Genomic DNA, 41,210 nt, shown 5'->3' on the forward strand with positions numbered 1-41,210 from the left:
CTCACCGCCATATTTTAAGAAGAGCTCGTACGCAAGTACGGGCTTTTTTTTTCGCCTGTTGCACCCCGACCGGGGTCGCCCCCGGCCATCCAGTGTTATTAAGCGGCGGGACGTTTTTCCCGGTATCCTCCCCTCTCCAGCAGCAGGCTAAAGGACGCCGGCAGCACGGTTAACGTGACGAGCGTCGCGACAATCAGCCCGCCAATGATGGCATACGCCATCGGTCCCCAGAATACCTGATGAGAGATGGGGACCATACCCAGTATCGCGGCGCAGGCGGTCAGAAATATCGGCCTGGCCCGGTGCTCTGCGGCGGTAATAATAGCGGCATCGCTTTCCATGCCCTGAGCCTGATTGCCGTCGACTTCAGTGATAAGTATCACGGCATTGCGGATAATCATCCCCGCCAGCGCGATGACGCCGAGCAGAGCCACAAATCCCATTGGCGTGTCGCCCGGCAGCATGGCCATAACAATCCCCGGCAAGCCGAACGGGGCCATGAACAGAGCCAGCAGCATACGAGAATAGCGCCGCAGCTGAAGCATCAGTAATAACAGCATAATGCCGAGGGTGACGGGTAAAATATTCAATACCGAGCTGTTGCCTTTTTCGGACTCCGCGACCACTCCGCCTTCGACAATGCTGTAACCGGTGGGTAAACCCGCGCGCAGTTGATCCACCGTCGGGCGCAGACCGTTCGATACGCCTTCTGCCCGCATTCCCGGCGCGAGGTCGGTTTGTACGGTGATAAACGGCAATCTTTGCCGACGCCAGAGCACCGGATCGTCCACTCCCCAGGTTGGCGTGGCCACCGCGCTGAGGGGAACTTTTTCTCCACCGCGCCCCTCAACCGTCAGCGATGACAGGGTGGCAAGATTCAATCGCTCGCTGTCGTTCGCCCGCAGCACCACATCAACCAGCCGGTCATTGTCTCTCAGCGATGTGACCGTCGTGCCTGACCAGACGGTATTAAGCGTCTGCGCCAGGCTCTGCGATGACACTCCCGCCGCCCGCGCGGCAGTCTGGTTCACCTGCAGGACGATGGTTCTCTCCGGCTCGCCGGCGGTCTGGTTTACCTCCCGGGTTAACGGCGAGCGCCCTATCGCCTCGGCCAGACGCCCGGCATACTCTCTGACCTTGAGATAATCCGGCCCGCTGACCCGGTATTTGATCGGCCAGCCCACCGGAGGCCCTAGCTCCAGAGGCGAAACGCGCGAGGTCAGATCGCTGAATTGCGTGGTCAGCAGCGCGTTTAACTGTTCCCGCAGGCGGTCGCGGGCGGCCAGGTCTTTCGCCACCACCACCAGCTGCGCCGTATTTTCATTATCCAGCAGAACATCCATCGGCAGATAAAAGCGGATGGCGCCCGCCCCAATATAGGTCGAATAATGGTCAATGTTGCGATTCCCGGCGAGCGCCCTTTCCAGCCTCTCCGTTTGTTTCTCCGTTTCCGTCTGCGAAGCATTGGCCGGAAGCGTCAGGCTGACCAGCAGCTCCGGGCGATCCGATGAAGGGAAAAACTCCCCCTGCATAAACGTGGTCCCGTACACCGACAGCCCCAGCGCGGCCAGCGCTATTCCCAGGGTGGCAAGCCGGTGGCGCAGCACCGTACGCAGAAGTCGTCCATATCCCCGCGCCATGCGGCCCGGGCCTGCGGCACGATGTTTCAGCTTTTCCGGCAGCAGCCACGTTCCGGTCAAAGGGGAGAACAGAATCGCCACGACCCATGAATTCAGAAGCGCCATCAGCACCACGGCAAACAGCGAAAAGCAGTATTCGCCCGCGCTGGATGAGGCAAAACCGACGGGAATAAACCCGGCAATCATGACCAGCGTACCGGTCAACATCGGAAATGCCGTGGTTTGGAAAGCGTACGTCGCCGCCTGCCGTCGCGTATCGCCGGCCTCAAGCCGGGATACCATGGTTTCCACGGCGATCATGGCATCATCCACCAGCAGCCCTAGCGCAACGATCAGGGCCCCGAGAGAGATGCGCTGTAGACCAATGCCTGCCAGCAGCATCCCGGCAAAGGTCATCGCCAGCACCAGCGGGATCGCCGCGGCCACCACCAGCCCGGCCCTTAATCCCAGCGAGACAAAAGAAACCGCCAGCACAATCAGCACGGCTTCCACCAGTACCCGGACAAATCCGCTTACGGCGCCGCTGACCACCGCCGACTGGTCAGCCACTTTAACTATTTCGATGCCGTGCGGCAGCCCGGCGCCGATGGCGCGCATTCTGTTATTCAGCGTCTCGCCAAAGCGCAGCATGTTGCCCGTCGGCGCCATGGAAATCGCCAGCCCGACGGCAGGACGTCCGTTGACGCGAAACGCCGCTGAAGGCGGTTCGGCCGCACTTCTTTCAATCGTGGCAATATCGGTCAGGGGAAGATAGCGATCGTTGATGTGCAGGATGACGGCGCGCAGGCTCGCTTCGCTCCTGAGGGCCCCGCTGACGTTTAGGGTGATATTCTCCTGCCCGGTGCGCAGGGTTCCTGCCGGCACCACCGCATTCTGGGCCTTCAGAGCGTCCGCAACCTGCTGAATGGTAAGCCCCATACCGGCCAGCCGGGCGGGCGAAAAAGCGATGACTATCTGCTCCTGCGGCTCGCCAAGGAGGACCGTTTTGCCGATATCCGGCACGGACATCAGTTCACGGCGGATCGTCTCCACCCGCTGTCGCACCTCTTCAAGGCTATATCCGTCAGGGATAAATCCGTAAATGGTGCCGTACGTGTCGTCAAACTCATCGTTCACGCTCGGTCCCTGCGCGCCTTCCGGCAGCGATGGCGCAATATCCTGCATTTTTTTGCGGATCTGGTACCAGATCGCCGGGACGTTGTGCGCCGGGGTGTCATCGCGGAGATTAATATAGATAACCGTTTGCCCGGCTCGGGTTTCACTTTCGATATAATCGAGCCAGGGCGTTTCCTGTAATTTTTTCTCCAGGACATCCGTCACCAGATGCGTGGTATCCGTTACCGACGCGCCCGGCCACTGCGCCGAGACTACCGCCGTTTTGATAGTGAAAGCCGGATCTTCATTTCGCGACAGCAGCGTATAGCTGAGCGAACCGATAACCATAATCAGCAGCATAAAGAAACTGACCATTTGCGGGTTTTCCAGCGCCCATGCAGAAAGGTTAAAGCGATTTTTTGACGGCGCTATTTTCACGGCAGCCTCTCTCCGGCGACGACTTTTTCGCCCGGGCGCAGTTTGCTAACGCCGGCGGTAATAACCCGATCGCCGGGCACAAGGCCGGAGGCGATGATCGCGGAAGAAGCCGTGTAGCTGGCGAGAACGACAACGCGCAGCTGCGCCTGCATCTGCGGGGTAATCACAAAGACGGCCGGTTTATCTCCGCAGCGGCTCAGCGCAGAAGCCGGTATGGCGTACCCCGTCGAGCCTGATGACGGCAGCCTTACCGTGACGCTGGCGCCCAGCGCCATCGCGGCGGGCGGTTTCTTGAGCGTTGCCCTGACGCGCCATGTCCGGGTCTGGGGATCGGCCTGTGGGCTAATATCACGCAAAACAGCATAGGCCTTCACCCCGGCATCGCTGAGCAAAGCAACCTGAAATTCTTCCGCCCTTTGCGCCTCAACCTTAGCGGGATCCGGGATATCAAACACCACATCGCGCGCCTGACCCGCCGCCAGCGTCACCACCGTCTCTCCGGCGCTGACCACCTGACCGGGAGAGGCGCTGACCGCCGTGATAACCCCCTCACCCGGCGAAGTAAGACGCGTCCAGCCCAGGCTTTCCCTGGCGTTGCGCAAAGCGGCCTCGCTGCTCTTCACCCGGGCGCTGGCGACCAGCCAGTCCGCCTGCGCGCTGTCCAGCTGAGAGCGGGCGATTGCGCCCGTGGCGATGAGCTTCTGCATCCGGTTAACGTTCAGCGCGGCGACCCGGGCGGTCGCTCGAGCGCTCTCATCATCAGCCGTCGCGCTGTCCAGCTGATTTCGCGCGCTGGTCTCTTCAAGCGTCGCCAGCAGCTGCCCGTAGTTGACCCGATCGCCGACATCCACCGCGCGCGTCAGCATCCTGCCCGCCGTACGAAAGCTCAGGGCCGTCTCATCATGCGCGTGGATTTCGCCCGTTCTTTCCAGAGCGGGAAGCGTCGCCGGGGAACCCACCACCACGTAGCGCACCGGGCGGGCCGGCGCGGGCTTTTCGGCGCTTTTATCGCCGCAGCCCACAAGCGGTACGATCATCAGGATCAGTACGATCGGCGGCAACAGCGCAAACCAGGATAGCGTCCGTTCTGCGCCGAGCAAAGCGTACACGCACTGACGAAGGGAAAGAACTAACTCATATAACATAACGCCACTCCGTTCGGGAAATGGCGCCATTACATGACACATTCATCGAGAATGGCTCGACGTTGTGTCAAGGGATTATCAAGGCAGGCTGTTTTCTTCTGCGGCGGGAGCGTACGGCAGAACAACGCGAATCTGCAGGCCGCCGCTCGCCGGTAGCGACGCGCTGATGCGCCCCCCGTGCGCCACGCAGATAGCGCGCGCAATGGATAATCCGAGGCCGCTGCCGCCGGAGTGTCTGGCGCGGGACGCCTCCTCGCGGGTAAAACGTTCAAACATATCCGGTAAAAAATGCCTCGCCACGCCGGGCCCGTCATCGACAAAATCAATAGTGTAAGCGCCCTCGCCGCGGCGCAGCGTAATTGCCAGATGTCCCCCCCTGCGCCCGTAGCGTACGGCATTTTCCATCAGTACGCTAAATACCTGGCCCATGCGAAAAGCATCGCCGCGGAAGGGACAGGACGGCGATGGCTGAATGGCGATCGTCACGCTCTGCGCGTCCGCCTGCGGCGTTAACCATGCGGCTCGCTCCTGAAGGAGCTCATCCAGACAAAATGGCCGCTCATCGAGCACCAGATTGCCGGCATCCGCCAGGGAAAGCAGATGCAGCTCATCGGTCAATCGATTCAGATGCTGGAGTTGTTTCATCACCATCTCCAGCTGCTGCGGCTGGGTATCAAAAACGCCATCCAGCATGCCCTGCAGACGGCCAATCGCCGCCGTCAGCGGGGAGCGAAGCTCATGCGCCATCGCAACATGCGAGGCGCGGAGTTCTTTATCATAGCGGGCCAGCTGGCCGGTCATTTTGTTAAAGTCGGCAGCAAAGCGGATCATTTCCGCTGGCGCGTCCTCAATCAGCTCCGCCTGGCGGCCAAATTGCCCCCCGGTGACGTCCTTCGCCGCATCACGAAGACGGCTGAACTGCAGCGAGAGCGGACGGGCGTAGCGGAGCCCCATGACGACAATGAAGGGGATCATAACCAGCACCAGCACCGCCACGGTCACCCAGTCCGCCGAGGCGATAGAGGGCGTGGAATAGCTCAATCCCCACCAGGTATCGACAATCTGATGAAAACGCGCCGGGTTGGCCTCCGGATTGCGGCTGAGCGCAACGAATTCCTCCCGCAAAGCGGGCGGCATTTTGTGCATGATCCAATAGTTCTGCACGGCGAAACGCAGCCACATACAGGTGGCGATAACCATTACGCTGCCGATGGCCAGCGCCAGAATGCGCCCGCAAATCCAACGCCAGAGAGAGGAGTGACGGGTTTTCATCATGGCTGTCTGAACCTGTAGCCCACGCCGCGAACGTTGACTAACACCCCGGATACCCCCGCCCCCTCCAGTTTTTTACGCAGGTTATAAATATGCGTATCCACCACGCGCTCAAGCGCTTCGCTCTCAGGAAGGCAGCGCTCCAGCAGATACTGTCGCGAAAAGGGACGGACGGGGGCGCGCATCAGCGTAGCCAGAAGCGAAAACTCGGTCGGGGTAAGATCGAGAACGTGGACAGGTTCCCCCGGATTGCTGACGGTCGCGACGATGGCAGCGACGTCCACCTCCAGCCCCTGCCAGCGCAGAATGTCTTCCTGCGTCTCCGCTTTGCGGCTCCGCCGGAGCACGGCCTGAACTCGCGCCACCACTTCGCCGGGATGATAGGGTTTCACCACATAATCGTCGGCGCCATAGCGCAGCGCGCCAATACGATCGGGCATATCCCCCATCGCGGTAACCATAATCACCGGCACATCGCTTTTCCGCCGCAGGCTGGCCAGCACCTCGGTGCCGTTCAGCCCGGGCAGCATCACGTCCAGCAGAATCAGATCGGGTTTCCAGCGCTGCGCCATATCCAGCCCAGCGAGGCCATCCACGGTGACCGCCACATCATAGTTTTCCCGGCGTAAATAGGCCTCAAGAACCCCGGCCGCATCGGCGTCATCTTCAATTATCAACACTCTTCTGGACAACATCTGTTCACCTTGACCGTTTCTTAACACTATCCCGACCGTTCATTGATTCAGCAAAACCATACTGCACCGGCATTCTGCGGCGCGTCCTTATCGGCGGCGCCCGCGTCCACGTGGAGAACAGTATGATAGCCAGAAAAATTTCGCCGTATATGGTCGTGCCGTTTTTAATGGCGGTAACACCCGGCGCGCGTGCCGATGAAGCCGCCGCGCCTTCCGATGGGCTGACTATCGGGGTGGGCGGAAAATACGCGCCTCGTTACAGCGGCTCTGACAAGCAGAGTTGGCAGGTGGTTCCCGTACTACAGGGGCGGAAAGGCGCTTTCTTTATTGATAGTCAAAAAGGCATAGGCTATGACCTGGCTGGCGACAGCGGTCTCTACTTCGAGCACACGCTCGGTTATGACCTCGGGAGAGCGGAAAAAAACTCAGGCTGGCGCGATGGGGAAAATACGCTGAAGGGGATGGGTAATATTAAAGCCACCATGAATACCGCCTTCGCCGTCGGCTGGTCGGTCACGCCGTGGCTCACCGTTGAAGGTAAGGCTACGCTTCCCCTTACCGACGCCCAGGGCGTGCATTATCAGACCTCCGCAACCCTCCTGCTGCTCCAGAACTCGCAGGACACCGTTGCCTTACAGTCCGCCGCGCTGTTTGGCGACGGCCGGTACGCCAATACGTTTTACGGGGTCGATCAACGGCAGAGCGCCCGTTCCGGCTATCGCCCCTATCGCGCACCCGGCGGATTTTACGGCATCGACAACGCGCTGACCTGGAGCCATCAATATGACGAGCATTGGGGTTCCACGCTCAGCGCCGGCTATACCTGGCTCGGAGAACACGCCGCTGACAGCCCGATAGTCTCACGGCGCAATGAAGGTTCCGTGACCGCGGCAATCACCTGGACATTTTAATCGATCCCGCGCTCGTCCAGACACCCACCGCGTCAGTTGATTAAAAAAACCTGAAGCGCTGTTCACGTGAATGATAAGCTTCTGCAGCGTTACATTTAAATGTTAAGGAAGGAAAATGAGCACCATTGCCGTTGTTGTTCTGACTTACGTTAAACCGCTTGATCAGGTAGACGCTCAGCTTGCTGCGCACGTGGAATGGCTTAAGCAAGGCTATGCTGACGGAATATTTCTCGCTTCGGGGCGTAAAATCCCCAGGTCCGGCGGCGTGATTCTGGCTAAAGGCGATGATATGGATGGGCTGCAAAACTGGCTGAGCCAGGATCCATTTCAGCAATCGGGCGTAGCGAAAGTCGAGATCGTTCCTTTTGAAGCCACGATGGCCGCTCCCTCACTGCAGGCTCTTCTGTAGTGCAGCAAAAACAAAGCCCGGTCACCCGGGCTTTGCAGACGCAGAAGTACTCAGTAGTAGGCTTTCAGCGCGCGCTGGCAAAGCGTTGAGCGCACGCAATCATCGGTTGTAAAGCGCACAATACCCACCATCTCATCCTCTTCAAAACGCGCCAGCGCATCGGTCAGACCCGACCGTACGCCTGAAGGTAAATCGCACTGGGTAATGTCGCCGTTGACGATAACCGTCACGTTCTCCCCGAGGCGGGTCAAAAACATCTTCATTTGCGCAGCGGTCACGTTCTGGGCCTCGTCCAGAATCACCACCGCATTTTCAAATGTACGTCCGCGCATATAGGCGAACGGCGCGATTTCCACCTTGCCGATTTCCGGACGCAGGCAGTACTGCATAAAGGAAGCCCCTAGCCTTCTCACCAGCACGTCATAGACCGGTCGGAAATAGGGAGCAAACTTCTCGGCGATATCTCCCGGTAAGAAGCCGAGATCTTCGTCGGCCTGCAGAACGGGACGGGTAACAATAATTCTGTCCACATCCTTATGGATCAGGGCTTCAGCTGCTTTTGCCGCGCTAATCCAGGTCTTACCGCACCCGGCCTCGCCCGTGGCGAAGATCAGCTGTTTATTGTCGATGGCATTCAAATAATGCGCCTGAGCGTCATTGCGCGCTTCGATTGGCGATGCGTCGCGGCTATCCCGCGCCATGCCAATGGCTTCTACGCCACTCATTTGCACAAGCGATGTGACCGATTCTTCTTCGCGCTGCTTATGGCTTCGCGAATCCTGTCTCAGCACACGTTTGGCCTCACGACGAGCTCTGGTCACTGCTTTTTGTCTTCCCATGGATAGCACCTTGCGTTGTTGGTTTACATCACACGCGCCACGATCGACGCGATTATGCGCACTAACGATTGAGGTTTGGCTTCCTTGTAAGCCATTGCTTGCCTGACGAATTGGCAGAGGGTCACGGCTACGCGCACCGGTAACCTTGCCTGGGTTCTGGTTTTCTTTGATAGAGGAGGAGGATTTTGCGGTGTGAAAATCGCGGCCGGAAGTTGGGCTCCCGTGCTGATAAGTACGGTCTGGGGTTTGACGTTTTCCGTTACAGCAATCGGGCATTCGCGATCTCCATAATGAAACGAGACTACTGCCGAGAACTACCGCGCCTGTAATAAGTACATCAGAAATAATTCTAAGCGCAACTTATTTTTCACACACAGACAACAAATAATTCTCATCGCAGCTGAGGAGAGTTTCCGACTATAAGATTACAGAAAAATGAAACAAGGCAGGAAATACAAAAAATGAATGGAAAAACAGCAGAAAACGCCCTGCCCTTGCGGGCAGGTACGTCAGGCTTCGAGCAGCGATTGCCCGAGATAATGCCGATCGTCGATAACCCCCGGCAGAACAAAGAAATAGCCGCCGCCAATGGGCTTCACGTACTCCTCCAGCGCTTCTCCATTCAGGCGCTTTTGCACCGTCAGGAAGCCTTTTTGCAGATCGTGCTGGTAGCAAACAAACAGCAGCCCCATGTCCAGCTGACCGGAATTGGTCACCCCCAGCGAATAGCTATAGCCCCGGCGCATCATCAGGCTGGATTCGGTTTCCGGGGTACGCGGGTTCGCCAGACGAATATGGCTATCAAGCGCAATGGTATCGCCGTCAGGGTCTTTGCTGTAATCCGGGACATCGTGCTCGTACTGCATCCCAAGCGGCGCGCCGCTCAGTTTATCGCGGCCAAAAATAGTCTGCTGCTCTTTCAGCGGCGTGCGATCCCAGAACTCAACGTGGAACTGAATAATCCTCGCCGCCTGATAGCTGCCGCCCGTCGCCCACGCTGGCTCTCCCTGGTCGACGGTGACCCACACCACTTTATCCATTAGCGCCTTATCGGTGCTCACCGGATTCGCGGTGCCGTCTTTGAAGCCCAGCAGATTCACCGGCGTCTCTTTACCCTTGCTGCGCGCGGCGCTGTCGGAGATAAACCCTTCCCGCTTCCAGCGCACGCTGAGCAAATCCGGGGTGTGCTTAATCACATCCCGCAGGGCGTGAATCACCGTATCCTGGGTGTTGGCGCAAATTTGCAGCAGCAGATCGCCGTGGCACAGCGCCGCATCCAGCGAATCGTTCGGAAAACGCGTCATCTTTTGCAGCCTCTTCGGCGCATGATTAGCCAGGCCGAAACGCTCGTCAAACAGCGAATGCCCCACCGAGACGGTGATCGTCAAATTATCCGGGGCGATCCACGGCCCGAGAATGCCTGAGTCCATCGGCGGCAGCCGCGGGTTCGGCGTCTCCGGCGCGGGACCGCCTTTGGTCAGAAAGGCGATACGCCGGGTCAGCAGGCGAAACAGCCGCTCAAGGTCCGCTTTATCGCTGGCCAGCACATCAAAGGCGACAATCATCATCGACGCCTGCTGCGGAGTCAGCACTCCTGCCTGATGTGGACCATAAAACGGCTGCGCTTCCTGACGCGCATCCGGCGACACCGTGCCCGGAGAGCTATTGTCTTTTGCCGCGTGCGCCACCGGGCAGCCGCCGGATATCGCCAGCGCGCCGCCAAGCGCGCCGATCCCTTTTAACAACCGCCGCCGGGACGGTTGATTAACATCATATTTTTGCTCAGCCATCGCCTTAGTCCAGACCCAGGATCCCGCGCAGCTGGGCCAAATCTTCCGCCAGCGTGGTGATCGGGCCTTTCAGCGCGTTACGATCGGCATCCGTCAGCTTGTCATAGGTCTCAAAGCCATCTTTGGTGCGGTATTTGCTGAGAATGGCGTCCACCTTTTTGAAGTTGGCATCCACCTTCGCCAGCAGCGCGCTGTTCTCTTTTTGCAGCTGCGGACGCAGCAGGTCGACGATTTTCTGCGCGCCGTCAATGTTGGCCTGGAAATCCCACAGGTCGGTATGGCTGTAGCGATCTTCTTCTCCGCTGATTTTGCTGGCGGCCACTTCTTCAATCAGACCGGCCGCGCCGCCGACCACTTTTGACGGCGGGAACGCCAGTTCGCTAATGCGTTTTTGCAGCTCGAGAACGTCAGCGTTCAATTGATCGGCATAGTTATCCATTCCCTTGACGCTGTTATCGCCAAACAGCGCTTTTTCCAGCCGGTGGAAGCCGGTGAATTTCGGATCTTCGGCTTTTTTCTCGTAGTCATCCTCGCGGGCGTCAATGCTGCCATCGAGATCGGAGAACAGTTCGGCGATCGGTTCAATACGTTCATAGTGCTGGCGCGTCGGCGCGTACAGCGCTTTCGCCTTCTCGATATCGCCCGCTTTCACCGCATCGGTAAAGGCTTTCGTGCCGCTAACCAGCTCCGCGGTCTCGGCGCTAACCCAGGCTTTATAGGCGGTAATGGCTTCACCCAGGCTGAGCAGCGCATCGGCTTTGGCAGCATCTTTGGTCGCCTCGCCGGTCACCGTCAGTTTGCCTTTCGGGTTAGTCAGCAGGCCGCAGGTCATATCATATTCACCCGGCTGCAGGTTGGCCGTCAGCTTTTGCGTAAAGCCGGGGGCGATATTCTCCCGCTCTTCCACCACCATCACCCCTTTCAGAATCTCCCACTCCAGCGCTTTCTGGCTGTGGTTCTGAATGATGAACTGGGTTTTACCCGCCTTCACGGTGACGTTCATCGGCTCGCACTGTTTGTCGGTGACGGTCACTTTGACCTGCGGAATATCGGCCGCCTGGGCGTAAAAAGCCGAGCTGAACAGCGCAGCAAGCGTAAGCTGCAGCGCATTACGACGAAAATGATTCATCATGACCATCCCTTTCGATAAGTATGTTGTCACTATTGCAATCCGCGATGCCCGACTACGCTGCCCGGGATGCGGTGGTTTTTTTACCCGGCGGCGAGACGTACAGCACCAGCGCCGGGATCAAATAGATAAAGTAGACCGCCACTTCGCTGACGGTCGGCGTTTCCTGATAGCCGAAGATCCCTTCCAGCAGCGTGCCGAATAGGGTGTGCGTCGAAATGACGTTGCTCAGGTCGAAGGCGACCGCCTGGAAATGGTTCCATAGTCCGGCCTCATGGAAGGCGCGGATAGCCCCCGCGGCGAGGCCTGCGGCCACCAGTAAAATAAACAGGCTGGTCCATTTGAAAAAGACGGCGAGATTCATGCGGATGCCGCCCCAGTAGATCAGGAACCCTAAAACGATGGCCGTCGCCAGACCGAGCATCGCGCCGATGGGCGGCCAGATTCCGACATCCTGCTGGAAAGCGGCGAGCAGGAAGAAGACCGATTCCAGGCCTTCACGCGCGACGGCGAAAAAAACCATCATCACCAGCGCCCAGCCGTGGTTATTTCCACGCTGGAGGGCATTATCAACCGCCTGCTCAAGCTGCTGTTTGACGTTGCGCGACACCTTACGCATCCAGAACACCATCCAGGTCAGAATGCACACCGCCGCCACCGCCACGATGCCTTCGAACAGCTCCTGCTCGCGCTGCGGAAACTCGCCGGTGGTTTCGTTGATAAAAATTCCGAGGCCCAGGCACAGCGCCGCCGCAAGCAGCACCCCAATCCACATGACGCCAATCCAGCTACCGCGCTGGGTGCGTTTCAGATAGCTGGCAATCAGGCTGACAATCAGCGCAGCTTCCAGGCCTTCACGTAACATGATGAGAAATGGGACAAACATGCCAACACCCTTAAATGTGAACCGCAGTCAACTGATGCAAAGATAGGTAAATATTTATGATAGTGATTATCATTACAATAATCAGAAACACAAGTGAAATGTGGAGTGAATGATGACGATTTGTAAATCAGTCGCGAACAAATAATGACTTGCGCGATTATCTCGCAGCCCAGGCCCCTCGGGCAGGAGGACGGGATTTTTTGCGCCAGATATTTACCCGGCTGCCCAGCTGTGGCTAAATGGCGGCCTTATTGACCTGCGAAATAAACGACATGACTCAATTCTTGCACTTCCTGCTGGCGCTGGTGGTTATCCTCGCCCTTGCCTGGCTTGCCAGCTACGACCGTAAAAAAATCCGCATTCGCTATATTATCCAGTTAATTATTATTGAAGTTGCCCTGGCTTTCTTTTTTCTCCACGCCGAAAGCGGCCTGTGGCTAGTGAAAAATATCGCATCCTTTTTTGAATCACTGCTCGGCTTTGCCGCCGAAGGCACCAACTTTGTATTTGGCGGCATGAGTGAAAAAGGGCTGGCGTTTATTTTCCTTGGCGTGCTGTGCCCCATTGTCTTTATCTCCGCGCTCATCGGTATTCTTCAGCACTGGCGTATTCTGCCAATTTTTATTCGCCTGATTGGCACCCTGCTGTCAAAGGTTAACGGTATGGGTAAGCTGGAGTCCTTCAACGCGGTCAGTTCGCTGATTCTCGGTCAATCAGAGAACTTTATTGCCTATAAAGGCGTGCTCGGCGATCTCTCTTCCCGCCGCCTGTTCACCATGTCGGCCACCGCGATGTCGACGGTGTCGCTCTCCATCGTCGGCGCTTATATGAGTATGCTCGACGCGAAATACGTCGTCGCCGCGCTGATCCTGAATATGTTCAGCACCTTTATTGTGCTGTCGATCATTAACCCGACGCGTCCGGGCAGCGAGGAGGAGATCAAGCTTGAAAAACTGCATGAATCCCAGAGCTTCTTTGAAATGCTCGGTGAATATATTCTGGCCGGTTTTAAAGTCGCGATGATTATTCTGGCGATGCTGATTGGTTTTATCGCCTTAATTAGCGCCATAAATGCCCTGTTCGCCACGATATTTGGCCTGAGCTTCCAGCAGATCCTCGGCTACGTCTTTTATCCCCTGGCGTGGCTGATTGGCATTCCGCTTAGCGATGCGCTGAACGCCGGGAGTATTATGGCGACGAAACTGGTGGCCAATGAATTTGTCGCCATGATTGAGCTGCAAAAAATAGCCGCCAGCATGACGTCGCGCGGGCTGGGAATTTTATCCGTGTTCCTGGTTTCCTTCGCCAACTTTGCCTCTATCGGCATTATCGCCGGGGCGATTAAAGGCCTGAACGAGCAGCAGGGGAATATCGTTTCCCGCTTCGGCCTGCGCCTGGTGTATGGCGCAACGCTGGTCAGCCTGCTCTCCGCCAGCTTTGCGGGGCTGGTACTGTAACCGAAGCGCGTTTGGCCTGTTACCCCGGGGTAACAGGCCCGCGTAGCTATGTAGCCCGGGTAAGGCGTTAGCCGCAACCCGGGAATATCACCTGATTCAAATTAAAAATGTACGCAGACCGGCTGGTCAACGCGCATCACCGACTCCTGAGCAAAGCGTGATTTATAGGTCGTGCGCAGCGCCTCAATCCCCTCTTCGCTCTTCTCATCTTTGCCGTGAATCAGCATCAGCGCTTTGCTCTGCTCGCGCGCCACGGTACCGTCATTGCCCAGCCACTGCCCGCGCGCGTCAAAGACCGTCAGGCCATCGCGAAAGCGCGGCGTCACGTCGCGGTCAACGAACTGCTGCCACTCCTGCGCGGTAATATCCTTCCCGGCCGGACGGCTTAAGCCGAAATAAAGCGTGGTTTGCACCATGGCGTTATCCGCCGGGCAGGCGTTAGCGTCCGCCGCCGGAGCCCTCTTCGCGGCGGGCGCTACGCAGCCGCTTAATATCCCTGCCAGTACCAGCGCCACTGCACCCTGTTTGAAACTCATTTTGCTACCCTCATTGTTATTTGTGCTGAGATATCAGCGTATTTTCAAGCCATTAGCAAGAGGCATAAATAACAAAGCCCGCATTACGCGGGCTTGATGGGGTTGCAGAGGATTACTCGGCTGTCGCGCGCACCGGCGGCGCGGAGTGATAATGGGCGTCCGCTTCGGCGAAGCGTCGCTGCATCTCGGCGGAGGGCGCTTTACCCAGCAGGCTGAAGACCACAATCCCCAGGCTACCAAAGATAAAGCCTGGGATGATTTCATACAGGCCCAGCCAGCCGAACTGCTTCCAGATAATGACCGTTAAGGCGCCGATGATCATCCCGGCCAGCGCACCGTTACGGGTCATTCGTGACCACATCACCGAGAACAGCACCACCGGGCCAAACGCCGCGCCAAAGCCTGCCCATGCGTAGCTCACCAGACCCAGCACGCGGTTTTCCGGGTTGGCCGCCAGGGCGATCGCAATTAACGCGACGAGCAGCACCATAAAGCGTCCTACCCATACCAGCTCTTTCTGCCCGGCATTTTTACGCAAAAACGCTTTATAAAGATCTTCAGTAATGGCGCTTGAACACACCAGCAGCTGGCAGCTCAGGGTGGACATCACCGCCGCCAGAATCGCCGACAGCAGGATCCCGGCAATCCACGGGTTGAACAGAATCTGCGCCAGTTCGATAAAGACGCGTTCAGCGTTCTGATTAACCGCACCGGCAACGGCCGGGTTGTTATTGAAGTAGGCAATTCCGAAGAAACCGACGGCCACGGCGCCCGCCAGGCAGAGGATCATCCAGGTCATGCTGATGCGACGGGCGTGAACGATGCTGTGATGCGAATCCGCCGCCATAAAGCGCGCCAGAATATGCGGCTGACCAAAATAGCCCAGGCCCCAGCCCATCAGCGAAATAATCGCCACGAAGTTCAGGCCTTTGAGCATATCAACGTTCTCAATGCTCTTTTGCTTAATCACTTCCAGGGAATCGCCAAACCCGCCGACGGAAATCACCACCATCACCGGCGTCAGGATCAGGGCGAATATCATCAGGCTGGCCTGAACGGTATCGGTCCAGCTTACCGCGAGGAAGCCGCCGACAAAGGTATAAATAATGGTTGCCGCCGCCCCGGCCCACAGCGCGGTTTCGTAGCTCATGCCAAAGGTGCTTTCAAACAGACGCGCGCCGGCCACAATACCGGAAGCGCAATAGATGGTGAAAAATAACAAAATGACCAGCGCCGAGATAATGCGCAGCACGCGGCTTTTATCTTCAAAACGGCCGGTGAAATAATCCGGCAGCGTCAGGGCGTTATTATTCGCCTCGGTATGCACCCGCAAACGCCCCGCCACCAGCTTCCAGTTAATCCATGCGCCTAACGTCAGGCCAATGGCAATCCAGCTTTCGGAAATACCGGAAATAAATATCGCCCCCGGTAGCCCCATCAGCAGCCAGCCGCTCATATCGGAGGCTCCGGCGGAGAGCGCGGTGACGAATGGGCCAAGGCTGCGGCCGCCGAGAATATAATCATCAAAGTTCTTTGTCGAGCGCCAGGCAATAAAGCCGATGAGTACCATGCCAAAAATATAAACAATAAAAGTCACCAACATGGGTGTGCTAATAGCCATGTAAAAATCTCCAGAATTTTTGTCGACAGCGTCCAAATTTGTCGTTTTATCCACTACCGGAACGGGGCAATGGCCTATTGGTTGTATTGGGCGACCGTATCCTGACGGAAGCTTTGTTTTTTCACAAACGATTTAACACAGCATTTACACGAAATGCTTCCGGGACCAAACTTCATTTTGTTATAGGTTGCACTCTCTCACGTTTTTAGCGGTTGCACCACGCAAAAGTGTTAAGTGACGCATAGAAATACCTTATTAGACAGGGGATAAATACCTGCTATTTTCATCATCATTTTTAACATTCCCGGCGTTTTTCTACCTGCCACACAATTCTCAATTAACAAGGTTGCACAAAGTTGCAACATGGTAGATATTTCTACGCAACCTCATCTTGGCACGAAGACGTTCTATTACAGGAGTTCCTGACATGGGCACCACCACCATGGGTGTAAAACTTGACGACGCGACGCGTGAACGCATTAAATCCGCGGCGAGCCGTATTGACCGCACGCCGCACTGGCTGATTAAACAGGCCATTTTCAACTATCTGGAAAAGCTGGAAAACGACGAGACGCTGCCGGAGCTGCCGGCGCTGCTGTCCGGCGCGGCGAACGAAAGCGATGAGGCCGGTCATCCGGCTGACGAACCTTATCAGCCCTTCCTCGATTTCGCCGAGCAGATCCTGCCGCAGTCCGTTTCCCGCGCGTCGATCACCGCCGCCTGGCGCTGGGCCGAAACCGACGCCGTGCCGATGCTGCTGGAGCAGGCTCGCCTGCCGCAGACTCTCGGCGAACAGGCGCACAAGCTCGCCTATCAGCTGGCGGAGAAGCTGCGCAATCAGAAAACCGCCAGCGGCCGCGCCGGAATGGTGCAGAGCCTGCTGCAGGAGTTCTCGCTCTCCTCGCAGGAAGGCGTGGCCCTGATGTGCCTGGCGGAAGCGCTGCTGCGCATTCCCGACAAAGCCACCCGCGATGCCCTGATCCGCGACAAAATCAGCAACGGCAACTGGCAGTCGCATATCGGCCGCAGCCCGTCGCTGTTCGTCAACGCCGCCACCTGGGGGCTGCTGTTTACCGGCAAGCTGGTCTCGACCCACAACGAAACCAGCCTGTCGCGCTCGCTGAACCGTATTATCGGCAAAAGCGGCGAACCGCTGATTCGTAAAGGCGTCGATATGGCGATGCGCCTGATGGGCGAGCAGTTCGTCACCGGCGAAACCATCGCCGAAGCGCTGGCCAACGCCCGCAAGCTGGAAGACAAAGGCTTCCGCTACTCCTACGATATGCTGGGCGAAGCGGCGCTGACCGCCGACGATGCCCAGGCCTATATGGTCTCCTACCAGCAGGCGATCCACGCCATCGGCAAAGCCTCCAACGGACGGGGCATTTATGAAGGACCGGGCATTTCGATTAAGCTCTCCGCGCTGCACCCGCGCTACAGCCGCGCCCAGTACGACCGCGCGATGGAAGAGCTATACCCGCGCCTGAAATCGCTGACCCTGCTGGCGCGCCAGTACGATATCGGTATCAACATTGACGCCGAAGAGGCCGATCGCCTGGAGATCTCTCTCGATCTGCTGGAAAAACTCTGCTTTGAACCGGAGCTGGCGGGCTGGAACGGGATTGGCTTTGTGATCCAGGCCTATCAAAAACGCTGCCCGTTCGTGATTGACTACCTGATCGACCTCGCGACCCGCAGCCGTCGCCGCCTGATGATTCGTCTGGTCAAAGGCGCCTACTGGGACAGCGAAATCAAACGCGCGCAGATGGACGGTCTCGAAGGCTATCCGGTCTATACCCGCAAGGTCTACACCGACGTCTCCTATCTGGCCTGTGCGAAAAAGCTGCTGGCGGTGCCGAGCCTGATCTATCCGCAGTTCGCGACCCATAACGCTCACACCCTGGCGGCAATTTATCAGCTGGCCGGGCAGAACTACTACCCGGGACAGTACGAATTCCAGTGCCTGCACGGCATGGGCGAGCCGCTGTACGAGCAGGTGACCGGTAAAGTCGCCGATGGCAAACTCAACCGCCCGTGCCGTATTTACGCGCCGGTCGGCACCCACGAAACGCTGCTGGCCTACCTTGTGCGTCGTCTGCTGGAAAACGGCGCCAACACCTCGTTCGTGAACCGGATCGCCGACAGCACCCTGCCGCTGGATGAGCTGGTTGCCGACCCGGTCGCCGCGGTGGAAAAACTGGCCCAGCAGGAGGGCCAGGTGGGTCTTCCGCACCCGAAAATCCCGCTGCCGCGCGACCTTTACGGCAAAGACCGCAGCAATTCAGCCGGTCTGGATCTCGCCAACGAGCATCGTCTGGCCTCCCTCTCCTCCTCGTTATTAAACAGCGCGCTGCATAAATGGCAGGCGCTGCCGATGCTGGAGCACCCGGTGGCCGAAGGCGAAATGCAGCCGGTCGTGAACCCGGCAGAGCCAAAAGATATCGTCGGCTACGTGCGCGAAGCCAGCGAGGACGAAGTTCAGCAGGCGCTGACCAGCGCGGTTAACAACGCGCCAATCTGGTTCGCCACCCCGCCGCAGGAGCGCGCGGCGATCCTCGAACGCGCCGCGGTGCTGATGGAAGGCCAGATGCCGACCCTGATGGGCATCCTGGTGCGCGAAGCGGGGAAAACCTTCAGCAACGCGATTGCCGAAGTGCGCGAAGCGGTGGACTTCCTCCACTACTACGCCGGTCAGGTGCGCAACGATTTTGACAACGAAACCCATCGCCCGCTGGGCCCGGTCGTCTGTATCAGCCCGTGGAACTTCCCGCTGGCGATCTTTAGCGGACAAATTGCCGCCGCGCTGGCGGCAGGCAATACCGTGCTGGCAAAACCGGCCGAGCAGACGCCGCTCATCGCCGCTCAGGGCGTGGCGATCCTGCTGGAAGCGGGCGTACCGCCGGGGGTTATTCAGCTGCTGCCGGGCCGCGGGGAAACCGTCGGCGCCGCGCTGACTTCCGACGAACGCGTACGCGGCGTGATGTTTACCGGCTCAACCGAAGTCGCCACCCTGCTGCAGCGCAATATCGCCAGCCGGCTGGATGCTCAGGGTCGTCCGACGCCGCTGATCGCCGAAACCGGCGGCATGAACGCGATGATCGTCGACTCTTCAGCATTAACCGAGCAGGTGGTGATCGATGTGCTCGCCTCGGCGTTCGACAGCGCGGGGCAGCGCTGCTCCGCCCTGCGCGTACTCTGCCTGCAGGATGATATCGCCGATCATACGCTGACCATGCTGCGCGGCGCGATGGCCGAGTGCCGGATGGGCAATCCGGGCCGTCTGACCACCGATATCGGGCCGGTGATTGACGCCGAAGCCAAAGAGAATATTGAGCGCCACATCCAGACGCTGCGCGCCAAAGGGCGCAAAGTCTTCCAGGCGGTGCGCGAAAACGGCGAAGATTCCCGCGAGTGGACCAGCGGTACTTTCGTTCCGCCGACGCTGATTGAGCTCGACAGCTTCGATGAGCTGAAAAAAGAGGTCTTCGGCCCGGTGCTGCACGTAGTGCGCTATAACCGCAACGAGCTGGACGGGCTGGTCAAACAGATCAACGCCTCCGGCTACGGTCTGACCCTCGGCGTGCATACCCGTATTGACGAAACCATCGCTCAGGTCACCGGCAGCGCCAACGTCGGCAACCTGTACGTCAACCGTAATATGGTCGGCGCCGTGGTCGGCGTGCAGCCGTTCGGCGGCGAGGGCCTGTCGGGTACGGGTCCAAAAGCCGGAGGCCCGCTGTATCTGTATCGACTGCTCTCCAGCCGCCCGCAGAACGCCGTAGGGATTACCCTCGCCCGCCAGGACGCGGAGTATCCGCTGGACGCGCAGCTGAAGACGCTGCTGGAAAAACCGCTGGTCGCTTTACAGCAGTGGGCGGCGGATCGCCCGGAGCTGCAGGCTTTGTGCCAGCAGTTCAGCGAGCAGGCGCAGGCCGGAACCCAGCGTCTGCTGCCGGGGCCAACCGGCGAGCGCAACACCCTGACCTTTATGCCGCGCGACCGCGTGCTGTGCGTGGCCGATAATGAGCAGGACGCGCTCACCCAGCTGGCGGGCGTGACCGCCGTGGGCTGCGAAGTGCTGTGGCCGGACGCCCCTCTGCAGCGCGAGCTGGCGAAAAAGCTGCCGCGTGAGGTCAGCGCGCGGATCCACTTCGCCAAAGCGGAAACCCTGACGACCGAGCCTTTCGATGCGGTTATCTACCACGGCGATTCCGATCAGCTGCGGGAGCTGTGCGAACAGGTGGCGGCGCGCGATGGCGCGATCGTGTCGGTGCAGGGATTCGCCCGCGGCGAGAGCAATCTGCTGCTGGAGCGCCTCTATATTGAACGTTCGCTCAGCGTCAATACCGCCGCGGCCGGCGGCAACGCCAGCCTGATGACGATTGGCTAAGCCTGCTTCCCGGGTTGCGGCTGATGCCTTACCCGGGCTACCCAACCACAGCCCGCACTATCAGTAGCCCGGGCAAGGCGCTTTGCGCCGCCCCCGGGAAAGCAGACGGCACAACGTCAGCTAATGACACCAGACGCAGGCTGTGGTTAATTAAGGCTCCCGGACGGGAGCTTTTTTTATGGGAGTTGACCAATGAAACGCACTTTACTCGCTTTTGCCGCGCTGCTGGCAAGCACCCATGCGCTGGCGGACGAATGCAGCAACGCCAGCAATCAAACGGAAATGAACCAGTGCACCGCCGAGCGGTACCAGGCTGACGACAAAAAACTAAATGAAACGTACCAGGAAGCGCTGAAGCGCGCCTCCGGCAAGCAGCAGGAGTTGCTGAAAAAAGCGCAGCTGTCGTGGATTGCCCTGCGCGACGCCGACTGTCAATTCCTCGCCTCCGGCGCTGAAGGCGGCAGCGTACAGCCGATGCTGATCAACCAGTGCATGTCCGATAAAACCGTCGAGCGCGAATCGTTCCTCGCCTCGCTGCTGCAGTGCGAGGATGGCGATCAGAGCTGCCCGCTGCCGCCCGCCAATTAACGTACGCGAATCCCTTCGATAATCATCCGCTGGACGTTATCGACGGTTTGCTGAAAAAACGCCTCATCGCGCAGCGTCGCGCCGGTTACCGCCTCAACCTGAGTGGCGAAATCGGCGTAATGCTGTGTGGTCGCCCAGATCATAAAGATCAGATGCTGCGGGTCAACCGGCGCCAGCCTGCCGCTCTCGACCCAGCCGGAAATAATCGCCGACTTTTCATCCACCAGCGCTTTCAGATCGCCGGTCAGCTCGCCCATCAGCAGCGGCGCGCCCTGCAGCATCTCCAGGCAGAACAACCTTGACGCCTGCGGGTGATCGCGGGAAACCTCCAGCTTAAGGCGGATATATTCGCCGATGGCCACCAGCGGGCTGATATCTTCGCGGAAGGCCTTTAGCGGCGCCAGCCAGATAGCCAGAATCTGCTGCAGCACGGCAATATACAGCGCCTCTTTCGACGGGTAGTAGTAGAGCAGGTTCGTTTTCGATACCCCGGCCAGTTCGGCGACCTGCTCAAGCCGGGTACCGTGGATACCAAACTGCGAGAACGCGTCCAGCGCGGCGGCCAGGATAGCCTCTTTTTTCGCGCTCACCGCCTGTGAGCGTTTGCCGATCTTTTTCACGCCGCCCTGTGCCATTCGTTATCTCCTTCTTTTCACGCCATCAGCATAGCAAAAGCCCAGCGCCGACACGACTCTCTGCACCCTGATTGCGCACGACTGCGGTTTTTTCGTGCACCGATTTTGACCATTCAGTCCACTTTTATTGCTGCTATTTTCAGCAACCATCCAGCAACACCTTAATAACATTAGCCTTTGCAAAACTGGCATCGCCTTTGCTTTATCTTTCAGGCGAGGTGATTGAGGGAGATGCAGGATGCAGCGCCGCGCCTTCTTGTTCAACGACATGCAGAGAGGTAGGTATGAAAATTGGTGTCTTCGTTCCGATTGGTAATAACGGCTGGCTGATTTCCACCCATGCTCCCCAGTACATGCCGACGTTTGAGCTCAATAAGGCCATCGTGCAAAAAGCCGAACACTACGGCTTCGATTTCGCGCTGTCGATGATTAAACTGCGCGGCTTCGGCGGCAAGACCGAATTCTGGGATCATAATCTGGAATCCTTCACCCTGATGGCCGGACTGGCGGCCGTCACTTCGCGCATTCAGATCTACGCCACCGCCGCCACGCTGACGCTGCCCCCGGCGATCGTCGCGCGCATGGCCTCGACTATCGACTCTATCTCCGGCGGCCGCTTTGGCGTCAATCTGGTCACCGGCTGGCAAAAGCCGGAATACGAGCAGATGGGCATCTGGCCGGGCGACGACTACTTCGCCAGCCGCTACGACTATCTCACCGAATATGTCCAGGTGCTGCGCGACCTGTGGGGAACCGGGCGCAGCGACTTTAAAGGCGACTACTTCACGATGAACGACTGCCGCGTCAGCCCGCAGCCGTCGCAGCCGATGAAAGTGATCTGTGCCGGGCAAAGCGACGCCGGTATGGCGTTCTCCGCCCAACACGCTGACTACAACTTCTGCTTCGGTAAAGGCGTGAACACCCCTGCCGCCTTTGCCCCCACCGCCGCGCGCATGATGCAGGCGGCGGAAAAAACCGGCCGCGACGTCGGCTCCTACGTCCTGTTTATGGTGATCGCCGACGAGACCGACGAGGCGGCCCGCGCCAAATGGGAACATTACAAAGCCGGCGCCGATGACGAGGCGCTGGCGTGGCTTACCGAACAGAGCCAGAAAGACACCCGTTCCGGCAGCGACACCAACGTGCGCCAGATGGCCGACCCCACCTCGGCGGTCAATATCAACATGGGCACCCTTGTCGGCTCTTACGCCAGCGTCGCCCGCATGCTCGACGAAGTGGCGGCGGTCCCCGGTACCGACGGCGTGCTGCTGACGTTTGATGATTTCCTTATCGGTATCGAAGCCTTTGGTCAGCGCATTCAGCCGCTAATGCGCTGCCGCGACCATATCGCCACCATGACTCAAGAGGTTGCCTGATGATTACCCTGCCCGCTCGCCCGGAATCCCTGACCTTTGCGCCGCAGCAGAGCGCGCTGATCGTTGTCGATATGCAGAACGCCTACGCCAGCCAGGGCGGCTATCTCGACCTCGCCGGATTTGACGTTTCCGCCACCCGCCCGGTTATCGACAATATCAACGTCGCCGTGGCCGCCGCGCGCGCCGCCGGGATGCTGATTATCTGGTTCCAGAACGGCTGGGACGACCAGTACGTGGAGGCCGGCGGCCCCGGTTCGCCGAATTTTCATAAATCCAACGCGCTGAAAACCATGCGAAAGAACCCGGAGCTGCAGGGCAAGCTGCTGGCGAAAGGCGGCTGGGACTATCAGCTGGTCGATCAGCTTAAGCCGCAGCCCGGCGATATCGTGCTGCCGAAACCGCGCTACAGCGGCTTCTTTAGCACCGCGCTCGACAGCATTCTGCGCAGCCGCGGCATCCGCCATCTGATCTTTACCGGTATTGCCACCAACGTCTGCGTGGAATCGACCCTGCGCGACGGCTTCTTCCTCGAGTATTTCGGTATCGTGCTGGAAGACGCCACCCATCAGGCCGGTCCGGCGTTCGCCCAGCAGGCGGCGCTGTTCAATATCGAAACCTTCTTTGGCTGGGTCAGCGATGTCGCCAGCTTCTGTACCGCCCTTGAGCCCGCCGCGCCGCGCGCCTTTTCCGAGGAGAAACGTTATGCCTAAACAGGTGATTATTCCGCCAGGCACCACCACGCCTATCGCCCCGTTTGTCCCGGGCACGCTGGCCGACGGCGTGGTTTACGTCTCCGGCACCCTGCCGTTCGATAAGCAAAACAACGTGGTTTATATCGGCGACCCAAAGGCGCAAACCCGCCACGTGCTGGAAACCATCAAGAGCGTTATCGAGACGGCGGGGGGCAGTATGGCGGATGTGACCTTCAACAGCATCTTTATCACCGACTGGAAAAACTACGCCGCGATTAATGAGGTCTACGCGGAGTTCTTCCCCGGCGACAAACCGGCGCGTTTCTGCATTCAGTGCGGGCTGGTGAAGCCCGATGCGCTGGTGGAAATAGCCACCGTCGCGCATATCGGGAAGCCGGCATGATGAAGCTAAATATCTCCCCGGCGCCTTATCCGGGCGCGCCGGTGGTGGTTTTGAGCGCCGGGCTCGGCGGCGCGGGCGGCTACTGGCTACCGCAGCGGGCGGCGCTCGAACCGCACTATCAGCTGGTGAGCTATGACCATAACGGCACTGGTGAAAACGGCGGTCCGCTGCCCGTCGGCTACAGCATGGCGGCCATGGCGCAGGAGCTTAACGCGGCGCTGCAGGCGGCGGGGATTGTGCGTTTTGCGCTGGTCGGTCACGCCCTGGGCGCGCTGATCGGTCTGCAGCTGGCGCTGGACCATCCCGAAGCGATAAGCGCCCTGGTGCTGGTGAACGGCTGGCTGACGCTCTCCCCGCATACCCGCCGCTGCTTTCTGGTGCGCGAACGCCTGCTGCACGCGGGCGGCGCGCAGGCGTGGGTAGAAGCGCAGCCGCTGTTCCTCTATCCGGCGGAGTGGATGGCTTCTCGCCTGCCGCGGCTGGAGGCCGAAGACGCGCTCGCCATCAGCCATTTCCAGGGCAAAGAGAATTTACTGAAAAGGCTGAACGCCCTCAAGCAGGCCAACTTTTCGCGGCGGGCGGCAGCGATAACCTGCCCGACGCTGATTATCAGCGCCGCTGACGATCTGCTGGTCCCGGCCTCCTGCTCCCGCGTGCTGCAGGCGGCAATCCCCGGCAGCCAGCTGGCGGAAATGGCCTGGGGCGGCCACGCCTGCAACGTCACCGATACCGCCACCTTTAACCCTATTTTATGCGACGGGCTGGCCGCGATGCTGCCCGTCCCCCAGGAGAACCTATGAGCGAAGCCATTAGCCCGGCCGCCTGCGCCGCGCTGTTTACCGAGGCCCGAACCCACAACGGCTGGCTGGACAGGCCGGTCAGCGACGAGCAGCTGCGTGAAATCTACGCCTTGCTGAAAATGGGACCGACCTCCGCTAACTGTTCCCCGGCGCGCTTCGTTTTCATCCGCACACCGGAAGGCAAAGAGAAGCTGCGCCCGGCTCTGTCGAGCGGCAACGTTGCGAAGACCCTGCAGGCGCCGGTCACCGCTATCGTCGCCTGGGACAGCGCGTTCTATGACCGGCTGCCGGAGCTGTTCCCTCACGGCGACGCCCGCAGCTGGTTTACCTCCAGCCCGCAGATGGTGGAAGAGACCGCCTTTCGCAACGGTTCATTGCAGGCGGCGTACCTGATTTTCGCCTGCCGCGCGCTGGGCCTCGACACCGGCCCCATGTCGGGCTTTGACCGCGAAAAAGTCGATGCGGCGTTTTTTGCCGACGGCGCCTGGAAAAGCAACCTGCTGATTAATATCGGCTACGGCGATCCCGGCAAGCTGTACGCTCGCCTGCCGCGTCTGCCTTTTGATGATGCCTGCCAGCTGGCATAAGGAGCCCGCATGTCTACTGCCGATAAACAAAGCTTTCGCGACGCCATGGCCCACGTCGGGGCGGCGGTCAACATCATCACCACCGATGGTCCCGCAGGCCGCGCCGGCTTTACCGCCAGCGCCGTCTGCAGCGTTACCGACGCGCCGCCCACGCTGCTGGTGTGCCTGAATCGCTCCGCCTCGGTGTGGCCGATCTTCAGCCAGCACCAGGCCCTGTGCGTCAACACCCTGGCGGCCGGCCAGGAAGAGCTCTCGAACGTTTTCGGCGGTAAAACGCCGATGGCGGAGCGCTTCGCCGCCGCCGACTGGCAAACCGGCGCGACCGGCTGTCCGCGTCTGGAAGCGGCGCTGGTCAGCTTCGACTGCCGCATCAGCCAGATCGTCAGCGTCGGAACTCACGACATCCTGTTTTGCGAAGTGGCGGCGATTGTACGCCATCCGGAACCGCGCGGACTGATGTGGTTCGACCGCGGCTACCACACGCTGATGCGTCCAGCCTGTTAACCCTAAACCCAGGATCTCATCATGGCTCTCTTCGATTTTCCTCGCTGGCAGTTAACCTCCCCCTCCGCCGCGTCCGGCGTCGTGGCCCCCGATGAACGGCTGTCGGTCGGGCAAACCGTGGTGATGGGCGTTCAGCACGCGGTGGCGATGTTTGGCGCGACCGTCCTGATGCCAATCCTGATGGGGCTGGATCCCAATCTGTCGATCCTGATGTCCGGCATCGGCACCCTGCTGTTCTTTTTGGTTACCGGCGGGCGCGTGCCGAGCTACCTTGGCTCCAGCGCCGCCTTTGTCGGCGTGGTCATCGCCGTTACCGGCTTCAACGGCCAGGGGCTTAACCCGCACCTTAGCGTCGCGCTGGGCGGCATTATCCTCTGCGGGCTGGTTTATACCCTGATTGGCCTGGTGGTGATGAAAATCGGCACCCGCTGGATTGAGCGACTGATGCCGCCGGTAGTCACCGGCGCGGTGGTCATGGCGATAGGCCTTAACCTCGCGCCAATCGCGGTACGCAGCGTATCAGCAACGCCGTTCGACGGCTGGATGGCGGTGCTGACGGTGCTGTGCATCGGCCTGGTCGCGGTGTTTACCCGCGGGATGCTGCAGCGGCTGCTGATCCTCGTCGGGCTGATTATCGCCTGCGCGCTGTACGCGCTGCTGGCCAACGGCCTCGGGCTGGGCAAGCCGCTGGATTTTAGCCTGCTTGAGCAGGCGACGTGGTTCGGTTTGCCGCAGGTGACCGCCCCGACCTTTAACGGCCAGGCAATGATGCTGATCGCTCCCGTGGCGGTGATTCTGGTGGCGGAAAACCTCGGCCACCTGAAGGCGGTTGCCGGGATGACCGGGCGCAATATGGACCCGTATATGGGCCGCGCGTTCGTCGGCGACGGACTGGCAACGATGCTCTCCGGTTCGGTTGGCGGCAGCGGAGTGACCACCTACGCGGAGAATATCGGCGTGATGGCGGTCACCAAAGTGTACTCGACGCTGGTGTTCGTCGCGGCGGCGCTAATTGCGATGCTGCTTGGGTTTTCACCGAAATTCGGCGCGCTGATCCATACCATTCCGGGACCGGTGATCGGCGGCGCATCGATTGTGGTGTTTGGCCTGATTGCCGTCGCGGGCGCGCGAATTTGGGTGCAGAACCGCGTGGATTTGAGCCAGAACGCAAATCTGATTATGGTGGCGGTGACGCTGGTGCTGGGGGCGGGCGACTTCGCGCTTTCGCTCGGCGGCTTTACCCTCGGCGGCATCGGGACGGCCACCTTCGGCGCGATCCTGCTCCACGCTCTGCTTAACCGCCGTCCGCGTGAGGCCGGGCAAACCAACGTCACCCCGGTATGAAAGCGTGCGACGCCAGAAGACCCGTACCGGGAAATCCCCGGTCGCGCTGCGCTTACCGGGGCTACAAAACAGCGTCAACCCGTAGCCCGGTTAAGGCGTTTACGCCGCGAGCCGGGCGTTCCTCCCGCTCAGCGGAACCTGCAAAGTGGAAAAAAAACCGCCGACGTGACGTCGGCGGCGAGGGTGATGGGGTCGGGCCCGGGAGATTAACCCCCATCAGCAACAATCCGGCGCGCTAGCTTTCGCGGCTACCATGACTGTTTTTGCCCCCTTTCTTGCCCGCTTCGGAAGCGCGTTGAGGATCGTTTTTAAAGTTCCCCCCGCTATGCTGGCCACCTTTACGACCTGCTTCTGATGCTCTTTCACGGTCTTCGGCAAAGTTGCCGGCACCGCCACGATGGTTTGCCATTACTGACCTCCATTTAGGTTAGACATCATGCTGCATTAGGTGAAACACGAGGCTCTGGCCTCCGCGATACGGGTTGCGTATCACGTGCTTTTAAGGTTAGCGAAGGAAAGCCGTGCCGGGTGGATATCGTCACATTCTGAAATAGATTTTGTATAAGAACTGCCGCTATTGCGCCGGACGCGCGCTAAGCGACTCTTATGACAGCCTAAAATAGCGCCGCTGAAGATGTATCTTTTTGCAACAGCCCTGAATGTTAGCAATATTGTTATAAATCAAATAAATGATTGTTGCATTTGCACTCTTCGCCAGAGGTCTTATCTTTAAAGGTAGCCAGTCGACTGGCTGGCTCATAACGCAACCGAGGAGTGATGCAAATGGCTAAGATTCTGGTGCTTTATTATTCCATGTACGGACACATTGAGACCATGGCGCATGCCGTCGCCGAAGGAGCAAACAAGGTAGATGGCGTTGAAGTGGTCGTGAAGCGCGTGCCGGAAACCATGCAGGCAGAGGTTTTTGCCAAAGCAGGCGGGAAAACGCAAAACGCGCCCGTCGCCACGCCGCAGGAGCTGGCTGAGTACGACGCCATCATCTTTGGTACCCCAACCCGTTTCGGCAATATGTCCGGACAGATGCGCACCTTTCTCGATCAGACCGGCGGCCTGTGGGCGTCCGGAGCGCTGTACGGCAAACTGGCCAGCGTATTCAGCTCAACCGGTACCGGCGGCGGTCAGGAGCAAACCATCACCTCGACCTGGACCACGCTTGCCCACCACGGGATGATTATTGTACCGATTGGCTACGGCGCCCAGGAGCTGTTTGATGTTTCGCAGGTTCGCGGCGGCACGCCTTACGGCGCCACCACCATTGCCGGCGGCGACGGCTCACGCCAGCCAAGTGAAGAAGAATTAGCCATTGCCCGCTATCAGGGGCAACACGTTGCGGGTCTGGCAGTGAAATTACACGGTTAATCTTCAGCAGGAGGACAAGCATGCCGAATCAAGAAGCAAAGGCCCACCGCGTGGGTGAATGGGCCAGTCTGCGCAATACGTCTCCCGAAATTGCCGAGGCGATTTTTGAATTAGCCAATTACGATGAAAAGCTGGCGGAGAAAATCTGGGAAGAAGGCAGCGATGAAGTCCTGCCCCTCGCCTTCGCCAAAACCGACAAAGACTCCCTGTTCTGGGGCGAACAAACTATCGAACGCAAGAACGTGTAGCCAGGACAGGTACGCAGTACCGCCTCCGGGAGTTCTTACATGAGCTTCCCGGAGGCGCCTGTTCGGGCTACAAGACCAGGCTAAACATCGGCAGCAAGACCCGGATTGCTCCGGGTTTTTTATACTCTGCTACTTCGTGGCCTCGGCCATCGCCTTTTTAAAGGTGTCCATCGGGCAGAAGCCGTTGTCATCGACCGGACAACCGTTCAGCGCCAGCGTCACCCGCTGCGGCGGCGATTGCAGGGTCAGCGCATCGGCATTGCGCAGCTGTTCGGTACTTTGATACACGTACTCAATCTTCATCAAATCGCGATTGCCGCTCTTATCATGCCAGCGCTGGAACACCAGCTTGCCGCCGATGGGCGTACGTTCGTACTGGTTGTGCAGCTGATAAGGTTTAAAATCCAGCGCCGTCAGCAGCGAGGCGATATTGGAATCGTGCCCCACCAGCAGCGTGACTTTCGCCGCCTTCGCCGCATCGCCCACCAGCGCGTTATCAATATATTTCACCAGCGGCTTAGCCACGTTGCGCGCCACTTCAGGGGAAGTAAACAGGCTATCCTGATAGCCGTTTTTCAGCTTCGACAGCACCTGCCACTGCTTATCGGTTTTGATTTCGCCCCACGCCACCTGGTCTTTCGGGAAACCTTCGTAATATTGCAGCGTAAAGGCGTCAACCAGCGAGTTGCCGACTTTAAGCGGCCCGGAAACGCCCGGCTCCTGCTGATATTTGGCGCTAAAGGTATCTTTCGCGTCGCTCAGCGAGCACTGCTGCTTCTCTTTGCAGGACGGGGAGTTACGGTAGTCGGTCATCTCCTCCAGCAGCTTATAGCTTTCGCTCAGCTGCATCCCCTGCCGCTCTTTCTCCATCGCCTGCACCGCCTTTTCGCTAAACGCGGCGGAATCGTCAGTGATCACCGGATTAAACGTCGGGTCCATGGTGCCCATTTTTTCCTGATGGTGCACGGTCACGCCGCAGCCGGGAAACGCGCCGGTGATAAAGAACTGCGCGGTGGCGACGGTGCGCTGCAGGCTATTGGCATAGGCGTAGACCGCGTTCTCCGGCGGGCATTCGCCGCTGGTCACCAGCCCCTGCTGCGCCAGCCATTCGCGCATATAGTGCCCCATATACACTTCCAGCACCCCGCCCTTGGTGGTCAGTTGGCCGCCGGGGACATCCCACTCAGGCCAGGACTTCGGCGTTGATTGCTCCAGCACGCTGCCGTTGTTCGCCAGCGGCGCGCGCAGGTTATGGCGGCTCATGATCAGCACCTGCTGAAGCTGGTACCCTTCCGGTGCCGCCTGTTCCTGCGCCTGGACGCCGGCGGAGAGTAAAATAACGCCGGTCACGGCGGCAGCGAGTAGACTTTTTCTCATCCCTTAATCCTCAGTCAGTGATTATCATCGCCTTAATTGTGACAAATTTATGACATTTTTCCGGGCAATGGCTCGCAAAGTGCGGAAAGAAATACGTTTTCCGCCAGAGCGAAGGGAGGCTGAAATGAGAGGGAGGGCGTTACTCCGGTAGCGGTACCGCCGCCAGCGTGCAGATAGCCGCATGCTTGCCGCCGCGATGGTCGACAATCAGCACTTTATCGCCGGCTTTTTTTCCTTCGCAGGGTTTTAACACCTGCTCGACAATACGTTCACGAATTGACGGGTGCCCGGCGTCAGCCAGGCTATGGAATGAAGTCAGAATCAACAACGGCCCAATAAGACCGATGATATGCTTGTTAAACATTTATTACTCTCAACCCTATTTAAGCGGGCCAAGGGTAGCAGCCTGGGGGGCTCTCGTCTGTAAATTCGCTTAAACGAGTGTAACCCGTTCATTTTTTCACCACACCTTTGCTTTACTCTTCACATTTATTCATGTAAATAATAATTTCAGTGTATTGCTGGCAGTCTATTCTCGTCTGATTCATCGGGTCATCTTTAAGAAATATCCCGATGCTATTATCTCGATATCACGGTATTTTTTCTTCATGTTAAACATAACATTAGGTTAATCTATGTCAGGTATCCTGCTCTTTATCGTCGCGGTGGTTTTGCTGGGAGTAGCCATCTTCAGCCTGGTCTCCTATGTGAAGGATCGGCGCTCTGCACAGCTGCCAACTCATAAGAAAAAGAAATAATACGTCCTCACTATTCTTACCTTCTGCCCCTGCTATCTCTCCCGAGCGCCTGATTTCAAACGAGAATGACAAAAAAGAAGGCAGGCTCAATCGCCTGCCTTTGTGTCTGCGTAAAAAATCGTTACGATTCCCAGGCCTGTTCCGCTTTGGCGCCGTCAAACTGCGGCGGCGGCTTGCGGAAGCGGCGGGTCAGATACGTCAGATACAGCAGCCCGAGGCCCGCCCATATCAGACCCAGCGTCAGCGAGGTCGCCTCCAGGTTAATCCACAGTACGCCCACCGTTAGCGCGCCCACCATCGGCAGAAGCAGATAGTGAAAGCGATCTTTCCAGGTTTTATTAAAACCTTTACGCCGCCAGAAGTGGTTAAATACCGACAGGTTAACGAAGGTAAACGCCACCAGCGCGCCAAAGTTAATCAGCGCCGTGGCGGTGACCAGGTCAAAGAACAGCGCCGACAGCGCGACAATCCCCACCATGATCACGTTCAGCGCCGGGGTACGCCATTTCGGATGGACGTAGCCGAAAATGCGCTCCGGGAAAACGTTATCGCGGCCCATGACGTACAGCAGCCGTGACACGCTGGCGTGCGAAGCCAGGCCTGAGGCCAGGGTATTCACAAACGTCGTGCACAGGAAAATCGACTGGAACAACTTGCCGCCAACGTAGAGGGCGATCTCCGGCAGCGCCGCGTCCGGGTCTTTAAAACGGCTAATATCGGGAAAAAAGAGCTGCATAAAAAACGAGGCGGCGATAAAAATCACCCCACCGTAGACCGCAGTAAGGAAGATGGCCTTCGGGATCACCCGCGCGGCGTCCGGCGTCTCTTCGGAAAGCGTGGTCACCGCATCGAAACCGAGGAACGAAAAGCAGACTATCGTCGCCCCGGTAATGATCGGGATCAGGTGCGCATTCTGGCTAATAAACGGCTGGAGCGACCAGACGGTGCCCACCCCTTCCCCTTTATGCAACCCCTGCACCACCAGCACGATAAAGACCACCATGATCGAGATCTGCACCAGCACGAACAGGGTGTTGAAGTTCGCCACCAGGTTGACGCTTTTCAGGTTCGCCGCGGTGAGAATAGCCACAAACGTCACCACCCACACCCAGGGCGGCACGTCCGGAAACAGCGCGGAAAGATAAATCTTCGCCAGCAGCACGTTGATCATCGGCAGGAATAGATAATCCAGCAGCGATGACCAGCCCACCATAAAACCGACGTGCGGGCTGATCGACTTCTGCGCATAGGTATAGGCCGAGCCCGCCTGCGGAAACTGGCGCACCAGCTTGCCGTAGCTGATGGCGGTAAACAGCACCCCGGCCAGCGCCAGCAGATAGGACGCCGGAACGTGGCCGTTGCTGATGCCGGAGACGATGCCGAAAGTATCGAAAACCGTCATCGGCGTCAGATAGGCGAGGCCCATCATCACCACCTGCCACAGCTTGAGAGACTTGCGCAGGCGCGGTTTTTCCGCCCCGGAGGCGTTATCGAGAGAGGGATTAATAGACATAGCCATTTCCCCCGCTGCACACCTGGGTTTGCGGTCGTAGAGACCGGGAAACCAACCTGCTTCGCAACGGGGTTAATGGCAAATCGAAAGGTAAAAAGAACCGACGAGCGGCGGTGGCGACGCATTCCATGCGGCCATGACGGCCCCCTTCTCCCTGCGGATATTTAAACATCTGCATCATTTCCTACCTCGTTACACACTGTGTCGTTAACTGAAGCCCCGTTGCCGCCTGCGCTCCTTAACGCGACATCCGGGAATGGCTGGGCTCCCAGCAAAAACGTCCGACCAGGCTCCGCTCAGGCCGCATGATGCTACTCGTGATAATGCTAAAGCGCCCCTCGCGGGGCGAAAATCAGGCGTTTTTCAACATCCACTCGATTTCAGTTTCTGTGATCAGACGCTCAAACTGCAGTAATTCGTCATTTTTACAGGCGTGATAAACGTGGCAGAAGCGTTCGCCAAGCCGCTCGCGCAGATGATCGTTTTGCATAAACTCCCACAGCGCATCGCTCTGGCGAATCGGGAACGGCAGCCCCTCCTGCTCGAGGCCGTTGCCCTCCACCTCTTCCTGTAACGGCAGCGGATTATCCAGACCGTGGAGGATGCCGGCAAAAATCGCCGCCATCACCAGATACGGGTTGGCGTCCGCCCCGGCCACGCGATACTCGACGCGGTGATTGTGCCGATCGCCGCACGGAATGCGCAGCGCCACCGTCCGGTTGTTGTGCCCCCACGACGCCTGGGTCGGCACGTACATTCCCGGCTGGAAACGACGATACGAGTTCACGTTTGGCGCCAGCAGCGCCATCGACGCCGGCATCAGGTCAATCATCCCGGCGAGCGCGCGTTTTAACATCGCGGAATCTTCGCCGTCCGCGTCCGCCAGCACGTTCTCGCCTTTGTTGTTCTGCATGCTGATATGGATATGCATCCCGCTACCGGCGTGCTCTTCATAGGGTTTCGCCATAAAAGTGGCGTGCATCTTATGCTTCTCCGCCATCAAACGCACGAGACGTTTTAACGCCAGCGCATCATCGCAGGCGTCGAGCACGTTATCGGTATGGTGGAGGTTGATTTCAAACTGGCCGGGAGAGGCTTCCGCCACCGCGCCGTCGGCGGGGATCAGCTGGAGCTGGGCGATCTCGTCGATTTCGTTAAGCACGTCGGCAAAGTGGTTGAGGTTGTCGACGGAGTAAACCTGGCTTTGGGTATTGCGATCGCCGGTTCCCGGCGCGCACGGCGGCTGCAGGTAACCTTCCGCGTCGCGCTTGCGGTCAAGTAAATAGAACTCCAGCTCTACCGCTACCACGGGGAACAGCCCGCGCTGGCGCAGCTGCTGCCAGAGCCGGTTCAGCACGTTCCGCGGCTCAACGTCAAAGGGAGCGCCATCTTCATCAACCATGGTCAGCAGAACCTGACCAATGTATTCCGGGTCCGCCGCCGACGGGGTTAAGGTTCCCAGCACCGGCACGCAGGTGCGGTCCGGTTCGCCCATCTCCTGGCCGAGCCCCGCCTCTTCCACCACGTTGCCGAGAATATCCATCGCAAACACCGAAGCCGGGAAATAGCACCCCTTCTCCAGCTTGCTCAGGCTGGACACCGGGATCCGCTTACCGCGGAAGCAGCCGTTCAGGTCGGTTAGCAGCACATCAACGTATTGCGTATTGGGGTAACGCTCGAGGTAGCGCTTCACTTCCCAGGTGAATGCGCTGACCCGTCTCTCTTCCGACTGCTGAACAAAATTCTCAACTTCTACGATATTGGTTTCCATGATTCACCGCCGTTGTTTTAGTTTCGGACCCTGAATGGCACTGTTAAATATAATGTCCACTCTTCGAATGTGTATGCAAACAAATTGTTTGTCAAATGTTAAATTAAGTTTGCAAAGGGCTATATCCACTGCTAGATTGAGAAAATATTGAACGAAATGGCCGTTTTACCCGCTAATCCGGTCATAATTTAGTCCACTTTGTGAGGGCGATCATGGAAAATATAATGTACAAGCCAGTTATTGGCGTGGTGATGTGTCGAAACAGGCTTAAGGGTCACCAGACCCAGACTCTGCAAGAGAAATATCTGAACGCGATTGTGAACGCCGGCGGCGTACCGATTGCCCTGCCGCACGCGCTGGCCGAGCCGGAGCTGCTTTCTGCGCTACTGCCGAAACTGGACGGCATTTATCTGCCCGGCAGCCCGAGCAACGTACAGCCGCACCTCTATGGTGAAAACGGCGATGAGCCTGACGCCGATCCCGGGCGTGATCTTCTGAGCATGGCGCTGATCGACGCCGCGCTCGAAAGGCGCATCCCCATTTTCGCCATCTGCCGTGGACTACAGGAACTGGTTGTCGCCACCGGCGGGACTCTGTATCGTCGTCTGTTCGAGCAGCCTGAGCTTCTTGAACACCGCGAAGACCCCGAACTTCCCGTCGAGCAGCAATATGCGCCCTCGCATGAAGTTCAGGTTCAGGAAGGAGGATTACTTTCTCAGTTAATACCGGGCTGCAACACGTTTTGGGTAAACTCGTTACACGGGCAGGGAGCAAAAACGACGGGTCCACGGCTGCGCGTGGAGGCGCGTTCTCCGGACGGGCTGGTGGAAGCGGTCAGCGTTAACGACCACCCTTTCGCCCTCGGCGTACAGTGGCATCCTGAATGGAACAGTAGCGAATACGCCCTGTCGCGAATGTTGTTTGAAGGTTTTATCACCGCCTGTCAGAGCTATAGCCAAAATAATTCGAGTTGCAGGAAGGCGGCAAGTGAGGGAATCCCCAGGAGCTTACTGGAGTAAGTGACTGGGGTGAGCGAGCAAAGCCAACGCACAAGCAACTTGAAGTATGACGGGTATATGTTGCTGAAAAACAGCGACTCTGACCACTACCGTTAAGGAAATGCAAATATGAGCGATGACGGACTGGCGCCAGGGAAACGTCTGTCAGAGATCCGCCAACAGCTGGGTCTCTCACAGCGTCGTGCCGCCGAACTGTCTGGGTTAACACATAGTGCCATCAGCACCATAGAGCAGGACAAAGTCAGTCCTGCGATCAGTACGCTGCAAAAGCTGCTGAAAGTCTACGGGCTGTCGCTCTCGGAATTCTTTTCTGAACCAGAAAAACCGGCTGAACCGCAGGTGGTTATCAATCAGGACGATCTGATTGAAATCGGCAGTCAGGGGGTGTCGATGAAGCTGGTTCATAATGGCAATCCGAACCGCACGCTGGCGATGATTTTTGAAACGTACCAGCCTGGAACCACAACCGGGGAGAGGATCAAGCATCAGGGTGAGGAGATAGGCACCATACTGGAAGGTGAAGTCGTGCTGACCATCAACGGTCAGGCGTATCATCTGGTGGCTGGGCAAAGCTATGCCATTAACACCGGCATACCGCATAGCTTCAGCAACACCTCGGCGGGTATCTGCCGAATTATCAGCGCCCATACCCCCACCACATTCTGATTTTTTAGCCTGAGGTTTTCTCAGGTTTTTTTCAGGCGGGCGCCGCGGGAGGCGAAGTCGGGCGGCGCGAAGATAACGCAGTTCACCTTGCGCAATGCGGAAAGACTTATTCCGCTGGCCCCGGATAATTCACGCCTGTTAATGGGCAATTTAAACGGTACTCAACCCCGGGGACGCCCTGCGCCCTGAGGGTCTGAAATCACCACTTTTTTATTTTTCCGATTATGTCATTAAGGAGTCATGATGGATTTTCACAACCTGGCTTACTGGCAAGAAAAAGCAAACAATATCGCGATTGAAACGCGGCTATTTATTAACGGCGAATACAGCGCCGCCGCCGATAATAGCGTGTTCGCCACCGTCGACCCTACCGCCCAGCAGACGCTCGCCGAGGTCGCGCGCGGCAAAAAGGCCGACGTCGATCGCGCGGTCCAGGCCGCCCGCGGCGTCTTCGATCGCGGCGACTGGTCGCAGGCCTCCCCTGCCCAGCGCAAAGCGGTGCTGCATAAATTCGCCGACCTGATGGAAGCCCATCGCGAAGAGCTGGCGCTGCTGGAAACCCTCGACACCGGTAAACCGATTCGCCACAGCCTGCGCGACGATGTCCCCGGCGCCGCCCGCGCGATCCGCTGGTACGCCGAAGCCATCGATAAAGTGTACGGCGAAGTCGCCCCCACCGGCGGCAACGAGCTGGCCATGATCGTCCGCGAACCGATTGGCGTGATTGCGGCGGTGGTGCCGTGGAATTTTCCGCTGCTGCTGGCCTGCTGGAAGCTTGGCCCGGCGCTGGCGTCCGGCAACAGCGTGGTGCTTAAGCCGTCGGAAAAATCCCCGCTTACCGCTCTGCGCCTGGCGGGCCTGGCGAAACAGGCCGGGCTGCCGGACGGCGTATTCAACGTGGTGAGCGGTTTCGGCCATGAAGCAGGTCAGGCGCTGGCGCAGCATCATGACGTTGAAGTCATCACCTTTACCGGCTCCACCCGCACCGGTAAACAGCTGCTGAAAGACGCGGGCGACAGCAATATGAAGCGCGTCTGGCTGGAGGCGGGCGGTAAAAGCGCCAATATCGTCTTTGCCGACTGCCCGGACCTGCAAAAAGCGGTTAACGCCACCGCCGGCGGTATTTTCTACAATCAGGGCCAGGTCTGTATCGCCGGTACCCGTCTGCTGCTTGAGGAGAGCATCGCCGGCCGCTTTCTCGACCTGCTAAAAGAGCAGGCAAAGGGCTGGCAGCCTGGCAATCCGCTCGACCCGAATACCACCATGGGCATGCTGATCGACAACAGCCACGCCGATAGCGTCCACAGCTTTATTCGCGCCGGCGAAGCGCACAGCACGCTGCTGCTGGATGGACGTAAAAATCCGTGGCCCGCGGCGGTCGGCCCGACCATCTTCGTCGACGTCGACCCCGCCTCCGCCCTCAGCCAGGAGGAGATCTTCGGCCCGGTGCTGGTGGTGACCCGCTTTAAAACCGAAGAGCAGGCGCTGGCGCTGGCCAACGACAGCCGCTACGGCCTCGGCGCGGCGGTCTGGACCCGCGATCTCTCCCGCGCTCACCGCGTCAGCCGCCGTCTGAAAGCCGGCTCCGTCTTTGTGAACAACTACAACGATGGCGATATGACCGTGCCCTTCGGCGGCTATAAGCAGAGCGGCAACGGACGCGATAAGTCCCTGCACGCGCTGGAAAAATTCACTGAACTGAAAACTATCTGGATTGCCCTGGAGTCTTAATCATGAGCGAACATACCACCAGCTATTACGCCGCCAGCGCCAACCGCTATGAGCCGTTCCCGACGCTGGACGAATCGATCGGCTGCGACGTCTGCGTCGTCGGCGGCGGCTATACCGGCCTCTCTTCGGCGCTGCATCTGGCCGAAATGGGCTACGATGTGGTGCTGCTGGAAGGCGCGCGCATCGGCTTCGGCGCCAGCGGACGCAACGGCGGCCAGCTAGTCAACTCCTATAGCCGCGATATCGACGTTATTGAAAAAACCTACGGCCCGGATGCCGCGAAAATGCTCGGCAGCATGATGTTTGAAGGCGGCGACATTATTCGCGAACGTATCCAGCGCTATCAGATTGCCTGCGACTATCGCCCCGGCGGGCTGTTTGTCGCGCTGAATCATAAACAGCTGGAGACCCTGGAAGAGCAGAAAGCGAACTGGGAGCGCTACGGCAATACCCAGCTGGAGCTGCTGGATGCCAGCGCCATTCGTCGCGAAGTGGACAGCGATCGCTACGCCGGCGCGCTGCTGGACCACAGCGGCGGTCATATCCATCCGCTCAATCTGGCGATTGGCGAAGCGGACGCCATTCGGCTCAACGGCGGCCGGGTTTACGAACAATCACCGGTCACCGGCATTCAGCACAGCAGCCCGGCGGTGGTGACCACCGCGCGCGGACAGGTCACCGCCCGCTACGTGATCGTCGCCGGTAACGCCTATCTCGGTGATAAGCTCGAGCCGGAGCTGGCGAAACGCAGTATGCCGTGCGGCACCCAGGTGGTCACCACCGCGCCGCTGTCTGAGGATCTGGCGCGCTCGCTGATCCCGAAAAACTACTGCGTAGAAGATTGTAACTATCTGCTGGATTACTACCGCCTGACCGCCGACAACCGTCTGCTGTACGGCGGTGGCGTGGTGTACGGCGCGCGGGATCCGGACGACGTTGAGCGGCTGATTATGCCGAAGCTGCTGAAAACCTTCCCGCAGCTACAGGGGGTGAAAATCGACTACCGCTGGACCGGCAACTTCCTGCTGACCCTCTCGCGAATGCCGCAGTTTGGCCGCCTCGATAACAATATCTATTATATGCAGGGCTACAGCGGCCACGGGGTCACCTGTACCCACCTCGCCGGACGGCTGATTTCGGAGCTGCTGCGCGGGGACGCCGAACGTTTCGACGCCTTCGCCAGGCTGCCGCACTATCCGTTCCCCGGCGGGCGCAGCCTGCGTATTCCGTTTACCGCCATGGGCGCGGCTTACTACAGCCTGCGCGATCGGCTCGGCGTGTAATCCCCTCGGCCGACGGCGCCGGCCGTCGGCTATTTTTTCTCGCCGTTGCGCGGCGGAAATCGCTGCTGGAAGTAGTGGCGCAAAAACTCCACGGTGGTACGAATTTTGGCCGAGGTCGCCAGCCGCGACACGTATACCGCCCAGATATTGGCGGGCTGATAGTACTCCGGCAGCAGCTGCACCAGATTGCCGCTGGCGATATTTTCCCTGACGTCCCACCACGAGCGCAGCGCAATCCCCTGTCCCTCCAGGCACCACTGATGGACGATTTCACCGTGGTTAGACGACAGCGGTCCGGTCACCTTGATGGCGTGCTCCCCCTCTTTATCATCGCGCAGCTGCCAGACGCCAAAGGGCCGGTCGCGCTCTTTGATCACCAGACAGGGCAGCGCGGCGAGATCGCTGAGCTGTTTCGGCCGGGGATAGCGGGCGACAAACGCCGGCGAGGCGCAGAGGATGCGGTGATTGCTGGCAAGCTGGCGGGCTATCAGATTGGGCGCGATATCGTCGCCGACGCGAATATCCAGATCGACCCCTTCATTGGCCAAATCCACCAGCCGGTCGGCGACGTCAAAACGGATCTCCAGCTGCGGGTAGCGACGGGCCAGCTCGGAGAGCGCCGGCGCGACTACCCGCCGGCCAAAGCCAAAGCTGCTGATAATCCGCAGCGTCCCCTGCGGCACCTGCCGCACATCGGAGAGCTCATCCATCATCTGGTCGACATCCTGCAAAATGCGTAGTCCCCATTCGTAGATGCGCTCGCCCTCTTCGGTGATAGCCACGCGCCGGGTGGTACGGTGCAGCAGCTGGACGTTGAGCGTTTGCTCCAGCAGCGACACGCGCTTGCTGACGAAAGCCGGCGAGACGCCGAGCTCTTCCGCGGCGGCGGCAAAACCGGCGCGGCGGGCAACCAGCATAAATACGCGTAAATCGTTCAGCAGCGGCAGATTATTCATGATTCGTGTTTTATGTTTCACCAGTTAACGGGATTAATTATGAATCAGTCAATTATAGGATAGCGGTGAAGTCAATTTTCCTTACCTCAAACTGAGAATAACAATGAATAAAACCTTACGTATTGCCGCCATCCCCGGCGATGGCATCGGTAAAGAAGTGCTGCCGGAAGGCGTCCGCGTACTGCAGGCCGCCGCCGAACGCTGGGGGCTGGCGTTAAGCTTCGAGCACTTTGAGTGGGCCAGCTGCGACTATTACGCGCAGCACGGCGCCATGATGCCCGACGACTGGCGCGCGCAGCTGCAAACGTTTGATGCGATCTACTTCGGCGCGGTCGGCTGGCCGGATATCGTGCCGGACCACATTTCCCTGTGGGGCTCGCTGCTGAAGTTCCGCCGCGAGTTCGACCAGTACGTCAACCTGCGTCCGGTGCGCCTGTTCCCCGGCGTCCCCTGCCCGCTGGCGGGTAAACAGCCCGGCGATATCGATTTCTACGTGGTGCGTGAAAACACCGAAGGGGAATATTCCGCCCTCGGCGGCCATGTGAATCCGGGGACTGAACATGAAGTGGTGATTCAGGAGTCGGTATTTACCCGTCGCGGCGTTGACCGGATCCTGCGCTACGCCTTTGAATTAGCGCAGAGCCGCCCGCGCAAAACCCTGACCTCGGCGACCAAATCCAACGGTCTGGCCATCAGCATGCCCTTCTGGGACCAGCGCGTCGAAGCGATGGCGCAGCACTACCCGGAGGTGAAATGGGATAAGCAGCACATTGATATTCTGTGCGCCCGCTTCGTGCTGCAGCCGGAGCGTTTTGACGTGGTGGTCGGCTCCAATCTGTTCGGCGATATCCTCTCCGATCTCGGCCCGGCCTGTACCGGCACCATCGGCATTGCCCCGTCGGCAAACCTCAATCCGGATCGCACCTTTCCGTCGCTGTTTGAAGCGGTGCACGGTTCGGCGCCGGATATTTACGGCAAAAATATCGCCAACCCGATTGCCACCATCTGGGCCGGCGCGATGATGCTCGACTTCCTCGGCAACGGGGACGCACGCTATCAGGCCGCCCACGACGGTATTCTGGCGGCGATTGAGCAGACCATTGCCAGCGGACCGAAGACGCCGGATATGCAAGGCAGCGCCTCCACCCAGCAGGTGGGCGAAGCGATTTGTCGGGCGATTGTTGAACAAAAGTAGCCCGGACAGGCGCGTAAGCGCCGCCTCCGGGACGGTGCTCGTGCAGCTACGATATGCCTCTGAAACAACGTGATATGCAGCGATGCCCTGGTGCCCGCTGAAATCGGCGAACCGGAGGTCGGAAGACAAGG

37 protein-coding genes are annotated in these 41,210 nt (G+C 58.8%); 20 read left to right on the forward strand and 17 right to left on the reverse strand.

Features of this window, described 5'->3' with window-relative positions:
• Positions 1-98: 98 nt before the first annotated feature.
• From ABLU96_RS21295 to ABLU96_RS21310, 4 genes are all read right to left on the reverse strand, one after another.
• A complete protein-coding gene (locus tag ABLU96_RS21295) occupies positions 99-3,173 on the reverse strand; it encodes an efflux RND transporter permease subunit (protein WP_064405261.1) in 3,075 nt (1,024 codons plus the stop codon).
• A complete protein-coding gene (locus ABLU96_RS21300; RefSeq protein WP_032749614.1) occupies positions 3,170-4,318 on the reverse strand; it encodes an efflux RND transporter periplasmic adaptor subunit in 1,149 nt (382 codons plus the stop codon). The genes ABLU96_RS21295 and ABLU96_RS21300 overlap by 4 nt, the downstream gene beginning before the upstream one ends.
• Positions 4,319-4,396: 78 nt before the next feature.
• Positions 4,397-5,593 carry a HAMP domain-containing sensor histidine kinase gene (locus tag ABLU96_RS21305; RefSeq protein ID WP_064405259.1) on the reverse strand — a complete coding sequence of 399 codons (1,197 nt, stop codon included), beginning with the start codon at positions 5,591-5,593 and terminating at the stop codon, positions 4,397-4,399.
• Positions 5,590-6,285 (reverse strand): response regulator, encoded by a 696-nt coding sequence (locus ABLU96_RS21310; RefSeq protein ID WP_049071411.1) that lies wholly within the window; start codon positions 6,283-6,285, stop codon positions 5,590-5,592. Before ABLU96_RS21310 ends, ABLU96_RS21305 begins: the two co-directional genes overlap by 4 nt.
• Positions 6,286-6,407: 122 nt before the next feature.
• On the opposite strand from ABLU96_RS21310, the gene ABLU96_RS21315 reads away from it, so the two are divergent.
• Together ABLU96_RS21315 and ABLU96_RS21320 are read left to right on the forward strand one after the other, a co-directional pair.
• Complete coding sequence (locus ABLU96_RS21315; RefSeq protein ID WP_064405257.1) at positions 6,408-7,196, forward strand: MipA/OmpV family protein; 789 nt, start codon at positions 6,408-6,410, stop codon at positions 7,194-7,196.
• A 115-nt stretch (positions 7,197-7,311) separates the two neighbouring features.
• A complete protein-coding gene (locus ABLU96_RS21320; RefSeq protein WP_014838068.1) occupies positions 7,312-7,605 on the forward strand; it encodes a YciI family protein in 294 nt (97 codons plus the stop codon).
• A 50-nt stretch (positions 7,606-7,655) separates the two neighbouring features.
• On the opposite strand, the gene phoH is transcribed toward ABLU96_RS21320, so the two are convergent.
• The 4 genes from phoH to efeU all read right to left on the reverse strand — a co-directional run bounded on the left by phoH (position 7,656) and on the right by efeU (position 12,249).
• On the reverse strand, positions 7,656-8,444 hold the full coding sequence (gene phoH / locus ABLU96_RS21325; protein WP_014228807.1) for a phosphate starvation-inducible protein PhoH: 789 nt from the start codon (positions 8,442-8,444) through the stop codon (positions 7,656-7,658).
• A 509-nt stretch (positions 8,445-8,953) separates the two neighbouring features.
• Positions 8,954-10,234, reverse strand: a complete 1,281-nt coding sequence (gene efeB / locus ABLU96_RS21330) for an iron uptake transporter deferrochelatase/peroxidase subunit (protein ID WP_064405255.1) — start codon at positions 10,232-10,234, stop codon at positions 8,954-8,956.
• A gap of 4 nt (positions 10,235-10,238) precedes the next feature.
• Positions 10,239-11,366 (reverse strand): iron uptake system protein EfeO, encoded by a 1,128-nt coding sequence (gene efeO / locus ABLU96_RS21335; protein ID WP_025106254.1) that lies wholly within the window; start codon positions 11,364-11,366, stop codon positions 10,239-10,241.
• Positions 11,367-11,418: 52 nt separating this feature from the next.
• On the reverse strand, positions 11,419-12,249 hold the full coding sequence (gene efeU / locus ABLU96_RS21340) for an iron uptake transporter permease EfeU (protein WP_064405254.1): 831 nt from the start codon (positions 12,247-12,249) through the stop codon (positions 11,419-11,421).
• Positions 12,250-12,521: 272 nt separating this feature from the next.
• Between efeU and ABLU96_RS21345 the strand changes: the two genes are divergently transcribed.
• Positions 12,522-13,706: a nucleoside transporter C-terminal domain-containing protein gene (locus ABLU96_RS21345; RefSeq protein ID WP_064405426.1), complete on the forward strand. Its 1,185-nt coding sequence runs from the start codon at positions 12,522-12,524 to the stop codon at positions 13,704-13,706.
• Positions 13,707-13,807: 101 nt separating this feature from the next.
• On the opposite strand, the gene ABLU96_RS21350 is transcribed toward ABLU96_RS21345, so the two are convergent.
• Both ABLU96_RS21350 and putP read right to left on the reverse strand, forming a co-directional pair.
• Positions 13,808-14,242, reverse strand: a complete 435-nt coding sequence (locus tag ABLU96_RS21350) for a DUF3574 domain-containing protein (RefSeq protein ID WP_025106253.1) — start codon at positions 14,240-14,242, stop codon at positions 13,808-13,810.
• A gap of 112 nt (positions 14,243-14,354) precedes the next feature.
• Positions 14,355-15,863: a sodium/proline symporter PutP gene (putP, locus tag ABLU96_RS21355; protein WP_047724109.1), complete on the reverse strand. Its 1,509-nt coding sequence runs from the start codon at positions 15,861-15,863 to the stop codon at positions 14,355-14,357.
• Positions 15,864-16,290: 427 nt separating this feature from the next.
• Between putP and putA the strand changes: the two genes are divergently transcribed.
• On the forward strand, positions 16,291-20,253 hold the full coding sequence (putA, locus tag ABLU96_RS21360; protein ID WP_032749626.1) for a trifunctional transcriptional regulator/proline dehydrogenase/L-glutamate gamma-semialdehyde dehydrogenase: 3,963 nt from the start codon (positions 16,291-16,293) through the stop codon (positions 20,251-20,253).
• 192 nt (positions 20,254-20,445) lie between these two features.
• Entirely contained in the window at positions 20,446-20,841 is a 396-nt protein-coding gene (locus ABLU96_RS21365) for a lysozyme inhibitor LprI family protein (RefSeq protein WP_014228800.1), read from the forward strand.
• On the opposite strand, the gene rutR is transcribed toward ABLU96_RS21365, so the two are convergent.
• Positions 20,838-21,476 (reverse strand): HTH-type transcriptional regulator RutR, encoded by a 639-nt coding sequence (rutR, locus tag ABLU96_RS21370; RefSeq protein WP_004849813.1) that lies wholly within the window; start codon positions 21,474-21,476, stop codon positions 20,838-20,840. The two genes, ABLU96_RS21365 and rutR, sit on opposite strands and share 4 nt — an antisense overlap.
• Before the next feature lie 284 nt (positions 21,477-21,760).
• On the opposite strand from rutR, the gene rutA reads away from it, so the two are divergent.
• Genes rutA through rutG form a run of 7 tightly spaced genes read left to right on the forward strand, consistent with a single transcriptional unit; the run spans position 21,761 to position 27,182 of the window.
• Entirely contained in the window at positions 21,761-22,852 is a 1,092-nt protein-coding gene (rutA, locus tag ABLU96_RS21375; RefSeq protein ID WP_032749627.1) for a pyrimidine utilization protein A, read from the forward strand.
• The gene (gene rutB / locus ABLU96_RS21380) at positions 22,852-23,562 is read left to right on the forward strand and encodes a pyrimidine utilization protein B (protein ID WP_046876529.1); all 711 of its coding nucleotides are present in this window, start codon (positions 22,852-22,854) and stop codon (positions 23,560-23,562) included. The genes rutA and rutB overlap by 1 nt, the downstream gene beginning before the upstream one ends.
• On the forward strand, positions 23,555-23,947 hold the full coding sequence (gene rutC / locus ABLU96_RS21385; RefSeq protein ID WP_004131297.1) for a pyrimidine utilization protein C: 393 nt from the start codon (positions 23,555-23,557) through the stop codon (positions 23,945-23,947). Before rutB ends, rutC begins: the two co-directional genes overlap by 8 nt.
• Positions 23,944-24,747: a pyrimidine utilization protein D gene (rutD, locus tag ABLU96_RS21390; RefSeq protein WP_047724110.1), complete on the forward strand. Its 804-nt coding sequence runs from the start codon at positions 23,944-23,946 to the stop codon at positions 24,745-24,747. The genes rutC and rutD overlap by 4 nt, the downstream gene beginning before the upstream one ends.
• Positions 24,744-25,334 (forward strand): malonic semialdehyde reductase, encoded by a 591-nt coding sequence (locus ABLU96_RS21395; protein WP_014228796.1) that lies wholly within the window; start codon positions 24,744-24,746, stop codon positions 25,332-25,334. The genes rutD and ABLU96_RS21395 overlap by 4 nt, the downstream gene beginning before the upstream one ends.
• Before the next feature lie 9 nt (positions 25,335-25,343).
• Positions 25,344-25,838: an NADH-dependent FMN reductase RutF gene (rutF, locus tag ABLU96_RS21400; protein ID WP_004849801.1), complete on the forward strand. Its 495-nt coding sequence runs from the start codon at positions 25,344-25,346 to the stop codon at positions 25,836-25,838.
• 21 nt (positions 25,839-25,859) lie between these two features.
• Positions 25,860-27,182: a pyrimidine utilization transport protein G gene (rutG, locus tag ABLU96_RS21405; RefSeq protein WP_064405248.1), complete on the forward strand. Its 1,323-nt coding sequence runs from the start codon at positions 25,860-25,862 to the stop codon at positions 27,180-27,182.
• Between the two features lie 235 nt (positions 27,183-27,417).
• Here rutG and ABLU96_RS21410 read toward each other — a convergent pair whose 3' ends face one another.
• Positions 27,418-27,591, reverse strand: coding sequence for a general stress protein (locus ABLU96_RS21410; RefSeq protein ID WP_004131287.1), 174 nt, complete (start codon positions 27,589-27,591; stop codon positions 27,418-27,420).
• A gap of 374 nt (positions 27,592-27,965) precedes the next feature.
• Between ABLU96_RS21410 and wrbA the strand changes: the two genes are divergently transcribed.
• Positions 27,966-28,562: an NAD(P)H:quinone oxidoreductase gene (gene wrbA / locus ABLU96_RS21415; RefSeq protein ID WP_004100968.1), complete on the forward strand. Its 597-nt coding sequence runs from the start codon at positions 27,966-27,968 to the stop codon at positions 28,560-28,562.
• Between the two features lie 20 nt (positions 28,563-28,582).
• Positions 28,583-28,810: a YccJ family protein gene (locus ABLU96_RS21420; protein ID WP_004849783.1), complete on the forward strand. Its 228-nt coding sequence runs from the start codon at positions 28,583-28,585 to the stop codon at positions 28,808-28,810.
• A 129-nt stretch (positions 28,811-28,939) separates the two neighbouring features.
• Here ABLU96_RS21420 and agp read toward each other — a convergent pair whose 3' ends face one another.
• Together agp and ABLU96_RS21430 are read right to left on the reverse strand one after the other, a co-directional pair.
• Positions 28,940-30,187, reverse strand: coding sequence for a bifunctional glucose-1-phosphatase/inositol phosphatase (gene agp, locus ABLU96_RS21425; protein WP_046876531.1), 1,248 nt, complete (start codon positions 30,185-30,187; stop codon positions 28,940-28,942).
• Between the two features lie 139 nt (positions 30,188-30,326).
• Positions 30,327-30,551 carry a hypothetical protein gene (locus ABLU96_RS21430; protein WP_009653459.1) on the reverse strand — a complete coding sequence of 75 codons (225 nt, stop codon included), beginning with the start codon at positions 30,549-30,551 and terminating at the stop codon, positions 30,327-30,329.
• A gap of 271 nt (positions 30,552-30,822) precedes the next feature.
• Here ABLU96_RS21430 and ABLU96_RS21435 point away from each other — a divergent pair, with 271 nt between their 5' ends.
• A complete protein-coding gene (locus ABLU96_RS21435; protein ID WP_004849777.1) occupies positions 30,823-30,945 on the forward strand; it encodes a small membrane protein in 123 nt (40 codons plus the stop codon).
• Positions 30,946-31,066: 121 nt separating this feature from the next.
• On the opposite strand, the gene ABLU96_RS21440 is transcribed toward ABLU96_RS21435, so the two are convergent.
• Both ABLU96_RS21440 and puuA read right to left on the reverse strand, forming a co-directional pair.
• Complete coding sequence (locus tag ABLU96_RS21440; RefSeq protein ID WP_014228791.1) at positions 31,067-32,458, reverse strand: APC family permease; 1,392 nt, start codon at positions 32,456-32,458, stop codon at positions 31,067-31,069.
• Between the two features lie 352 nt (positions 32,459-32,810).
• A complete protein-coding gene (gene puuA, locus ABLU96_RS21445; RefSeq protein WP_004849770.1) occupies positions 32,811-34,229 on the reverse strand; it encodes a glutamate-putrescine ligase in 1,419 nt (472 codons plus the stop codon).
• 224 nt (positions 34,230-34,453) lie between these two features.
• Between puuA and puuD the strand changes: the two genes are divergently transcribed.
• From puuD to ABLU96_RS21465, 4 genes are all read left to right on the forward strand, one after another.
• Entirely contained in the window at positions 34,454-35,248 is a 795-nt protein-coding gene (gene puuD / locus ABLU96_RS21450) for a gamma-glutamyl-gamma-aminobutyrate hydrolase (RefSeq protein WP_224227188.1), read from the forward strand.
• A 108-nt stretch (positions 35,249-35,356) separates the two neighbouring features.
• A complete protein-coding gene (gene puuR / locus ABLU96_RS21455; protein ID WP_004849766.1) occupies positions 35,357-35,914 on the forward strand; it encodes an HTH-type transcriptional regulator PuuR in 558 nt (185 codons plus the stop codon).
• Positions 35,915-36,157: 243 nt separating this feature from the next.
• Complete coding sequence (gene puuC, locus ABLU96_RS21460; RefSeq protein ID WP_025106246.1) at positions 36,158-37,645, forward strand: aldehyde dehydrogenase PuuC; 1,488 nt, start codon at positions 36,158-36,160, stop codon at positions 37,643-37,645.
• Between the two features lie 2 nt (positions 37,646-37,647).
• A complete protein-coding gene (locus ABLU96_RS21465) occupies positions 37,648-38,928 on the forward strand; it encodes an FAD-binding oxidoreductase (protein WP_014228788.1) in 1,281 nt (426 codons plus the stop codon).
• A 29-nt stretch (positions 38,929-38,957) separates the two neighbouring features.
• On the opposite strand, the gene ABLU96_RS21470 is transcribed toward ABLU96_RS21465, so the two are convergent.
• On the reverse strand, positions 38,958-39,905 hold the full coding sequence (locus tag ABLU96_RS21470) for a LysR substrate-binding domain-containing protein (RefSeq protein WP_162097164.1): 948 nt from the start codon (positions 39,903-39,905) through the stop codon (positions 38,958-38,960).
• Positions 39,906-39,987: 82 nt separating this feature from the next.
• Between ABLU96_RS21470 and ABLU96_RS21475 the strand changes: the two genes are divergently transcribed.
• Complete coding sequence (locus tag ABLU96_RS21475) at positions 39,988-41,079, forward strand: tartrate dehydrogenase (RefSeq protein ID WP_014838053.1); 1,092 nt, start codon at positions 39,988-39,990, stop codon at positions 41,077-41,079.
• The last annotated feature ends 131 nt before the right edge of the window (positions 41,080-41,210 follow it).

This window comes from Klebsiella sp. CN_Kp106, assembly GCF_040064575.1.
In the GTDB taxonomy this organism is placed as follows: Bacteria; Pseudomonadota; Gammaproteobacteria; order Enterobacterales; family Enterobacteriaceae; genus Klebsiella; species Klebsiella michiganensis.

What these genes read in the sequence shown, in the direction of transcription:
- ABLU96_RS21300 (WP_032749614.1), bottom strand. Translation starts at nt 4,318, where the DNA reads ATGTTATATGAGTTAGTTCTTTCCCTTCGTCAGTGCGTGTACGCTTTG.
- ABLU96_RS21305 (WP_064405259.1), bottom strand. Translation starts at nt 5,593, where the DNA reads ATGATGAAAACCCGTCACTCCTCTCTCTGGCGTTGGATTTGCGGGCGC.
- ABLU96_RS21310 (WP_049071411.1), bottom strand. Translation starts at nt 6,285, where the DNA reads ATGTTGTCCAGAAGAGTGTTGATAATTGAAGATGACGCCGATGCGGCC.
- ABLU96_RS21315 (WP_064405257.1), top strand. Translation starts at nt 6,408, where the DNA reads ATGATAGCCAGAAAAATTTCGCCGTATATGGTCGTGCCGTTTTTAATG.
- ABLU96_RS21320 (WP_014838068.1), top strand. Translation starts at nt 7,312, where the DNA reads ATGAGCACCATTGCCGTTGTTGTTCTGACTTACGTTAAACCGCTTGAT.
- phoH (WP_014228807.1), bottom strand. Translation starts at nt 8,444, where the DNA reads ATGGGAAGACAAAAAGCAGTGACCAGAGCTCGTCGTGAGGCCAAACGT.
- efeB (WP_064405255.1), bottom strand. Translation starts at nt 10,234, where the DNA reads ATGGCTGAGCAAAAATATGATGTTAATCAACCGTCCCGGCGGCGGTTG.
- efeO (WP_025106254.1), bottom strand. Translation starts at nt 11,366, where the DNA reads ATGATGAATCATTTTCGTCGTAATGCGCTGCAGCTTACGCTTGCTGCG.
- efeU (WP_064405254.1), bottom strand. Translation starts at nt 12,249, where the DNA reads ATGTTTGTCCCATTTCTCATCATGTTACGTGAAGGCCTGGAAGCTGCG.
- ABLU96_RS21345 (WP_064405426.1), top strand. Translation starts at nt 12,522, where the DNA reads ATGACTCAATTCTTGCACTTCCTGCTGGCGCTGGTGGTTATCCTCGCC.
- ABLU96_RS21350 (WP_025106253.1), bottom strand. Translation starts at nt 14,242, where the DNA reads ATGAGTTTCAAACAGGGTGCAGTGGCGCTGGTACTGGCAGGGATATTA.
- putP (WP_047724109.1), bottom strand. Translation starts at nt 15,863, where the DNA reads ATGGCTATTAGCACACCCATGTTGGTGACTTTTATTGTTTATATTTTT.
- putA (WP_032749626.1), top strand. Translation starts at nt 16,291, where the DNA reads ATGGGCACCACCACCATGGGTGTAAAACTTGACGACGCGACGCGTGAA.
- ABLU96_RS21365 (WP_014228800.1), top strand. Translation starts at nt 20,446, where the DNA reads ATGAAACGCACTTTACTCGCTTTTGCCGCGCTGCTGGCAAGCACCCAT.
- rutR (WP_004849813.1), bottom strand. Translation starts at nt 21,476, where the DNA reads ATGGCACAGGGCGGCGTGAAAAAGATCGGCAAACGCTCACAGGCGGTG.
- rutA (WP_032749627.1), top strand. Translation starts at nt 21,761, where the DNA reads ATGAAAATTGGTGTCTTCGTTCCGATTGGTAATAACGGCTGGCTGATT.
- rutB (WP_046876529.1), top strand. Translation starts at nt 22,852, where the DNA reads ATGATTACCCTGCCCGCTCGCCCGGAATCCCTGACCTTTGCGCCGCAG.
- rutC (WP_004131297.1), top strand. Translation starts at nt 23,555, where the DNA reads ATGCCTAAACAGGTGATTATTCCGCCAGGCACCACCACGCCTATCGCC.
- rutD (WP_047724110.1), top strand. Translation starts at nt 23,944, where the DNA reads ATGATGAAGCTAAATATCTCCCCGGCGCCTTATCCGGGCGCGCCGGTG.
- ABLU96_RS21395 (WP_014228796.1), top strand. Translation starts at nt 24,744, where the DNA reads ATGAGCGAAGCCATTAGCCCGGCCGCCTGCGCCGCGCTGTTTACCGAG.
- rutF (WP_004849801.1), top strand. Translation starts at nt 25,344, where the DNA reads ATGTCTACTGCCGATAAACAAAGCTTTCGCGACGCCATGGCCCACGTC.
- rutG (WP_064405248.1), top strand. Translation starts at nt 25,860, where the DNA reads ATGGCTCTCTTCGATTTTCCTCGCTGGCAGTTAACCTCCCCCTCCGCC.
- ABLU96_RS21410 (WP_004131287.1), bottom strand. Translation starts at nt 27,591, where the DNA reads ATGGCAAACCATCGTGGCGGTGCCGGCAACTTTGCCGAAGACCGTGAA.
- wrbA (WP_004100968.1), top strand. Translation starts at nt 27,966, where the DNA reads ATGGCTAAGATTCTGGTGCTTTATTATTCCATGTACGGACACATTGAG.
- ABLU96_RS21420 (WP_004849783.1), top strand. Translation starts at nt 28,583, where the DNA reads ATGCCGAATCAAGAAGCAAAGGCCCACCGCGTGGGTGAATGGGCCAGT.
- agp (WP_046876531.1), bottom strand. Translation starts at nt 30,187, where the DNA reads ATGAGAAAAAGTCTACTCGCTGCCGCCGTGACCGGCGTTATTTTACTC.
- ABLU96_RS21430 (WP_009653459.1), bottom strand. Translation starts at nt 30,551, where the DNA reads ATGTTTAACAAGCATATCATCGGTCTTATTGGGCCGTTGTTGATTCTG.
- ABLU96_RS21435 (WP_004849777.1), top strand. Translation starts at nt 30,823, where the DNA reads ATGTCAGGTATCCTGCTCTTTATCGTCGCGGTGGTTTTGCTGGGAGTA.
- ABLU96_RS21440 (WP_014228791.1), bottom strand. Translation starts at nt 32,458, where the DNA reads ATGTCTATTAATCCCTCTCTCGATAACGCCTCCGGGGCGGAAAAACCG.
- puuA (WP_004849770.1), bottom strand. Translation starts at nt 34,229, where the DNA reads ATGGAAACCAATATCGTAGAAGTTGAGAATTTTGTTCAGCAGTCGGAA.
- puuD (WP_224227188.1), top strand. Translation starts at nt 34,454, where the DNA reads ATGTACAAGCCAGTTATTGGCGTGGTGATGTGTCGAAACAGGCTTAAG.
- puuR (WP_004849766.1), top strand. Translation starts at nt 35,357, where the DNA reads ATGAGCGATGACGGACTGGCGCCAGGGAAACGTCTGTCAGAGATCCGC.
- puuC (WP_025106246.1), top strand. Translation starts at nt 36,158, where the DNA reads ATGGATTTTCACAACCTGGCTTACTGGCAAGAAAAAGCAAACAATATC.
- ABLU96_RS21465 (WP_014228788.1), top strand. Translation starts at nt 37,648, where the DNA reads ATGAGCGAACATACCACCAGCTATTACGCCGCCAGCGCCAACCGCTAT.
- ABLU96_RS21475 (WP_014838053.1), top strand. Translation starts at nt 39,988, where the DNA reads ATGAATAAAACCTTACGTATTGCCGCCATCCCCGGCGATGGCATCGGT.